Annotated in this window: 48 protein-coding genes, 1 tRNA gene and 1 pseudogene (1 of these 50 only partly in view); 19 read left to right on the top strand and 31 right to left on the bottom strand. The window is 46.7% G+C overall.

Annotation, left to right across the window (positions count from 1 at the left end):
* Together QUB63_RS12900 and QUB63_RS12895 are read right to left on the bottom strand one after the other, a co-directional pair.
* On the bottom strand, positions 1–1,605 hold the 5' portion of the coding sequence (locus QUB63_RS12900; RefSeq protein WP_332945572.1) for an EAL domain-containing protein. It extends 1,404 nt beyond the left edge of the window; only the first 1,605 of its 3,009 coding nucleotides appear in the window; the start codon lies at positions 1,603–1,605; its stop codon lies beyond the left edge, outside the window.
* 271 nt (positions 1,606–1,876) lie between these two features.
* Entirely contained in the window at positions 1,877–2,710 is an 834-nt protein-coding gene (locus tag QUB63_RS12895; RefSeq protein WP_332945571.1) for a prohibitin family protein, read from the bottom strand.
* Positions 2,711–3,520: 810 nt separating this feature from the next.
* On the opposite strand from QUB63_RS12895, the gene nfi reads away from it, so the two are divergent.
* The 12 genes from nfi to QUB63_RS12835 all read left to right on the top strand — a co-directional run bounded on the left by nfi (position 3,521) and on the right by QUB63_RS12835 (position 18,142).
* Positions 3,521–4,174, top strand: a complete 654-nt coding sequence (gene nfi / locus QUB63_RS12890) for a deoxyribonuclease V (protein WP_332945569.1) — start codon at positions 3,521–3,523, stop codon at positions 4,172–4,174.
* Positions 4,175–4,572: 398 nt separating this feature from the next.
* Positions 4,573–4,860: a KGG domain-containing protein gene (locus QUB63_RS12885; RefSeq protein ID WP_332945568.1), complete on the top strand. Its 288-nt coding sequence runs from the start codon at positions 4,573–4,575 to the stop codon at positions 4,858–4,860.
* 436 nt (positions 4,861–5,296) lie between these two features.
* Positions 5,297–5,827 carry an FHA domain-containing protein gene (locus tag QUB63_RS12880; protein ID WP_332945567.1) on the top strand — a complete coding sequence of 177 codons (531 nt, stop codon included), beginning with the start codon at positions 5,297–5,299 and terminating at the stop codon, positions 5,825–5,827.
* Positions 5,828–6,482: 655 nt separating this feature from the next.
* Complete coding sequence (locus QUB63_RS12875; RefSeq protein WP_332945565.1) at positions 6,483–8,486, top strand: FHA domain-containing protein; 2,004 nt, start codon at positions 6,483–6,485, stop codon at positions 8,484–8,486.
* A gap of 159 nt (positions 8,487–8,645) precedes the next feature.
* Positions 8,646–9,074 carry a hypothetical protein gene (locus QUB63_RS12870; protein ID WP_332945564.1) on the top strand — a complete coding sequence of 143 codons (429 nt, stop codon included), beginning with the start codon at positions 8,646–8,648 and terminating at the stop codon, positions 9,072–9,074.
* Positions 9,075–9,205: 131 nt separating this feature from the next.
* The gene (locus QUB63_RS12865) at positions 9,206–10,390 is read left to right on the top strand and encodes a DNA cytosine methyltransferase (protein ID WP_332945562.1); all 1,185 of its coding nucleotides are present in this window, start codon (positions 9,206–9,208) and stop codon (positions 10,388–10,390) included.
* 257 nt (positions 10,391–10,647) lie between these two features.
* Positions 10,648–11,988: a tRNA (N6-isopentenyl adenosine(37)-C2)-methylthiotransferase MiaB gene (gene miaB, locus QUB63_RS12860; protein ID WP_332945561.1), complete on the top strand. Its 1,341-nt coding sequence runs from the start codon at positions 10,648–10,650 to the stop codon at positions 11,986–11,988.
* Positions 11,989–12,355: 367 nt separating this feature from the next.
* Complete coding sequence (locus QUB63_RS12855; protein ID WP_332945560.1) at positions 12,356–12,769, top strand: hypothetical protein; 414 nt, start codon at positions 12,356–12,358, stop codon at positions 12,767–12,769.
* Between the two features lie 142 nt (positions 12,770–12,911).
* Positions 12,912–13,970, top strand: a complete 1,059-nt coding sequence (locus QUB63_RS12850; protein WP_332945559.1) for a D-alanine--D-alanine ligase family protein — start codon at positions 12,912–12,914, stop codon at positions 13,968–13,970.
* Positions 13,971–14,232: 262 nt separating this feature from the next.
* Positions 14,233–15,315: an AI-2E family transporter gene (locus QUB63_RS12845; RefSeq protein WP_332945558.1), complete on the top strand. Its 1,083-nt coding sequence runs from the start codon at positions 14,233–14,235 to the stop codon at positions 15,313–15,315.
* Positions 15,316–15,806: 491 nt separating this feature from the next.
* The gene (locus tag QUB63_RS12840; protein ID WP_332945557.1) at positions 15,807–17,030 is read left to right on the top strand and encodes an HhoA/HhoB/HtrA family serine endopeptidase; all 1,224 of its coding nucleotides are present in this window, start codon (positions 15,807–15,809) and stop codon (positions 17,028–17,030) included.
* A gap of 239 nt (positions 17,031–17,269) precedes the next feature.
* The gene (locus QUB63_RS12835; protein WP_332945556.1) at positions 17,270–18,142 is read left to right on the top strand and encodes an MBL fold metallo-hydrolase; all 873 of its coding nucleotides are present in this window, start codon (positions 17,270–17,272) and stop codon (positions 18,140–18,142) included.
* Between the two features lie 247 nt (positions 18,143–18,389).
* Here the strand turns inward: QUB63_RS12835 and hcp are convergent, their stop codons facing one another.
* From hcp to acsF, 4 genes are all read right to left on the bottom strand, one after another.
* Positions 18,390–20,057 carry a hydroxylamine reductase gene (hcp, locus tag QUB63_RS12830; RefSeq protein ID WP_332945555.1) on the bottom strand — a complete coding sequence of 556 codons (1,668 nt, stop codon included), beginning with the start codon at positions 20,055–20,057 and terminating at the stop codon, positions 18,390–18,392.
* Between the two features lie 36 nt (positions 20,058–20,093).
* The gene (gene hemN / locus QUB63_RS12825; protein WP_332945554.1) at positions 20,094–21,491 is read right to left on the bottom strand and encodes an oxygen-independent coproporphyrinogen III oxidase; all 1,398 of its coding nucleotides are present in this window, start codon (positions 21,489–21,491) and stop codon (positions 20,094–20,096) included.
* An 86-nt stretch (positions 21,492–21,577) separates the two neighbouring features.
* Positions 21,578–22,324, bottom strand: a complete 747-nt coding sequence (locus tag QUB63_RS12820) for a biliverdin-producing heme oxygenase (protein WP_332945553.1) — start codon at positions 22,322–22,324, stop codon at positions 21,578–21,580.
* Between the two features lie 11 nt (positions 22,325–22,335).
* Positions 22,336–23,412: a magnesium-protoporphyrin IX monomethyl ester (oxidative) cyclase gene (gene acsF / locus QUB63_RS12815; protein ID WP_332945552.1), complete on the bottom strand. Its 1,077-nt coding sequence runs from the start codon at positions 23,410–23,412 to the stop codon at positions 22,336–22,338.
* 187 nt (positions 23,413–23,599) lie between these two features.
* On the opposite strand from acsF, the gene QUB63_RS12810 reads away from it, so the two are divergent.
* Positions 23,600–23,974: a winged helix-turn-helix transcriptional regulator gene (locus tag QUB63_RS12810; RefSeq protein ID WP_332945551.1), complete on the top strand. Its 375-nt coding sequence runs from the start codon at positions 23,600–23,602 to the stop codon at positions 23,972–23,974.
* A gap of 131 nt (positions 23,975–24,105) precedes the next feature.
* On the opposite strand, the gene QUB63_RS12805 is transcribed toward QUB63_RS12810, so the two are convergent.
* From QUB63_RS12805 to QUB63_RS12705, 21 genes are all read right to left on the bottom strand, one after another.
* Positions 24,106–25,794, bottom strand: a complete 1,689-nt coding sequence (locus tag QUB63_RS12805; RefSeq protein ID WP_332945550.1) for a glycoside hydrolase family 44 protein — start codon at positions 25,792–25,794, stop codon at positions 24,106–24,108.
* 132 nt (positions 25,795–25,926) lie between these two features.
* Complete coding sequence (locus tag QUB63_RS12800) at positions 25,927–26,409, bottom strand: type II toxin-antitoxin system HicB family antitoxin (RefSeq protein WP_332945549.1); 483 nt, start codon at positions 26,407–26,409, stop codon at positions 25,927–25,929.
* Entirely contained in the window at positions 26,406–26,819 is a 414-nt protein-coding gene (locus QUB63_RS12795) for a hypothetical protein (protein ID WP_332945548.1), read from the bottom strand. Before QUB63_RS12795 ends, QUB63_RS12800 begins: the two co-directional genes overlap by 4 nt.
* 59 nt (positions 26,820–26,878) lie before the next feature.
* Positions 26,879–27,571: a GUN4 domain-containing protein gene (locus QUB63_RS12790; RefSeq protein ID WP_332945547.1), complete on the bottom strand. Its 693-nt coding sequence runs from the start codon at positions 27,569–27,571 to the stop codon at positions 26,879–26,881.
* Positions 27,572–27,791: 220 nt separating this feature from the next.
* Positions 27,792–28,325: a serine/threonine-protein kinase gene (locus tag QUB63_RS12785; RefSeq protein ID WP_332945545.1), complete on the bottom strand. Its 534-nt coding sequence runs from the start codon at positions 28,323–28,325 to the stop codon at positions 27,792–27,794.
* A 394-nt stretch (positions 28,326–28,719) separates the two neighbouring features.
* On the bottom strand, positions 28,720–31,683 hold the full coding sequence (gene gcvP / locus QUB63_RS12780) for an aminomethyl-transferring glycine dehydrogenase (protein ID WP_442921758.1): 2,964 nt from the start codon (positions 31,681–31,683) through the stop codon (positions 28,720–28,722).
* Positions 31,684–31,930: 247 nt separating this feature from the next.
* Positions 31,931–32,320 (bottom strand): glycine cleavage system protein GcvH, encoded by a 390-nt coding sequence (gene gcvH, locus QUB63_RS12775; protein ID WP_332945544.1) that lies wholly within the window; start codon positions 32,318–32,320, stop codon positions 31,931–31,933.
* Between the two features lie 270 nt (positions 32,321–32,590).
* Positions 32,591–33,742: a glycine cleavage system aminomethyltransferase GcvT gene (gcvT, locus tag QUB63_RS12770; protein WP_332945543.1), complete on the bottom strand. Its 1,152-nt coding sequence runs from the start codon at positions 33,740–33,742 to the stop codon at positions 32,591–32,593.
* 197 nt (positions 33,743–33,939) lie between these two features.
* A tRNA-Ala gene (locus tag QUB63_RS12765) sits at positions 33,940–34,012 on the bottom strand.
* A gap of 129 nt (positions 34,013–34,141) precedes the next feature.
* Entirely contained in the window at positions 34,142–34,861 is a 720-nt protein-coding gene (locus QUB63_RS12760; RefSeq protein WP_332945541.1) for an HAD family hydrolase, read from the bottom strand.
* A gap of 220 nt (positions 34,862–35,081) precedes the next feature.
* Positions 35,082–35,981 carry a class I SAM-dependent methyltransferase gene (locus QUB63_RS12755; protein ID WP_332945540.1) on the bottom strand — a complete coding sequence of 300 codons (900 nt, stop codon included), beginning with the start codon at positions 35,979–35,981 and terminating at the stop codon, positions 35,082–35,084.
* 122 nt (positions 35,982–36,103) lie between these two features.
* On the bottom strand, positions 36,104–38,647 hold the full coding sequence (locus tag QUB63_RS12750; protein WP_332945539.1) for an ATP-binding protein: 2,544 nt from the start codon (positions 38,645–38,647) through the stop codon (positions 36,104–36,106).
* Between the two features lie 528 nt (positions 38,648–39,175).
* Positions 39,176–39,904, bottom strand: a complete 729-nt coding sequence (locus QUB63_RS12745) for a TVP38/TMEM64 family protein (RefSeq protein ID WP_332945537.1) — start codon at positions 39,902–39,904, stop codon at positions 39,176–39,178.
* A gap of 317 nt (positions 39,905–40,221) precedes the next feature.
* A complete protein-coding gene (gene arsS / locus QUB63_RS12740) occupies positions 40,222–41,208 on the bottom strand; it encodes an arsenosugar biosynthesis radical SAM (seleno)protein ArsS (RefSeq protein ID WP_332945536.1) in 987 nt (328 codons plus the stop codon).
* Positions 41,209–41,402: 194 nt separating this feature from the next.
* Positions 41,403–41,804 carry an arsenate reductase, glutathione/glutaredoxin type gene (arsC, locus tag QUB63_RS12735; RefSeq protein ID WP_332945535.1) on the bottom strand — a complete coding sequence of 134 codons (402 nt, stop codon included), beginning with the start codon at positions 41,802–41,804 and terminating at the stop codon, positions 41,403–41,405.
* Between the two features lie 195 nt (positions 41,805–41,999).
* Positions 42,000–42,653: an arsenical resistance protein ArsH gene (gene arsH / locus QUB63_RS12730; RefSeq protein WP_332945533.1), complete on the bottom strand. Its 654-nt coding sequence runs from the start codon at positions 42,651–42,653 to the stop codon at positions 42,000–42,002.
* 7 nt (positions 42,654–42,660) lie between these two features.
* Positions 42,661–43,365 carry an MIP/aquaporin family protein gene (locus tag QUB63_RS12725; protein ID WP_332945532.1) on the bottom strand — a complete coding sequence of 235 codons (705 nt, stop codon included), beginning with the start codon at positions 43,363–43,365 and terminating at the stop codon, positions 42,661–42,663.
* A 173-nt stretch (positions 43,366–43,538) separates the two neighbouring features.
* Positions 43,539–43,898 carry an ArsR/SmtB family transcription factor gene (locus tag QUB63_RS12720; protein ID WP_332945531.1) on the bottom strand — a complete coding sequence of 120 codons (360 nt, stop codon included), beginning with the start codon at positions 43,896–43,898 and terminating at the stop codon, positions 43,539–43,541.
* A gap of 47 nt (positions 43,899–43,945) precedes the next feature.
* The gene (locus QUB63_RS12715) at positions 43,946–45,061 is read right to left on the bottom strand and encodes an inorganic phosphate transporter (RefSeq protein ID WP_332945530.1); all 1,116 of its coding nucleotides are present in this window, start codon (positions 45,059–45,061) and stop codon (positions 43,946–43,948) included.
* Positions 45,062–45,336: 275 nt separating this feature from the next.
* Positions 45,337–45,591, bottom strand: a complete 255-nt coding sequence (locus QUB63_RS12710; RefSeq protein WP_332945528.1) for a hypothetical protein — start codon at positions 45,589–45,591, stop codon at positions 45,337–45,339.
* A gap of 83 nt (positions 45,592–45,674) precedes the next feature.
* Positions 45,675–46,274 (bottom strand): hypothetical protein, encoded by a 600-nt coding sequence (locus QUB63_RS12705; RefSeq protein ID WP_332945527.1) that lies wholly within the window; start codon positions 46,272–46,274, stop codon positions 45,675–45,677.
* Positions 46,275–46,406: 132 nt separating this feature from the next.
* Between QUB63_RS12705 and QUB63_RS12700 the strand changes: the two genes are divergently transcribed.
* The 5 genes and pseudogenes from QUB63_RS12700 to QUB63_RS12680 form a co-directional block, all read left to right on the top strand.
* On the top strand, positions 46,407–46,634 hold the full coding sequence (locus QUB63_RS12700; protein ID WP_194067282.1) for a hypothetical protein: 228 nt from the start codon (positions 46,407–46,409) through the stop codon (positions 46,632–46,634).
* On the top strand, positions 46,634–46,906 hold the full coding sequence (locus tag QUB63_RS12695) for a PIN domain-containing protein (protein WP_332945525.1): 273 nt from the start codon (positions 46,634–46,636) through the stop codon (positions 46,904–46,906). Before QUB63_RS12700 ends, QUB63_RS12695 begins: the two co-directional genes overlap by 1 nt.
* A gap of 74 nt (positions 46,907–46,980) precedes the next feature.
* A complete protein-coding gene (locus tag QUB63_RS12690; RefSeq protein WP_332945524.1) occupies positions 46,981–47,523 on the top strand; it encodes an RNA-guided endonuclease InsQ/TnpB family protein in 543 nt (180 codons plus the stop codon).
* Entirely contained in the window at positions 47,468–48,130 is a 663-nt protein-coding gene (locus QUB63_RS12685) for an RNA-guided endonuclease InsQ/TnpB family protein (protein WP_332945522.1), read from the top strand. The genes QUB63_RS12690 and QUB63_RS12685 overlap by 56 nt, the downstream gene beginning before the upstream one ends.
* An 18-nt stretch (positions 48,131–48,148) precedes the next feature.
* A pseudogene (locus tag QUB63_RS12680) lies at positions 48,149–48,424 on the top strand (type II toxin-antitoxin system VapC family toxin); the annotation flags it as partial.
* 90 nt (positions 48,425–48,514) lie between these two features.
* Here the strand turns inward: QUB63_RS12680 and QUB63_RS12675 are convergent.
* Positions 48,515–49,189, bottom strand: coding sequence for a HEAT repeat domain-containing protein (locus tag QUB63_RS12675; protein WP_332945520.1), 675 nt, complete (start codon positions 49,187–49,189; stop codon positions 48,515–48,517).
* 358 nt (positions 49,190–49,547) lie between these two features.
* Between QUB63_RS12675 and QUB63_RS12670 the strand changes: the two genes are divergently transcribed.
* Entirely contained in the window at positions 49,548–52,007 is a 2,460-nt protein-coding gene (locus QUB63_RS12670) for a CBS domain-containing protein (RefSeq protein ID WP_332945518.1), read from the top strand.
* A 296-nt stretch (positions 52,008–52,303) separates the two neighbouring features.
* Here the strand turns inward: QUB63_RS12670 and QUB63_RS12665 are convergent, their stop codons facing one another.
* The 3 genes from QUB63_RS12665 to QUB63_RS12655 all read right to left on the bottom strand — a co-directional run bounded on the left by QUB63_RS12665 (position 52,304) and on the right by QUB63_RS12655 (position 57,477).
* On the bottom strand, positions 52,304–54,664 hold the full coding sequence (locus tag QUB63_RS12665; RefSeq protein ID WP_332945517.1) for a GumC family protein: 2,361 nt from the start codon (positions 54,662–54,664) through the stop codon (positions 52,304–52,306).
* Between the two features lie 1,043 nt (positions 54,665–55,707).
* The gene (locus QUB63_RS12660; protein WP_332945516.1) at positions 55,708–57,135 is read right to left on the bottom strand and encodes an MFS transporter; all 1,428 of its coding nucleotides are present in this window, start codon (positions 57,133–57,135) and stop codon (positions 55,708–55,710) included.
* 60 nt (positions 57,136–57,195) lie between these two features.
* On the bottom strand, positions 57,196–57,477 hold the full coding sequence (locus QUB63_RS12655; RefSeq protein WP_332945514.1) for a hypothetical protein: 282 nt from the start codon (positions 57,475–57,477) through the stop codon (positions 57,196–57,198).
* Between the last annotated feature and the right edge of the window lie 194 nt (positions 57,478–57,671).

The following is a 57,671-nucleotide window of genomic DNA, read 5'->3' as shown; positions in this document are numbered from 1 at the left end:
CTCCGTCAGCGCGTCGTGCAAAGCATCGTGCAACAATTGGTCTTCAGCCACCTTGCGCTCAGTCACGTCGTGACAGTTGACGACAATTCCCCGCACCGAAGGTTCGGCAAGCAAATTCGTCGCCACCGCTTCCAACACGCACCAGAAACCGTCCTTGTGCCGCACTCGGTATTCCGCCAATCCCAAGCCAACTCTCGGCATTTGGATGACACCTTTGAACACTTGATCCACCATCGGCAATTCATCGGGGTGAATCAAGTCAAATACAGAGCGGCCGAGCACTTCCGCCGTCGGGTAGCCCAAAATCCGCTCTTGGGAAGGAGAGACATAGCGGCAAAAGCCTTTCTCGTCGAGAATTACAATAATGTCTCTAGCATTTTCAATCAGCGATCGAAAACGCTTCTCGCTTTGCCGCAGCTCTTGTTCCGTGCGCTTGCGGTCGGTAATGTCGGTATTCATGTAAATCAGACCGACAATTTTCCCTGTGGGGTCTTTAATAGCATCGGCCCGCAGCAGCACTTGCAAAATTTTGCCGCTTTTAGTGCGGTTGGTAATTTCGCCCGACCAAGAATAACCCCGGGCGATCGTGTCGAGTACCTCCCTGGCGACTGCGGGGTCAGCAAAAACTGCCGGTATACCTCCAGCTCGTTTAAATTCCTGTGGGGTTTCCCATTCAAATAGCTGAGAAAACGCTTGATTTTGATAGATGTGAGTGCCGTTGGCATCGCTGATGCCGATCGCGTCGCTGGAACTTTCCACCGCCTTGCGAGTCAGCACCAGAGCTTCTTCGGCCCGCTTGCGCTCGGTAATGTCAATCCCTACCAGACAAGCTGCGTTGCCCCGATCGTACTTTTGAGCCACAATCAAATAGTGTGCCGCCGACTGTCCGCCGTCGGTTTTCACCTTAGCGCTGAGTTCTTTAACCGTTTCCGTAGCGTCGCCGGCAAAAAACTCCACCACAAAAGAGTGAAAATCCGAGCTCACGCCCAGAAAACCGATATCTTGACCGACAAAGGCCGAGGGTAACAAACCGTGCAGTTTGGCTAAGTGGCGGTTGACGCCCAAATAGCGCAAATCCGAGCTAATCCAAGATACTATGCCCGGAACTGCTTCCAAAATCGTTTGCAGTTGGTCGTTCGCTTGCTGCAACGCTTCCTGCACTTCTATGCGTTCGGATAAGTCTGCCTGGGTTCCGACGAAGTGAGTCAAATTACCGCTGTCGTCTCGCAGGGGAGATAGCGACAATTTGTTCCAAAAAGGAGTGCCGTCTTTGCGGTAATTTTTGATTGTCACCTGCAATGGTAGACCTTGGCGCAAGGCTTCGCGGATCTTAGCTACCGTAGTGCGATCGGTATCGGGGCCTTGCAAAAATCGGCAGTTGCGCCCCAAGATTTCGCGGGAGCGGTAACCTGTGATCCGTTCAAAGGAAGGATTGCAATAAATTATGGGACAGTCGGGCGCATTGGCGTCAACAATGACAATCCCGCTGCTAGTAGCTGCCAAGGCTCGATCGCGGAGCCACACTGCTTCTGACGCAGTATGGCGATCGGCTGCGTCCCCCACTTCACCTAAATTATAAATTGACTGGTTATCCCGATTTCCCATCAGCCAAACTTTCAAGCAAACCTTTGCAATTTCGGAGTTGTTTCTTACTTTAACGTTTTTCAGGACTCGCGAACGTACATTGTATCTTGACCTTTAACTAAGCGGGATTTCAAGTTACTTGTTAGCTGTATTTTCAGCGCTTGCGGCGCCGGCATTTACAAAAAGCGCATTGTGACTGCCAAGAGTGAAAAACCCTCAATTTCTCTCCCCCTCTCCCCGTCTCCCCCTCTCCCCGAATCCCCGCGCTCCCTCAATCAAGATGCGCAGCAGCTTATTTACCAGGAGTCGCCGTTTGACCGATAGGAGGGGCAATATTAATCAGCGGTAGAGCCCCGCCTCCTCCCATTACTGTCGGAAACTGGCCGTTCCATTTGTCAATCGCTTGCTGCTGCAAAATTTCTGGAGTTAAAGTTTGCCGCTGCAAGCGCTGAGCTTCAGCTTGCCCTTTAGCCCGGTTAATTTGGGCTTGAGCGTCTTGGGTTGCTTTTTTAACTGTAAATTCTGCTTGTTTGGCTTCTTGTTCTGCTATCTGTTTGGCTTCGATCGCTTTGCTAAATTCTGGAGAAAACCCAAAGTTTACCAAGGATACATCTCTGATGATGATGCCGTAAGGTGCCAAGCGATTTTTTAGAGAGTTATCAATTTCACTTTTGAGTTCTGTGCGTTGAGTAATAATTTGTTCGGCTGTTTTTTTAGAAGTTGCTGCTTTGAGCACTTCCGAAATTGCCGGACTAAGAATGCTATTGACAATTTGTTCTTCGTCTCCTACTTGCTGAAAAACTTGGTTGACTTTGGCCGGGTCTATGTTCCAGTTAATTGCCAAGTCTGTACTAACTTTTTGCAAGTCTTTGGATGCTGCATCTGCTTTGAGGTCTGTTTTTTGCACCCGCACGCTCAGGGTTTTGACAGAAGTGACGATCGGAAAAATCGGGTGGATGCCTTCATCTAAAATCGCGTTATCTACCTTGCCGAAGCGCATCATCACGCCGCGTTCCCCGGCGCCGACGATGGCAAAAGGTCTTAAAATTAAGGCGGCGATGATGAAGACGATGCCACCGACGGTGTAGAGAGCTAAGTTGTACCGAACACTTTGGATGGTTCTCATATGTTAATTCAGCTATTTTGTGTTACGGGATGTTAGTTTTAGTTGCGGTCTTATCTAAAATTATAACTTCATGTTAATGGTGCAACAATTCATAAATTCATTGATTGATTTTCATAAAAGTCATATAATTTTGAGGGTATGAGAGCCTCTCAACTGCAAAAAATATACAATTCCTGTTAGAGCGACGATCTGCTATGAACAATGGCACTTGTACCAGGCCCAGATGATTGATGAATAAATGTTTCAATATCTGGACAAATGGGAGGATTTCAGATATAGAAGTGAATTGAAAGCTCGATCGCTCTCTCTACAAGCTGGATGGCACTCTGAACTCAAAAGCTTTTGGGAAAGCTAAAAAATCAGGCTCGAACAGGTAATTTTTGTTAATTTTTAGAGAAAAATTGCAGGTGGGCGCAGGTGAAACCTTTGCAGGTTGGTGCAAGCACCAGCGAAAGATAGAATTTCACTTTACAACGGCGTACAGACTCTATTTGTATAGCAACCGCCAGGCCGGTTAGAACGTTCTTAATTACTGAACTGCTTTTCTTCCTTCTTCCTTCTTCACGCTTGACTTCTTCCTTCTTCCTTCGGTCAACTGTCAACTGTCAACTGTCAACTGTCAACTCTTCCTTCTTCCTTCAACATCTGCTAGAGAATGGGCCTCGACCCACCTTACTCAAGCCTCCCGAGTATAAAAAAAGACTCCTTGCCCAAGTTGGGAATTTATAGCGACAAATGATAAAAATCCGAGTTTAGAAATGCCGCAAAATAAGTTAAACTTAGATGAGAACGGTTGAAGAAAGATATCTAATGTTGCAGCGACACCCTTGGCCGCAGACAATTGAAGAGGCGATCGCCATTCAAGAAGAACTCCGGTCAGAGGTAATTACCGAAACTCAACTGGAGACAGTTCGGTACGTCGCAGGCGTAGATGTCGGCTACGACAGTGCAGACAGCGTATCGCTGGCTGCTGTCACAGTTCTGAGCTTTCCCGACTTGCAATTACAGCAGCAGGCGGTGGTTCGCAGTCCTACAGCTTTTCCTTACATTCCCGGTTTCTTGTCTTTTCGAGAAGTGCCGGCAGTCCTCGACGCTTTAGACAAGATCAGTTTGAGACCAGACTTGATCTTGTGCGACGGTCAAGGAGTAGCTCATCCCCGCAGGTTCGGTCTTGCCTGCCATTTGGGCGTTTTGACAGGAATTGCGACGATCGGAGTTGCCAAAACTAGATTTATCGGAGAACATTCAGAAGTAGGTTTCGAGCGGGGCTGTTGGCAGCCCTTGCAGCAGGAGGGATCAACCGTAGGCGCAGCGCTAAGGACGCAAACAGGGGTAAAACCGATTTATGTATCGATCGGTCATAGGGTAAACTTGATCGAGGCGATCGAGTACGTCCTGCGCTGCACCCCGAGATATCGCTTGCCAGAAACAACTCGATCGGCAGACCAACTAACATCGGGATAACTGGCAGGCCCGATCGTCGGCAAAAAAATGAAAAGTCAAAAGACAAAAAAGCATCCCTCTTTGGACTTTGAATTTTTGAGGTGTCGCCGCCCTGTCGAAAAATCCTCTGAGTGTATCGCCAATCAGCTTTCGGTTCCATCCTTCCAGCGAACTAAAGAATGACTATACCTGAGAAAGAGGTATAAAAGTTGGGGGATTTGTAGAATGATTGAAAGACAGTAATCAGCTTAAACATTGGCGGCTTTAACTACAGTACCCGGGCGTGAACTATGTTTAGTTCACATTTGTAAATTATCCAACAGTCATCCTGCGACTGAAACCAAAAGTTTACATTCGTCAGATGACGTTGCATAATTTACCGTCTGAGCTCTCACCACGGGCTGGGAGTCCCAACGACAGTGCCTGGTGAAGGCGCGATCGAGCTAAAAAATCAGAAAACAAACAAGGAGACAGTCATGGCTGAGAAAAGCAAACGCGGATTCGCATCTATGGACGCAGAAAAACAGCGCGCAATTGCCAGCAAAGGCGGAAAAGCTGCACACGCGAAAGGAACTGCACACGAATTTACTTCGGAAGAAGCCAGAGAAGCTGGTCAAAAAGGCGGCGAAGCTGTCAGCAGAAATCGCGAACACATGGCTCAAATTGGTCGCGAAGGCGGCCGCAAAAGCCGCAAAAGCGAAGCTTAACTCTGTTGTGACAAATTCACACAGTGACTGAAATATCCTTACTGCGGGATTCTTAAGAAGTTATGAAGCTGTCTTGAGGGTCAACAAGTTTGCGGGCTAGACAAGCTTGCAAACACCAGTCTGTCTCTCAACAAAAGCCAATCCGATCGCAAAAAGCCCCGACTTCGGGGCTTTTTTCTTTGGTAACACCAATTATTTTCTCAGAGGAATACAGTTAGCGATCGCACGCCGATCCCAGAAACCAAGTTTCTTTGTAGATTTCTCGTGACCCAAGAGCAAAACTCCCAGAAACCCGGTTTCTTTGTAGATTTCTCGTGACCCAAGAGCAAAACTCCTAGAAACCGGGTTTCTTGGTCCAGGCGCGTGGGCCCAGAAACTGTCCGAAGAGTTGATATAAATAAGTAAGATTTTTATATATTTCAGGAATAATAGAATCATGACAAACCAGCTCAATTTAACATGGACAGAGGCTGGGGTGCGTCAAACTCAGACGATTCAAAACGGACAGCCGAGCAAAAATCCGGGAACCGTGAGACTCGGGCGCGATCGGGAAAAGTGCGATATAGTATTTTCGCATGAGAGCGTATCGGGGTTGCACGTCGAAATATTTTTTAATCAAGAATTGCAGGAGTATGCAGTGCGGAATTTGCGCCCCAGCAATCCGCCGCTGGTAGACGGAAAAATTCTCGCCCAAGGCGAAGCAACATTAAAATCCGACAGCCGCATCCATTTAGGCCAAGTGGAAATCGAGGTGGTAAAGGTGACACAGGTGCAGGTAGCCGCGCCGCTGACTGTTTTGCTCTCAGGGCCTGGGGTTCAAAGTTGCTCCCCGCCGACTCCGCCTTCAACCTACGGTTTGCAGTGTCCCAAGTGCAGCCGCGTTTCGCCTTATTCGCAGTTGAGTGCGGGGTGTCCGTGGTGCGGTACTTCTTTGGCGGCGGCGGTGAGTGTGGTGCTCTCGGAGTGAGGGGAGAGAAAAAGCCAAACTCGGGCGATCGTCAGTCGATTTTCCATTTTTCGATTTTCCATTTTTCGATTTACTTGCAGCGCCGTGAATCTGGGAGATTGAACTGGAGTCTAAAATTTTTGAATCTCGACGGCGAGTGTCGGAAACTTGTATCGGTTTTTGGGCGATCGTCGGATTTTCGATCCCACGATCGCCGATGCTAGGATCGTACCCTTTCCCCCAGGTAATTTTCCCTTCTTGAGACTTCTAGACGGCATTCAATCCAACATCTCAAATATCAGGGGTAAGGTGCACCATCAGCAGGCCACACTTAAATATCGGCGCCTGGGCCTTACTAAACCGGGTTTCTGGAGAAAATATCGGGCTTAACAACCAGAAATCTACGGAGTTTCGGGTTTCTAGCTCCCTATCCGTCTAGAACTATTAAAGTTTTTGATATAGCGCAAAAGAGTGTAAGTGAGGTATTCACCAATTCATTAACAATTCCTCAATCCCCGAATCTAAAATCTCCAATCGAAAAATGGAAAATCTCAACCTGTACCTCATGTACCTGAGAAATGCTATATAAGCCCTTATCTCAAATCACATCTTTCAAATTCAAAAATCTTTTTTCGCAGAAAGCTCAAAGCCGACGGCTGATGTTTAAAAAATCATAATGAATCCTCAACCCTTGCGCCTGCGACTGACTTGGAAAGATACAGCTACGGGGGATTGTCGCTCCCCGATACTCGAATTGCCGATGGCTTTAGGACGAATTTTTGAAGCTATGCCCGCCACTATCAACGGCGAGCGGGTTTCTCGAATTCCCCTCAAAAGCAGTCAAGTGTCTCGGTTTCACGCTGTGATTGCCACCGAAGGCGACAGTATCGTAGTTACTGACACCGGCAGCCGCAACGGTACTTTTGTCAACGGCATCCGCCAAACGCGGTGCGTGCTGGCAAACGGGGATATGCTGCAAATCGGGCCCTACAAGATAGCCATTTCATTTGCTGTTAATTCCACAGAAACTCAGTCTGTCAATTCTCACATTTTCTTTAACCCGCAGACCAATGGGCCAGACCCCGCGCTGGGGCAGCAAATCGTGTCGCCGCTTCCTCAAACACCTAGTAAGGGAGAATTTCCGCCGATCGCATTTTTGCAGGCGAATCAAGTGACAATGCGATCGCTCCAATCTATGGGACTCCCTGTTGAAGAAATTGATTGGGCTGCGGTTGGCGGCGGTTTGGGCAGCTTGATTTGGGTGGATTTGCTGAGAATTTGCGGGGTGAAGGTCGATCGAATTGCCGTTCTGGGCATGGAAGAGCAGCCCTACGCCCGCTACCGGCGTTTGTGCCTGAATTCTCAAATTCCGCTGCGGGAACGCCTGCGATCGAATTCTGACTCGTGTCCAGACAACATTTGGGGCTGGCCTCCCTATGCTGTGCGGGAAGCTTGGCAGGAATTGCTCAAAGGACGGTTGGGAGTATCGCTGATGTTGATGTGGCAGGTGTTTGCGGAACCGACTTTTGCCGAAACTTATACGCCGCGCGCCGGGAATGTGTTTGATTCTATTGACAGGGAAACTGTGCGTATCGGGTGGAATCAGATGTTTCGCTACGGGAGAGTGCGGGCAATTCGCAAGACAGATGACGGCAGGTACGCGATCGCTTATTCTCGATCGAATGCCGATCGTCGCGACCACGCTTTTTTAATCGCCAAATACGTACACTTAGCCACCGGCTATCCCGCCATTCAATTTTTGCCCGACTTGCAAGAATACCGCGAAAAAACCCAGGATTTTGAGTCGGTTGTCAACGCTTACGAAAGCCACGACGGCGTTTACGAAAAGTTGGAGGCGAGGGGCGGCAGCGTGTTAATTCGAGGGCGGGGAATAGTGGCTTCGCGGGTGGTGCAGCGACTTTACGAAGCGCGGCAGCGGAACCGCAACATTCAAGTATTGCATTTGATGCGATCGGCCAAACCTCAAGGTAACAAATTCGATCGGGCCGTGCGACAAGTCGAAAATCACTATGAATTTCAACCGTTCAACTGGCCCAAAGCCTGCTGGGGCGGGGAACTGCGCGTACTTTTGGAAAATGCCAAACCAGAATTTCGCCCGCAGTTGCTGACAGACTGGGGCGGCACTACCACAGCGCAGCGCAGCGACTGGCGGCGCATTGTCAAAGAAGGTTTAAGTCAAGGATGGTATCAAATTACCTTCGGCGAAGTCGAGCGAGTCGAGCGCGACAGTCAAAACCGCACGGTGACGTACATTCGGGAGAAGGAACTTAAAGGGCAAATTAAGTTAGAAGCTGATTTTATTATTGACGCTACTGGTTTGGACGCTAAGGTAAAAACCAGTCCCCTGCTAGACGATTTGGTAGTTCAATACAATCTGCCCCTCAACAGTTTGGGGCGGTTGAGCGTCAACAACGATTTTGAAGTTCCCGAATTGCGCAACACTTCCTCTCTTCACCCAGAAGGGCGGGTGTACACAGCGGGCGCGATTACTTTGGGCGGCCCTTACGCGCCCGTAGACAGCTTTTTGGGCTTGCAATACGCCGCCCTGCGTTCCGTTGAAAGTCTGGCAGCTAACGGAGCTCCGGGTGTCGGGAAATTGAGCGTTTGGCGATCGTTCGTGCAGTGGTTGAAGTGGATTTTAAATCAATCTCCCGGCTAAATTGAAGAAGTTCGGCAACGGATTTTTTAACGGATTTAACGGAGGTAAAATAGCTTCGCATTCAATCTAAATTCTCAAATCTCAATTCAAAATATAAAATTATTCGCATTCAATCTCAAATACCCAATCTAAAATCCAAAATCCCAAATCTAAAATCGAATGACCCCCACCTTATCCGGCCGCTGGCAAACTCGGTTGCTGCTATTTGCCACCGCAGGCGTTTTAGTAACCCTGCCATTTTTTTTTGGTTTAATCACCTCCACATCTGGCGCAATTTTTTTCTTAATTTTAGGCTATGTAGCCATTTTTGGCATCGGCTGGGATGTTTTATATATCTACATCCAGAAATTTCGCTGGGATCGAGATTGGCCGGGCGCATTTCAATTGATCGCCGGGATTTGGGAAGCACTATTTGTGTTATTTTTAATCAAAACTATCGGTTTGCCGGGGATACCGCGAGAAGATTTTGACTTGGCAGCTTTTGCATTGCATTACAGTTTAGTGTGGCTGGCTATTTATCTGGCATCGCAAACGCTGATGCGGATTTTCTTTCCCTACTGGCGTTTCCGAGGCGGTCAATGGTTGTAATAATACCTGTAGGGGCGGGTTTTACAGACAATCTGTGCCTAAGACCAATAATCTCATAAACCCGCCCCGGCCATTCTACCAATTACCAATTACCAATTCCCTTTTTCCCAATTCCCAATTCCCGATTCCCCATGCCCGATTCCCCATGCCCAATTCCCCATCCCTCCGCTTCGCTCCGCCCAATTCCCTGTATATTCTCCTTTTTTTCCGGTTCGGGATTCCTTGACCTCGGTTTTGAATTAAGTGGGTTTCATGTAGTCTATGTCAATGAAATTTTCCCACCTTTCATGCAAGCATACCGCTATTCTCGGCAGTGCCTGAATTTGCCGCTACCAGAATACGGATACTGCGAAGGAGAGGAAGCAGATGTAACTCAACTTGTAGGGGGAAAACCAGCTTTTCGCCTGCGGGAATTGATGCAGGATGCCCGCAAGCGTCACGATATTGTGGGATTTATCGCGGGGCCGCCTTGTCCTGACTTTTCTGTTGGCGGCAAAAACCGAGGTCAGGAAGGAGATAAAGGCAAACTTTCAGCTTCGTACATTGAATTGATTTGCCAGCAGCAGCCGGATTTATTTTTGTTTGAAAATGTCAAAGGTTTGTGGAGAACTAAAAAACATAAAGCTTTTTACGACGAACTAAAGCATAAGTTGGCTGATGCGGGATATATTTTTGTGGAACGTTTAATAAATGCGATCGAATACGGCGTACCGCAGGATAGAGACCGAATTATTTTGATTGGCTTTAGAAAAAATACGCTCAAAAATCTGGGCATTTCCCTAGATGAAAAAAGCCTGATGTTACCAGAAAGTTTATTTCCTTGGCAAAGTCAGATATTATATCCCAAATTAGAAGTCTTTTCTCTTCCTTGGCCTCAGAGAAATGCCTTTGCAGGCGATGGTTTCTTTCCTTGTCCTGATGGCATTCCCCAAGAGTTGACGGTTGAGTTTTGGTTCCAAAAAAATGACGTTCTCAACCATCCCAATGCTGAACATTATTTTCAACCGAGAGCAGGGATTAAAAGGTTTGCTGAGGTCGAGGAGGGAGACGATTCAAGAAAATCTTTTAAGCGCCTGCACCGCTGGCGTTATTCGCCGACTGCTTGTTACGGCAATAACGAAGTTCACTTGCACCCTTACAAAGTTCGCAGGCTTTCTGTTGCAGAAACACTTGCCGTTCAGTCACTGCCAAAAGAGTTTGCGCTGCCGGATAATATGACGCTGACTAATATGTTTAAAACTGTTGGGAATGGGGTTCCTTATTTGGCTTCCCAGGCTATTGCTAAAACAATTTTTAATTTTTTATATATAAAATAAATAGATAAATAAGCGCAAAAGTATCTCAGAAACCCGGTTTCTTGCTAGATTTGTCGTGACCAATCCCAAAACTCGTAGAAACCGGGTTTCTAGCCCCCCGTAACAGTTAATCGTCGCGCCTCACACACGCTAGAGATTGGTGAACGCGGTTTTTTAAATGAACTAAGAAAAAGAAAAATTCACAAATGGTTTAGACTTGTTATATAATAGTTGGTTAAGGTTGAAAACCTAGATTTTTTATTTGCCTGCAATTCGCCATGACCGTTAAACCCCGCCGCTATCACATTACCACGTTCGGATGCCAGATGAATAAAGCCGACTCGGAACGGATGGCCGGCATTCTCGAAAATATGGGCTTTGAGTTCTCGGAAGACCCGAACGACGCTAGCTTGATTCTCTACAATACTTGCACGATTCGCGACAATGCCGAACAAAGAGTTTATTCTAACCTGGGAAGGCAAGCTCACCGCAAGCGCAAAGAACCGGGTTTAACTTTAGTTGTAGCTGGATGCGTGGCGCAGCAGGAAGGTGAGGCGCTGCTGCGGAGAGTGCCGGAATTAGATTTAGTAATGGGCCCGCAACACGCTAACCGACTTGAAGATTTGCTGGAAGAAGTTTTTCAGGGTAATCAAGTTGTGGCGACTGAAGCTGTGGAGATTATGGAGGATATTACTAAGCCTCGCCGTGACAGCAAGGTGACTGCTTGGGTGAATGTAATTTACGGCTGCAACGAACGCTGCACTTATTGTGTTGTGCCGAATGTTCGCGGGGTTGAACAGTCGCGAATTCCGGAGGCAATTCGCGCTGAAATGGAGGAGTTGGGCCGTCAAGGTTACAAGGAGGTGACTTTGTTGGGGCAGAATATTGATGCTTACGGTCGCGATTTGCCGGGGACAAAACCGGATGGCAGCCACCAGCATACTTTGACGGATTTGCTTTATTTTGTGCAGGATGTTCCGGGCGTGGAGCGCCTCAGATTTGCTACTAGCCACCCGCGCTATTTTAATGAAAGATTGATTAAGGCTTGTGCGGAATTACCGCAAGTTTGCGAACATTTTCATGTGCCTTTTCAGTCTGGAGATAATGATGTTTTGAAGGCGATGTCTCGGGGTTACACTCAGGAGAAATACCGCCGGATTATTGAGAGGATTCGCAGTTATATGCCGGATGCTTCGATTACGGCTGATGCGATTGTGGGCTTTCCCGGGGAGACGGAGGCGCAGTTTGAGAAGACTCTGAAGTTGATCGAAGATGTTGGTTTCGATTTGGTGAATACTGCTGCTTATTCGCCTCGCCCGGGGACGCCGGCTGCTTTGTGGGAAAATCAGTTGAGTGAGGAGGTGAAAGCCGATCGCCTGCAACGCATCAATCATGTCGTGACTGCAACTGCTATGGATCGATCGCAGCGCTATTTCGGACGCACTGAGGAGGTTTTGGTGGAAGTCCAGAATCTCAAAGATCCAACTCAGGTGATGGGGCGCACTCGCGGCAATCGCCTCACATTTTTTAAGGGCGATATTGCACAATTGGCTGGGCAAATTGTGCGTGTTAAAATTACAGATATTCGCGCTTTTAGTTTGACTGGAGAAAGAGTTTAAATAGTTCTTTGAGTTCCCAATCCCCGTAAGGACACGGCACTCCCTCCGCTACGCTTCGCCCATAGGTGTCAACTTAGCATTAAATTTGCAGTCCGGCAGGGGTTTAAACCCCTGCCTCAAAGCTGAAGTCCTCTCAAAGAGGACTAATAGACATCTCCTAAGTAGAGTCTGTGTGTAAGTCCTATAATTTATTCAGTCCTCTTTGAGAGGACTTTCGCTTTGAGACAGGGAATTAATTCCCTGGCGGACTGCGGGCAAGCGCGTTAAGTTGACACCAATAGGCTTGGCCTTAGTCCCTACAAAAGCTCTATACCTCACATACCTGAAAAGTTCTGACTATAATTGGAATAAAGAGAGTTTAAATAACATGACACAAAATTCTGAATTTTACACGCAAAAATCAACTCCGCAAACAACTCCTCAAGCTGAATTGCCGCAGCCAAACGAACGGGGAGAGTATCCAAGAACTTCTCACCGATATTGGGAAGCCGCAAATTCAGACCCGAAGGGTGTTAAATGTCGCATGGGCCCGCATTCTATTGAGGAAATAGAAGACCCGGGGAGCAAGGTAAATTTAAATATTGGCAGTTGGCCTGTTGTTGGTACTTTGAAACCAGGCCAGAATTTTGAAATCTATCTCGGCCCTAGCGGATTGGGGGTTTTGTACGACGCGCAACATAAACCTTGGTTTTTTGTTGAAAAAAGTGAGGGTACTGGCGGGCCGAGTAATTGTTTTGTTGAGGCTCGCAGCAGTTTTGTGAAACCAATACAGCCCAAGTAGCTCTCCTCTGATGAGAGCGCAAGTTTTGCCAGTTTTCGAGCTTGTTTAATTATCCTGAATTCTCGCTTGCTGTTGAATACTTCCTGTTCTAGCTGGGCTAACTGCGTGTATATTTGTCAAAAAGTATCGGGAGTATGGAAAAATGACGAAGATGCGGATCGGGTTACTCTTCGGCGGGCGATCGGGCGAACACGAAGTCTCTATTAGTTCGGCGCGGGCGATCGCCCGGGCCCTCGCTGCTGACGAAAATACCTCTAAATACGAAGTTTTGCCCTTTTATATCCAAAAAGACGGCCGCTGGCTGTCGGGAACGTTACCCCAGCAAGTCTTAGCCGCCGGCAAACCTCTGGAAATAGAGTCACAACCAGGAGAAGCTTGGCAGTTTCCTAATTTTAATGGCGTAGATGTTTGGTTCCCAGTTTTGCACGGGCCCAACGGCGAAGACGGTACGGTGCAAGGGTTGCTGAAATTATTGCAAGTTCCTTTTGTCGGTTCCGGGGTTTTGGGATCGGCGGTGGGAATGGATAAAATTGCGATGAAAATGGCTTTTGCTCGCGCCCTTTTGCCGCAGGTAAAATACATCGCTGTCAACCGTTCCGAAATCTGGTCTAATCCTTGCGTTTTCCCGAAACTGTGCGACAAAATTGAAGCTGAGTTGGGCTATCCTTGCTTTATCAAACCAGCGAATTTGGGCTCTTCTGTGGGAATTTCTAAGGCTCGATCGCGCGCCGAACTAGAAGCAGCTCTCGACAGCGCGGCCAGCTACGACAGGCGGATTATTGTGGAAGCTGGTGTGGTTGCTAGAGAATTAGAATGTGCTGTTTTGGGCAACGACAACCCCAAAGCTTCAACGGTGGGAGAAATTACTTTTCAAAGCGATTTCTACGACTATGAAACTAAATATACCGAGGGACAAGCCCAGTGGTCAATCCCGGCAAAAGTCAGCAGCGCGATCGTCTCGCAAATCCAAGAAATGGCAGTGCAAGCATTTTTAGCGATAGATGCCGCCGGTTTAGCGCGGGTAGACTTTTTCTACGTTGAATCAACCGGAGAAGTTTTGATTAACGAAATTAACACTTTCCCTGGCTTTACAGCTACCAGTATGTATCCTCAAATGTGGGCACATGATGGTATTTCTTTCCCCGAATTAGCAGACCGTTTAATTCAATTAGCTCTCGAACGGCACGGGGAAAAAGCTTGAATTGAGAGCGTCTAACTACTTTTGTACCAACCGCAAAAAATAAGTTATTCCGCAGGTAATATATCCATAGCAGCGGAAACGAGATAACATGGTTCTGGCAGGCATTGCCTGCCGGCAGACCTATTTCCGATTCGGGTCGAGCAACTGGGAATTTTCAGCAGCATGGTATAAATAAATGCTCAATAAAATAGTTAACAGAAAACGGCGAATAGCAGCGTCAATCTCGCATCGTGCATCTCAATTTTTAACTCGGTTAACTTAGATGAGACGTTTCACTCAACTGCCGCAGTGGTGGACTTACGGACTGTTATTTCCTCTAGCGGTACTCAACTGCTGGTTAGCCCTCCTAGTCTTTGAGTATTTTCGCGCTCTGATTACAGTTTTGATAATCGCTACAGTGTTCTCTTTTTTGCTAGATTATCCTGTGCGCTTTCTGCGGAGATACGGCTTGAAGCGCGATCGCGCAGTTTTGTCAGTATTGTTCGTAACTTTACTGGTATTGGTAGTTTTAGGTGTGACTCTGGCTCCGATTCTGCTGAACCAAATCACTGAACTGGCGACTCGATTGCCGACTTGGATAGTTTCTGGTACAGAACAGATTGAAGCGTTCCACAAGTGGGCGGAAAATCGCCGTCTGCCCATTGATGTTAGCGGTTTGACTACTCAATTGAGCGATCGACTTTCAGCTCAATTGCAGTCTCTCACCGGCGAAATCCTCAAATTTGGCTTGGGTGCGGCAGACAGTCTGTTGAATTTCCTGCTGACAATAGTTCTGACATTCTACTTGCTATTGCACGGCGATCGCCTGTGGGAAGGCTTGTTTAAGTGGTTTCCCTCCAAGCTGAGCCTGCAATTGCGCCAGTTGCTGGCGCGCAGCTTCCACAACTACTTCGTCGGACAAGCAACTTTGGCGGGTTTGATGGGACTGTCGATGACTGTGGCTTTTTTAATTTTGCGAGTTCCCTTCGGGCTGCTGTTCGGTTTGGGTGTGGGTGTCATGACGATGATTCCCTTCGGGGCACCTTTCAGTATTTGCGTTGTCAGTTTGCTGATCGTATTAAACAACTTTTGGCTCGGCGTCACAGTTTTAGCTGTCGCTACAGTAATCGAGCAAGTAATTGAAAGCGGGGTTGCTCCTCGGTTATTAGGCGGTTTTATTGGTCTCAATCCTGTGTGGATTTTAGTGTCGCTGCTAGTGGGGGTTAAGGTGGCTGGAGTACCAGGTTTGATAGTTGCTGTGCCGATGGCCGGTTTTATTAAGAATACGGTTGATACTTGGGAAACTTTAAGGAATAAGTCGAGGGAAATTGATGCGGTTAGTTCTCTAGAAGCTACGGAGCAATAATACTATTTTAGATTTGAGATTGAAAAATTGGGAATGATATCGCAGCCTGTAAAATAACCCTTATCAGGTTCGTAGTGAGGACTGAAGTCCTCAGAAAATTATCAGGACTTCAGTCCTCACTACGAACGAATTAGATTGCGGTCGTGACCGCTGATCTCATAAGACTGATTCCATGAAGATTTCTTCCGAGAAAATGCGGAATATCCGGGCGGACTACCGTAGTCTGTATTATCGCATTTAGGCGGCAATTCGCCAGTGCTAGCCCAGAGCGATCGCACTTACAAGCTAAAATCTACAATTGGCCTGCGACAGCCCGGTTTTTACTCCACCCTGTAGGGTAAATCCCACCAGTCAAGCACAGCTCACAAATGCTTGAATTAAAATAAAGAACCTTTGTTCTGAGTTAATTACAGTAGGTGCTAAAAATGCCAAACCATAATTATAACTCTCGCCCATTCTCTCACCAAATTAATACTGTGTCAACCAAAAATATGCCTAATCAAACTCAGCCTTGTAGCCGTTTTTCTTTACCGAAAAAACTTGCTTTTTTATCCCTAATTTTGCTCGGTTCCACAGCAACAGTTGGCTGCAACGCCCTAACTTCCCAAGTTCCTGGAAGTTCTAACGCTATCAAAACTGAGCCTGCAACAGCAGCGCCAATCTCAGCATTGCCTGCAAATATACTGCCCTCTCAAGACTCTAATTTTGTCACTAAAGTAGTGCAGGAAGTCGGCCCTGCAGTGGTGCGGATCAATTCTTCTCGCACGGTGAAGAACGGGGTTCCTGATGAGATCCCCGAGCAATTACGCCGCTTCTTCGGCTCGGAATCTCCCATTCAACCGGGAAGTCGGGTTGAGCGGGGCTCGGGTTCTGGTTTTGTTTTTGGTTCCGACGGCCGCATTTTAACTAACGCTCACGTTGTTGACGGCGCGGATACGGTGACGGTAAAACTGAAGGACGGCCGCGAATTTGCAGGCAAAGTTTTGGGGGTAGATACAGTTACTGATGTGGCTGTTGTTAAAGTTGAAGCTAACAATTTGCCTGTGGTGAGTTTGGGCAAATCTGAAGAGTTACAGCCGGGAGAATGGGCGATCGCGATCGGCAATCCCCTCGGTTTGGACAATACCGTGACTGTGGGCATTATTAGCGCCACAGGCCGTTCTAGCGCCGATGTGGGCGTTCCCGACAAGCGCGTCAGCTTTATTCAAACCGATGCTGCCATCAATCCCGGCAATTCCGGCGGCCCGCTGCTGAACCAGCGCGGTCAAGTTATCGGCATGAATACGGCGATTATTCAAGGCGCCCAAGGACTGGGTTTTGCGATTCCGATCGATCGGGCACAACAAATTGCCAACCAATTAGCAACAACCGGAAAAGCCGAACATCCTTATCTCGGCGTTCGGATGTTGAGCATTACTCCCGAAGTCAAGGCAGAATTTAATAAAAATCCCAACAGCAAATTGAGGCTGACTGAAGATAAAGGCGTGTTAGTTTTAGGAGTTGCGAAAGATTCTCCCGCCGCACAAGCTGGAGTTCGCGTTGCCGACGTGATCAAGAAAATCAACGGTACAGAAGTGACCGATGCTGGCAGCGTACAGCAAATTGTTGAGAAAAGTACAGTAGGCAAGGATATGCAGCTTGAGTTGAGCCGCAGCGGACAACCTGTTACTGTGGCGGTGAAAGCTGGTGCTTTTCCAGCGAATCAAAAGCAGTAGTCCGACAGTCCGGCAGGGGTTTAAACCCCTGCCGAGAGAGCGAAAGTCCTCTTGCATAGGACTGAGAGTAAGTTACTGTCAATAAAAAGTTGAAAAACTTGGTATAAAAAGGGAGTAATTATCAGTCGGTTTTAACCGACTTGTGCTTTGAGACGGGGGTTTAAACCCCCGGCGGGATGTCGGGGATGCTAGTTATACTAAATTACCAAAATTTCTATTTGTGATTAAGAGGTGAAAAAATGGCTCACATCAATTTGCGCCGCCCCGAAAATATCAGCGGTAATTTTTATGTAGACAGTAGCTGCATTGACTGCGATACTTGTCGGTGGATGGCACCGTCCGTATTTACTCAAGCCGGAGAACAGTCTGCGGTTTACCAGCAGCCGACAAACGAAACAGCATCCCTGCGAAGTCTCGCGGCTCTTTTGTCTTGTCCCACAAGTTCGATCGGCACTGTAGAAAAACCCAAAAACATCAAAGAAGTTCAGCAACATTTGCCCGCACTCGTAACAGAAAATGTCTACCACTGCGGCTACCACTCAGAGAAATCCTACGGCGCGGCCAGCTATTTAATTGTCCGCCCCGAAGGAAACATTTTAGTTGATTCTCCCCGTTTTGTACCGCCGCTAGTCAAAAACATAGAAGCAATGGGCGGCATTCGCTATCTGTATTTGACTCACCGCGACGATGTAGCAGACCATCAAAAATACCGCGACCATTTTGGGTGCGATCGCATTCTTGATGCTGAAGAAGTTAACGCGGATACTCGCAGTGTAGAAATTCAATTATCCGGCAGCGAACCGCATCAAATAGCTGATGATTTGTTGATTGTACCTGTTCCAGGTCATACTAAAGGTCACACGGTTTTACTTTATAAGAACAAGTTTTTGTTCAGCGGCGACCATCTCGCCTGGTCGGACTATTTGCAGCAGCTAGTTGGCTTTCGCGAAGTCTGTTGGTATTCTTGGCCGGAACAAATCAAGTCTATGCGAAACTTGGCTAATTACTCGTTTGAATGGGTGTTGCCGGGACACGGCCGGAGGTATAATGCCGATCGAGAAACAATGAGCAATCAAATGCAACAGTGTATTGCTTGGATGCTCGATGCTTAATGCGATCGGGTCTATAATTCCGACTCAGCCAGATTCAGTTGACCTCGGCAGCCTGTGAAAATCCGACTGCCATCTTTAAGAATATGAATCTCCATCCGATCGCTCGCCCCTTCCTATCTCTATTCTCGACCTCTGCGTGAATCAGCGTCAATCCCTTATCATCTGCGGCTCGATAAATTCTCTTTTTTTTACCGCAGATGAGGGCAGATAAACGCAGATAAACGCAGATGAATCCCTCTGAATAGACTTAGCGAATGACTGCTAATGAGCTCAAGCAAGCTGCCAGATCGGCATCAGGGGTGGTAATGGGCTGCAAGTTGTATTGCTCCGACAGAAGCTTGAATACATTGGGAGAAATAAACGCCGGTAATGTCGGCCCTAGCCGAATGTTTTTAATCCCCAAATGCAAGAGAGTTAGCAAGACGGCTACTGCCTTTTGTTCGTACCAGGAAAGAATCATGGAAAGGGGTATATCGTTGACACCTACCTCAAAGGCATTCGCTAGTGCTACAGCAATCTGAATCGCGGAGTAGGCATCGTTACACTGACCGATATCCATCAGGCGGGGCAGACCGTCAATTTCGCCCATTTGTCGATCGAAGAACCGAAACTTGCCGCAAGCTAGGGTTAGCACGACACAATCATCAGGCACTTTTTCTACGAACTCGGTGTAATAATTGCGATCGGGCTTAGCTCCATCACAGCCCCCCACTAGGAAGAAATGGCGGATTTTACCCTGTTTCACAGCGTCAATCACTTGATCTGCCACTCCCAAGACTGTATTGCGGGCAAAACCAACTGTGACTGCCCTGGGGGGTGCATCTTCAGTAAAGCCGGGAAGTGCCAGTGCTTTCTCAATAACTAAAGTAAAATCGGGTGCGCCATTGTCGATCGCACTCAAGTTAATCATGCCGGGATAGCCAACCGGGCCAACGCTAAAGAGTTTATCTTCATAATAGGAATGGGTTGGCATTAAGCAGTTGGTTGTAATGACGATCGCACCGGGGAACTTGGCAAAATCCTTGGTTTGGTTCTGCCAAGCAGTGCCGTAGTGACCGTAGAGATGGGGGTACTGCTGTTTTAGTTTGGGATAGCCGTGGGCTGGTAGAAGTTCGCCGTGGGTGTAAACCGTAATTCCAGTGGCTGCGGTTTGCTTCAGTATGGCTTCGAGTTGTTTGATGTCATGTCCTGAAACCAGAATCGCCTTCCCTTGGCGTGGATTGAGGGGAACAGGCGTGGGAATTGGGTGCCCGTAGGTACTGGTATGTCCGGCATCCAATAGTTCCATAGATCGCAGATTAATGGCTCCCACCTCAAGAGCAAGATTCACCCACTCCTGCAAGCCCAAGGTCTGGTTATCGAGGGCGGTCAGCGCTTCATAAATGAAACGATACACCCGCTCGTCTTCCTGTCCCACTTCGTAGGCGTGGAAGGTGTAGGAGGCAAGACCCTTAACCCCATATAACACTGTGAGTTTGAGCGAGAAAATATCCACATTCGAGGCAGACTGACTCATGAACTGGATGGAAATCAGCTCACCCTGCTCAACCAGGCTCTCCTCAAAGTTGGGTTCAAAGTCGGAAATTGCAGCCCAGGTCGGTGGATTGTCTGTTGCTTGCTGCACTTGAGCCTTGAGGTTGGCGCGATGGTCGATCGCTTCATGGAGATACTCAACAAACCGCTTTTCGGAAAAGTTGACATTCGTCATCGTGGCAAAGATCGCTTCGCAGGTGAAGGCATCCACTGCATGAGTATCAATGCCTAATTCCTTGGCTTTGAGGGCAATCGGAGCCAACCCGCGCAGATAATAAATCAGCAAATCTTGGATCGCATTCACCTGGGGACTTTTTCCACAAGCGCCAAACTGATGGCATCCTTGTCCGCTTGCTGTTTGTTCGCATTGTTCGCAAAACATTGTTTTTTTCCTTGTTTTAATTAGTGTTAAAAACCTTCACACGGATTTGGAAAACCGTTTGCTAGATTCGGGAATGAGATAGGTATCAAACACGGAGGCAACATTGCGAATTAGCAATCGCCCGATCGCAGTTACTTCAATCCCATCGCCCCAACGTTTGATTAACCCATCGGCTTCTAAGGCATCGAGTTTGGGAAGTTCCTCGGCGAAATAGTCATTGAAATCGCGCTCGAAGCCGAGATGGTATTTTTCTTCCAAATCTTGTACCGATAGTTGAAATTGACACATCAATTCCATGATGACCGTGCGCCGAATCATATCTTTCTGACTCAGTTGCACCCCTTGAGCGATCGGTAATTCACCCGCATCGATCGCCTGATAAAAGTCTTTCAATCGCTTGTGGTTTTGGGTATACACATCCTGCAACATACTGATGGAAGTCATGCCAAAGCCCAGCAGATCTGATTCAGGCTTGGTTGTATACCCCTGAAAATTCCGATGGAGTTGACCCGCTTGTTGGGCGATCGCCAATTCATCATTAGGCTTGGCAAAGTGATCCATGCCAATAAACACATAGCCATTTTGCGTTAGTTGGGCGATCGTACTTTGCAGAATTTTCAGCTTTTCGCCAGCAGTCGGCAAAGCAGATTCCGGCATTCGTTTCTGAACCGGTTTGAGCCAGGGGACATAAGCAAAATTAAATACTGCAATGCGATCGGGATTTAATTGCAAGGTCTTCTGTACCGTTTCCTGGAATGTTGCTTGTGTTTGGAAAGGTAAGCCGTAAATTAAATCTACATTGACACTTTCAAACCCAGCTTCCCGCATCCAATCCATCACATCAAACAACATTGCTTCGGGCTGCACCCGATTGATTGCTTCCTGCACGGTGGGATTAAAGTCTTGAATGCCAAAGCTAATCCGATTGAAGCCTAATTGTCGCAGAAATAGAATGTATTCGCGATCGATATAGCGGGGATTAACTTCGATCGATATTTCTGCCGCGTCATCGAACCGAAAATGCCGATTCAACTGGTTCCAGAGAAACTCCACCTGACTCTGGTCAAGATAATTGGGAGTGCCACCACCCCAGTGCAACTGATGCACCAGCCGATCGGCATCCACCAAACGGGCAACTTGGCGAATTTGGCGATCGAGATAGCCTAAATAGGGTTCTACCACCTCCTTGCGCTGGGTGATGATGGTATTGCAGCCGCAGAAATAACAGGGCGTTGCACAAAAGGGGATGTGGCAGTAAAGCGATAAGGGGGTTCGTTTGTGATTGCCGACGGCGATCGCGGTTTTAAATGCGTTGCGATCGAAGTCAGTGCTTAATTCGGTGGCGGGTGGATAGCTGGTATACCGAGGTAAAGGCTGGTTGTATTTATTTAACAATGCAGCATCAAATTCAACCGCTTGTGATAACTGTTTCATGAACCGATTTATCCTGAGTGTTGTTGTGTAGATTTAGAACCCCAACCGGTTTGAGAAATGTCGGGATCTTTGTTTTGTGGAGTTATCTATTTCGCGACGACTTCTCGTTCACCCCTATGAGAGTGGCCTTGTGTGCTGCCGGGCCGATCTTGCCGAGTCAGCAAATCAAAGGTATGTTCTCCGACCGCAGCTTTCACATCAGCTTCTAGTTCGTGCATCACATCTTGGTTGAGCGTAAATGCCGCATTTGCTTCTGTGACAATTCGCTCGATAGTGTCAGCATCCACCGGAAACTCATCCAGGGTTTGGCGATAGCGTTCCTTAAATACTCGCCTTGCTTCCGGTGTGGAGATTTGGTCGAATTCATAGAACTCAGTGCCTTGATTTGATGGCAAAGATAGTGCCGATCGAATCACGTTTTTCAAGCTTTGCCCGCCGGATAAATCACCCATGTAACGAGTGTAAGCATGGGCAATCAGCAGGACTGGATCGGTTGTTGAGAGGGTTTCAATGCGATCGCAATACACGCAACCCCCAGGTGAAGCCGTAATTTGCTGCCGCCAATTTTCACCGTAATAAAACGCTAGATCGCGAGCCAAATTCTCAGCGCGATTTAACTCAGGGAAATAGAGAGCCCCGATAATCGGGTGGCTGACATGGCTCTGCAAAGCCGTTTCTAGGGCGCTGTAGACAAAGTACAAATCGGCAAATAGTTTACGCAAAGGTTCGCGTTCCACAATGCCTTTGATAAAGCATTTCATAAATGCCGTATTTTCGGCTGTGGTGTGGGATTTCATCGTGCCTTCTCGAAGGCGTGTCGATAGATTAGTCATGGCAATATCTCCTAATTAATCACGGTTCTAGACGATTCAGCATTAATCGAGGGCAGTAAATAAAGGCGCAACAACTGCCACACGATCGCAGCAATCCAGGGTAATTTTTGACAAAATTGGATGGCGGGATGGCGCTGGTTGCTAGAGATTTCTGCCAATTTTTGATTGGCGATCGCGCATTGCTCTAACCGTGGGAATAATTCTGGATGGTGGGTATCTAAAATACTGGGAAATGCCCGTTTTGCCGTTTCATTGGTGTGATGAATCACCTGCTTGTTATATTCCTGCGGATCCATCCCGATCGAGTCATAAAATGTGGAGCGTTCCAACACCGTCATTGTGTGGGTGGCAAACACTGTCAGCAGGAAAAAGCGCGCCCAGAGTCTTGCCTTCCAGCTATTCCAAAGCTTAGGCTGCGATCGCAACAATGCCTTAAAGAAATCCCCGTGCCGATTTTCGTCTTGGCACCAATTCTCGAAGTAGCGAAACAGGGGATAAATTTGATGTTCGGGATGTTGTTCGAGATGGCGAAACACCAAAATATAGCGCCAGTAGCCAATTTTTTCCGACAGATAAACTGTATAGATCACCCATTCCGGAGGAAAAAATGTGTAAGTCCGATTTTTTGTTAAATAGCCCAGATCCAAAGATAACCCAAAATCCGTCATCGCCTTATTCAAAAAACCCGCATGACGCGCTTCATCCCGGGCCAGTAAGCTAAAGGCTTCCGATAACAACGGTTGGCGATTCTTAAGTTTGCGGGAAAGTTCTTTGAACAACAGAAAACCAGAAAATTCTGAGGTACAGGAGCGCTCTAAAAAGTCAATAAATGCCTTTCGCGTTTCGCCATCAATGTTGTCCCAGCATTGCTCAAACTCTTGATTGCGGACAAAATGGTGGCGGTTATAGTCGGCGCGCAATTCTGCTACAACTGCTTCTAATTCCGCTTGTTGCCCGGACAGATCCATTTCGGCAACGGCATCAAAATTGGTGGTGTAAAAGCGGGGTGTTAACAGGGTTTCTTGAACAGGTGCTTTAATGCTGGATGGCAGACCAGCAGACTCCGATTTACTAATTGAACTGACCATAGGAGGAGAGTGGATTGTTCGGAATTGATGACTGTGCAACACTATCCCTTAATCCGGGATCGCCCACAAGTCAGTTACCAGTGCTATCCTATAGTTACTTAAAGTAAAGCATAGAAGCCCATAGGACGCTTCAGCCATTTATAAAGAAATATGGAAATTATCCTGAAGGCAAATGTGAAGGGAGTTTATGGTGGAACCCAGTCAGTGCATAGAAATTAAATGTCCGATTCAATTTGTGCTGGATTTGTTGGACAATAAGTGGTCGATTTTGGTCTTACGCGAACTGTTTGGTGGCGCGAAGCGCACCCATGAATTACTCGCAGCGCTTCCGGGAATCAGCACGAAAACCCTGACTCAACGCCTACGAGAGTTGGAATCTCAAGGGTTAGTCGAGCGCCATGTTTACGCCGAAATTCCACCCCGTGTAGAATATTCCCTCACACCCAAAGGTCGGCAAATTCAACCGGTGATGGCAGCGTTACATCAAGTAGGATCGCAGTGGCTGGGACAGGAGAGTTGTATTTGTCCGCTGACACACTCGGATGCTGAGGTTTTCAGTTAAAAGTTACTGAGAAAAAAGAAACCGGGTTTCTGGGAAAAATCGCAGATTCTCAACTAGATATCTACGAAGAAACCCGGTTTCTGGCCTCGAATTGCGTAAATCTTGTAAGTCCTGAATTTGTTTAAGTCTCGCTAAGTTTTCGATTTGGGAATTGCCACCAAGGTGATAGAATTAGCGGGGTAAGTTGCCCGAAAACCGGCAGCGCTGACACCTAAATCGCTCTGACGGACGATCGCCCGCAAATTCGCCTCGCTGTAAGTGTAAACTTGAGCTGTGGCTGCCGGGTTAAATCCTTTCAAACTCAAGTTGCTGCTCAAGTTTTTGGTGGTTTTATTAATAATTACCAGCGTCAAAGCACCGTCACCCGTGCGTTGCGCTCCGTAGATTGACAAAAGCCCCTGGTCTGTGCTGTGCGATCGCACCCAAGTATCGCCATACTTACCGCCTTTTCCGTCGTAATTCATGTAAATTCGGAAGGCATAGGCACCCGGTTCCGAAGACTTCGGAGGCCCCCACAGCGTCGCTAAATCGAGTTGTTCCCGCCCAAAAATCCCCAGGATGTCGGCTTGAGCCAACGCGCCGTTAATCGACTCCAAACCGCCCCAATTGTATTCAGTAATTGCGACTTTTGTACCGGGATAATCTTGCTTTACCCACTCTCGAAACCGGGGAATAATTGTTAGCGGCGGATTCGATTTACCAATCCAACTTTCATCAGTATAAGTGCTGTCCCACAGCGAACGAGTCGATCGCAACCGGGCTGCTTGCGTCTTAGCATCGCCGGCGGGACAATTCGCCAAACACAGGTCATCGACGACAGGATAGTAGTGTTCGTCGAAATAGTCGAGGATGCGAACACCTTTTTGCTGTTCGTAGGCGCGCATTTGCTGCAAGTACCACCGCGCAAACCAGACGCCGCCGTGTTTTTCGCGATCGCCCTTTACTCCCGAATCCACATAAACAGGCCAGCCGAAATCCGACGGCCCGAGTACCAAAGCGGTGGAATCAACCGCTTTTACCATTGACGCATATTGGTAAGTGCGATCGCGCAATTCGTCATAACTTGTCGGTTCTGGATGAACGTCGCGGTGAGTGTTTCCCCAACCGCTTGGTTCGTTGTCCATTTGATAAATTTGTACGCCGCCCGATTCAGCAGTACCGTGGGTTTTAACTAAATGTTGAACCCAAGCTTTTTGAAATGCTGGATCGCTAACAATACTGACATCAAGGCGGTTGTTATCGGTGATTAAAGTGCCGTCGGGACGCTTCCCGTTGCCGCACTTATCGCCTTCGGGAAAAATGTATGGATTCGTTTTTTCTTGCGCGCCGTATTTGGATACTCGAAAGCCGCAGTTCCAGATGCTCAATTTATTTACATAGCCAATTATCGGGATGGTAACGATGCTTTTGCTACCGTTACTGCGGTTGGTTTTAACAATTTTGTCGATCGAATCGCCGGGCACGGGGTTTTTATTGTCGCCGCCGCCGACGAAAAAGAAGTCATCGCCGCTGTTGGAAGAATCGACAAGCCAGTTGTAGCGGCTGGTGTGATTGGCGCCCCAGCGTTCCACCGGAATTCGCAACTCTTTGGCGAGGGCGGGATCTAGGGCATAATCGTTCAATCCGTAGATGTCGGGACTGATGGAATGGCGATCGGCTGTAACATCTACAGACAAAGCTAAACTACTGGTTTGGGCTATACTGTTTTTGATATAAGCTGTTGTTGCGGCGATTGCCAAAGTAGCTATTAAACCCAATAAAAATAGGACAACCCAACGAGGTTTATTTTCGGGAGACTGCCATAAAAATCGTACATTCATTAATTTATGATATAGTGTTTAATAAGGCTTGTTTAAATTCTACTGCACTTGTGTAATAAATTTCAGGATTGTCGATTAAAGCGCGATCGATCGCGGTGGCTAGCGAATCTCTCGCTCTTGTAAATCATCGCGTTACACCTCAACATATTTGTATAAAGTTCTAGCTTCAGGAATAGACGCACCAGATTGACGCAACTCTTCCAAATAAAAAACTATTGCTGCTTTAATTTGCTGTTCTGCTTCTTCGATAGTTGCACCTGTTGCTACGCATCCTGGTAAATCTGGAACATAAGCAGAATAATTGCTTTCTGCTCTCTCAATCGCAATAGCATAACGTATAATTTTGCTTTTAGTATCTGCTTTTGCATCTGTTAGTACAATAGAACCGACCGGGGTCAATTCCCATCTGTCGCGAGGTGAATTGGTTTCTATATCTCGTTTAACCAAACCATCAACAGCCAGTTTTTTCAAGACAACCATCATGTCAGGTTCTCGCGGTACATCTCGGCGGGAAAGTGCATTGGCGAGTTCGTACCAACTCCATTTTCCTTGACCTTTAGCTACTAATTCTAGCAAGACTAATTCAAGCTGAGTTAATTGAGTTAGGTTTTTCATAAAAAGTCCTCTACGCTAGGATGAAATAAAACGCCGAATCCTTCTTTTAGTTTATAATCTTCAAGGGTCGCTGTGTGAGCGTTGTTCCAGAGTTCATAAGCCCGATCCGGGTTGGTTGGTTGTCCTGTTGGATAGCCTAGTTTTTTATACCTTAGATACTCGCGCAACTCGTGAGTATAAAAGCGTAAATCAACAGGATCAGCTACGATGGTTCCTGTAGCTATGCTTCTCAACCGTTCAACCATTTTTAACTCAGCTTCACCAACTGGATTAAATCTGCGAACATGAGCTTCAACTAAGGCAACGCCTTTATCAGTAATTTTAACATTTTGATAAGATAAGTTGAGAATCTTCCCGACAGCTTTTGAGGAATTGAAAGGTCTGCCACTTGTTGCGCCTTTTTCTATCATTTTATTCCAGTGGCTTTAATTGATCTGTAATTAACGAAATCCTGAAACGCTTAGATGTTTTACAGTCTACAAGTCTCGACAAGAGAGAAGAGCGCCACTAGAATTAGCTCCCCACACCAATCAAAACTGCCCACCCAACTCAACCAACCCCAGCCGGGAGGTGTCGGGAGGTTTCCTTCTGGTGCTTTTGTGTTATATTGCCAGCTTTCCCTCCATTCACTATTCACGCGCCAACCTACCCGATCGCCAAACGATTGCCATACTTTCTGATCGTATTCCCTGGTTCCCCCCAGACTTTGATAGATACGCTTCTGCACCGAAAAGCCGAAGTGCCCATTACTGTATTTTACCCAAAGTTTGTCAATAGTACGCAAGTCCTCGCAGGGGAATTTTTCAATATGTTCTACATCCAGGAATCCTTCTTCCTCCCTATCCGCCACCTTCAACATCACTCTTGCCGTTTCCTCATCCGCCTCTTTCCACTTTTTAGCAGCCAATAAATTCCGCAAGTTTGTATAATCCATCCCCACGGCTGAAATCACCCGCGTAGTTTCAGCCGCCGCTGGTTTTGGTGTCAGCAAATCCAACCATTCCTGCACCGACTGCGGGCGATTTGGCGGTTCCAACTCCATCCCTTTCACAATCGCCGCATTCACCCTGTCGCTAATTTTATCATTGTGCTGTTTCGGCGGAGTCAAAGGAATATTTTGCTTCCTAAATTGCGACGGAAACGGTAACTCACCAGTCAACATGACATAAAGCGTTGCTGCTAGGGAATAAACATCAGTATAAGCACCAAGTTCAGCGCGTTTTTATAATAATTCGATGGGTGCGTAACACTCAGTCCCGGAATTGCTATTTGTCCGCAATTTCCCCGGCGCTATCACCTGTCGCGCTAAGCCAAAATCAATCAAAACTGCACCCCCCTGACCCCCCTTATTAAGGGGGGAAGAAGAAATTTTGCCTCCCTGATTAAGGGGGGAAGAAGAGAAGGGGAAATTTTCTCTTACTCCCCCCCTTACCAAGGGGGGGCTGGGGGGGGGTTCTTAGCATAATATTTTGGGGTTTCACATCGAGGTGAGTAAATCCTTGCTTGTGAACAAAACTCAGGGCCCTTCCCACTTGCTTAATAATTGACAAAGCTTTCTCTTCCGACAAAATTCCGTTATATTCGAGATGGCTTGCTAAGTCAATCCCGTCGATTAATTCCATCACCATGCACCACAATTGAAGATTTCCCACCATTTCGGGAAATACTTCGTAAACTTGCACGACGTGGGGATGGCTGCATCGGGCTAAGGATAAAGCTTCGTTGAGAAATTTGGTTTGTAATTCCTGAAAGTTTGGTTTACCTTGAACGTTGGCATTTAGGGTTTTGATGGCGACTACTTTGCCTTCTTTGAGGTTTTGAACGCGGTAGGTGACGCCGAATCCGCCACAGCCGAGGATTTCTTCGATTAGGTATTTGCCTTGGTGCAGTTGTTGTCCGGGCGCCCAGTGCCTCATGGCGGGTATGTGGGGGTGGAGAGGATGGTTTTGATTATAGCTGAGATGGGGAAATTTTGTTTAGGGTTTGAAGTTGAGAAACCGGGTTTTTTCCGAGATTTTGGGCTGCAATCAAGTATAGTCGCAAAAACCCGGTTTCTGGAGGCTTTGGGTGAGGCCCAGAAACCTGGTTTTTTCGGAGTTTTTGGGTTGTAGTGAGGTATTGTCGCAAAAACCCGGTTTCTGGAGGCTTTTGGGTGAGGCCCAGAAACCTGGTTTTTCGGAGTTTTTGGGTTGTAGTGAGGTATTGTCGCAAAAACCCGGTTTCTGGAGGCTTTTGGTTGAGGTTCAGAAACCGGGTTTTTTCCGAGATTTATGTCAAAGTTTTAATTTGGGAAAAAACCCGGTTTCAATCTTAAGTGTAAGCCTCCATTGGTAAGCAAGAACAGACAAAATTACGATCGCCAAACGCATTATCTATCCGGCCCACCGCAGGCCAAAACTTATATTCGCGAGTCCAAGGTGTCGGATAAGCAGCTTGCGCGCGAGAATAAGGACGGTTCCACTCATCAACCATCAGAGATTCTGCGGTATGCGGCGCATTTTTCAACACATTATTTTGCGCGTCCACATTCCCTTGTTCAATCTCCGCAATTTCCCCTCTAATCGCAATCATCGCATCGCAAAAACGGTCTAGTTCCTGCTTCGATTCGCTTTCCGTCGGTTCCACCATTACCGTACCGGCGACCGGCCAAGAAACAGTCGGCGCGTGATAGCCGTAATCCATCAACCGTTTAGCAATATCATCGACTTCGATAGCAGCAGATTTTTTGAGCGATCGCAAATCTAGAATGCACTCGTGCGCTACCAAACCCGATTTCCCTTTGTACAAAACCGGATAATAAGATTCTAACCGATGCGCCATGTAATTAGCATTAAGAATTGCAACTTTTGTCGCCTCAGTTAAACCGACTCCTCCCATCATCCGAATGTACATCCAAGAAATAGTCAAAATGCTCGCACTTCCCCAAGGTGCGGCCGAAACAGCACCAACTGATTCTATCTTACTCCCCCCCTTGGTAAGGGGGGGTTGGGGGGGGTAAGCTCTTAATTCTGCATCAGTAGAAGGCAAAAATTCCACTAAATGAGACATGACTCCAATCGGCCCCATGCCCGGCCCGCCGCCGCCGTGGGGAATGCAGAAAGTTTTGTGCAAATTCAAGTGACAAACATCCGCACCAAAATCACCGGGGCGGCACAATCCAACTTGAGCGTTCATATTTGCGCCGTCCATATAAACTTGTCCGCCACAGTTGTGGACAATCTCGCAAATTTCTTTAATTTCTGACTCAAAAACGCCGTGAGTCGATGGATATGTTACCATCAAAGCAGCCAGTTCATTTTTGTGCTTCTCGGCTTTTTTATGCAAGTCAGTCACATCAATATTTCCCTGAGAATCGCACTCTACAGCAACTACTTTCATCCCCGCCATTACCGCGCTAGCCGGATTTGTACCGTGGGCTGACTGGGGAATTAAACAGATATTGCGGTGAGATTCGCCTCGGTGTTCGTGGTATTGGCGAATAACTAACAAGCCCGCGTATTCGCCTTGGGAACCGGCGTTGGGCTGCAACGAAATTCCCGCAAAACCTGTGATTTCTGCCAGCCACTGTTCTAGTTGCACGAACATCATTTGATAGCCGCGAGTTTGATTGCGGGGTGCAAAGGGATGTATCTTGCCAAATTCCGCCCAAGTCACGGGAACCATCTCGGCTGTTGCATTCAATTTCATTGTGCAGGAGCCCAAGGGAATCATCGATGTATTTAGCGATAAATCCTTAGTTTCCAATCGGTGCAAGTAGCGCAACAGTTCGGTTTCGGAATGGTAGCTGTTGAAAACTGGATGGGTGAGATAACTGGTTGTGCGATCGCAAAAATCAGGTAACATCATATAGGAAGTGAATGCGTCTGCATTCAGCGGAACGCTCAGAGTATTCTCCCCGTCACCCCTGATATAATCCTTCTCCTGTGCAAAAATTTTCCACAATTCTTTGACATCTTCAGCCGTGACAGTTTCATCCAGAGTAATTCCCACGGTTTTTTCATCAAATACCCGCAGATTAATGTGGCGATTTTGAGCCGCTTGTAGAACTTCCGATAGCGGCTTATCTCCCAATTCTACCCGCAGAGTATCGAAGAAAGGTTGAGAACTAATTTTGTATCCAAAGCTGGAAAGGCCCGAGGCTAAAATCGCAGTTAAACTGCGTACTTGTTCGGCAATTTGTTTGAGTCCAGACGGGCCGTGATAAACAGCATACATACTCGCCATCACGGCCAGCAAAACTTGTGCAGTACAAATATTGCTAGTTGCTTTTTCGCGGCGGATGTGCTGTTCGCGGGTTTGCAAAGCCAAACGCAAAGCAGATTTGCCGTTAGCATCTTTAGAAACGCCGACAATTCGTCCCGGAACTTGCCGTTTAAACTCTTCTCTGGTGGCGAAATAGGCTGCGTGGGGCCCTCCGAATCCCATCGGCACTCCGAAGCGCTGGGTGCTTCCTACGGCTATGTCAGCGCCGAATTCGCCTGGGGGTGTGAGGAGGCAAAGACTCAAAATGTCGGCGGCTACTGTGACTAAGGCGCCGGCTTTGTGTGCCGATCGAATAAAATCGGTATAGTCGTAAATTGCGCCGTCGGTGGCCGGGTATTGCAGGAGCGCGCCGAAGATTGTACGATCGAACTCAAAGCTTTGATGGTCGCCGACAATCACATCAATTCCCAGCGGTTTAGCCCGAGTTTGCACCACTTCGATGGTTTGAGGGTGACAATCTTGCGAGACAAAAAACGCTTTTGCTTTATTTTTATTAGCGCCGTAACTCACCGTCATAGCTTCCGCCGCCGCAGTCGCTTCATCCAGCAAGGAAGCGTTGGCAATTTCCAAACCCGTGAGGTCAATTATCATGGTTTGGAAGTTCAGCAAAGCTTCTAATCGCCCTTGGGCAATTTCGGCTTGGTAGGGAGTGTAAGCTGTATACCAGCCGGGATTTTCCAGGATATTCCGCCCGATGACGGGGGGAGTTATGCAGTCGTGATATCCAGTGCCGATGTACGATCGAAATACGTGATTTTTTGCAGCAATTTCTTTCAATTCTGCTAAAGCAGCGTACTCGCTTTTGGCTGCGGGAAGTTGTAGGGGTTGATTCATGCGAATCGCCGCTGGAACCGTTTTGTCAATCAACTCATCGAGGCTGTCCATGCCCAAAACATCGAGCATTTGCTGGATTTCGCTAGGTGTCGGGCCAATGTGTCGCGCCGCAAAACCCTCGATGGGAACAAGGTTTTGCTGCTGGCTGGGTTCAAGTTGCGGGCTGTAGAGTACCAAGGCTGATTCTCCTGAATTGACTTTTTCTTCTTTGTTTGTAACATTTAGTCACAGAAGAAAGAAAGGAAGAAGGAAGTTCGGCAACGAGCAAGGTACGGGATTTAACGGATGTAACCGATGTAGCGGATGCAAGTAGCGGATGTAACGGATGTAACGGATTTAGCGGATTGATGTTGAGGTTCGAGGTTCGAGGGAAGAAGGAAGAGAAAAGATTTTCCCACTCTCCCCCTCTCCCTCTCCCCCTCTCCTATTCCCCTTCCACCATTTGGCGATACTCCTCGACAGACAAAGCATCATCGGCGTCGCTGGCGTTGTCAACGCGCACTTTCAGCAGCCACCCAGCGCCATAGGGGTCTTCCGCCAAATTTTCGGGAGACTCTATAATGTCATCATTGCGTTCTACGACTGTACCGGTAACAGGCGCTTTCAAATCTTCAACGGCTTTCACTGACTCAACTGTACCGAAAGCTTCGCCCTTTTCCAATCCTGCACCGACTTCAGGCAAATCTAGAAACACGATATCGCCGAGTTGGTCAACTGCAAAGGCGCTAATGCCGATAGTGGCTATTTCCCCTTCGAGTCGGATGTATTCGTGAGTGTCTAGGTATTTCAGGTCATCGGGATATGTTAGTGTCATGTCAATTCCTCGCCGTAAAAAAGCATCAGTTAAATCTTATTAAACTATGGGCATTTAGTATGTGAAACTCGTAGGGTGCGTCAGCCCGCGATTTTCTCGATTGTCAGCGCAGATAATTTAAGCTAATGCACCCTACAAAATTCTTTAGATACCGGCAGAGGACGCTCAGTCCGATGCTGCAAACCCTAAACATTAAGTTTGAGCGTTCGGACTGAGCGTCCTTCTTTAGATACCGGCAGAGGACGCTCAGTCCGATGCTGCGAACCTGATTTAATTTGGGCGGTTGGAAGAGCGATAAAAGGGTTTTTTTACCACACTAGCCGGATAGTTTTTCCCGCGAATTTCGACTTCTAACTGCTGGCCTATTTTAGCTAATTTTGCCGGAACAACCGCGAGGGCAACTGCCCGATTCAAAGTAGGCGATAATGTACCGCTAGTAACTTCTCCTACTGTTTTGGTGTCAAATATTACCGGATAGCCGTGGCGCGCAATGTGCCGCCCCTGCATTTCCAACCCTACCAACCGTTTCGATACTCCCGTGGCTTTCTGCTGTTCCAAAACCTCGCGCCCAATAAAATCGCCTTTGCTATCGAGGTGAACTACCCAACCCAATCCAGCCTCTAAAGGCGTGATATTGTCGTCGATATCTTGACCGTAAAGTGCCATTGCTGCTTCTAAACGCAAGGTATCTCTCGCACCCAAACCGCAGGGTACAACGCCAGCATCTAGGAATTTTTGCCAGACTTTTTTTCCGGTTTCTATATCCACCATAATTTCAAAGCCATCCTCGCCGGTGTAACCTGTTCTGGCGATAAAACTCGGCTGTCCCAACAAGTTTGTTTCTAAGTGTCCGAATGCTTTAATTGGTGCGAGGTTGTCTTCGACAAAAGGCTGGAGGTATTTAACAGCTTCCGGCCCTTGAATTGCAATTAAAACTTTGTCTTCGGAGATGTCGGTAAAAGTAAGTCCGCTCAAGTCTAAGCGGGCGGCTATCCAGGCTTTGTCTGCGATGCGAGTGGCGGCGTTGACAATGATTGCTGCACGTTCTTCGCCAGTGCTGGCGTCTGGTTCTTGGCAGTAGAAAATAATGTCGTCTAAGATGCAGCCTTTGTCATTTAGCAAGACTGTATATTGAGCTTGACCTGGTTGCAAGCGGCTCAAGTCTGAGGGTACTAAGCGTTGAAATTTTTCTATTACTTGTTTCCCTATCAAACAAAATTTTCCCATGTGGGAAATGTCGAACATTCCTGCTTGCTGGCGTACTGCTTGGTGTTCGCTGCTGATGCCTGCATACTGCACTGCCATCTCCCACCCGGAAAAGGGCACCATCCGACCTTTGAGCTGTAATGATAGTTCGTACAGAGGCGATCGCGCAAGCTGGCTCGGCCTCTCTGGATTGTTGGGTTCAGTTGACTTTGCCACAGGTAGCGCTTTGGTTGCGGGTAGACTCTGTTTTGATTTTACGGGAAAATTGGTTTTCGTGGTGTGGGCGCGATCGAACTTCTGGACACGGCGGTATCGTTTTGGTATCAATTAGGACACGGCAATGCCGTTTCCCTAGGAGACACTGCGCTGAGCACACGGCAATGCCGTTTCCCTACGAATATTACTCTTGTTTATGGAGAATAGCGGACTCGAACCGCTGGCCTCTGCGGTGCGATCGCAGCGCTCTACCAACTGAGCTAATTCCCCTGATTGACTTTTAATTTAGCATTTTAGATGCCCGATTGCCGAATCTCAAAGGCTTACAGGTCGCATTTCTATTGACTTTGGCAGACAGTCAACTACGTTAGCACGTAACTGCTAAAAACGTCAAGTGTTTTATGCTGCTGGTGGAGTCGGGGCGCAGCAGCAAAGTTGGGCCACTCTGTCCAACTCTAAATCAGCAAAATAGTCCACCGTCCAATTAGCTTGGCGCTGGATCATGTGAAACGGGTAAGTGTGAGTCACTCCCGCTACCTGAATCCCCGCTTTTTTCGCCGCTTCTATCCCTGCAAAAGTATCTTCTAATGCCAAACACTCGATCGGTTGCAGCTTAAAATCGGGATATTTCTGGTTGAGTCGCTCTACTGCTAACAAATAGCCGTCGGGTTCTGGTTTGCTCGCCGCCAAGTCGTCGCCTGCGACAATTAATTCAAAGTTTGCAGCCAAACCCGATCGATCTAACACCAATTCTATATCCGATCGCATTGCCCCGCTCACTACCGCCATTTTCAGTCCGGAAACCCGAATTTTGTCAATAAATTCTGCCAAACCCGGATAAATTGGCAATGTTTTCAAACTATTTATTTCTTCCTGATAAGCTTGGGCCTTGCCAAGCAGCAAGCGATCGAGGTATGTTTCTGTCAGATATCGTCCCCGGCGCTCGAGCAGTTCGGTAATGCCAGCGCGATCGCTCTTTCCCAAACAAACTTCTCGAAACTCCCCGCGTTTGAGCTGGAGATTTTGATCGAGCATCAGTCGATCGATTATTTTCTCGTGAATCTGCTCGTCATTAATAATAACGCCATTAAAATCAAATAAAACTGCTTTTAGAGTCATTAGTCATTAGTTATTAGTCATTGGTAATCGGGAAAAAGGTAATCGGTAATCGGGAAAAAGGTAATCGGGAAAAAGGTAATTGAATACCAACTGTCACAGGTCAACTGTCAACCTGTATGCTGTCACAGGTCAACTATCAACTATCAACTATCAACTGTCCACTGTCCACTGTCAACTATCAACTGTCAACTATCAACTGTCAACTATCAACTGTCCACTGTCAACTGTAAGCTGGAATGCCCGGTAAATCGCCATCAAAATCAGGAGCCAAATCGATCGGATTCCACACCTTCGCCGCCCGCACCGGCTCCAAATCTTCCCCAGGAAGAGGTTTCACGCCCTGCGTCACCTGATGCACCCACCAGTGTTCCTGAGTTTGCACCGCCGCGAATCCAGCAGCCCCCGCCCAAGCATCAATACTACCAGCGGCGTAAGACTTAATATAAGGCTCTTCAAAGATATCAGTCAGCCACTGTGTCTGCCGCAAAGTTTTTTGATTTCCGTCCAAAATTGCCACTTGTCCCCCAACCTTCAGCAGTCGGAAGCTTTCTCGCAAAATTGCCCGCGATACCGCAGGCGGCGTCTCGTGAAACAGCAAGGAAGCTGCGACTAAATCGAAGCTGGCGCCAGCAAAAGCCACGCTTTCGGCATTTCCGTGCAACCACTCGATATTTAAGCCGGCTTTTTGTGCTTTCATGGAGGCGACTACCAGCATATAAGGCGACAAGTCCAAGCCGACAACTTCCGCTTGGGGAAAGGCTTGTTTGAGCATCAGCGTTGTCGAACCGGTGCCGCATCCCAAATCGATGATTCGGCGCGGTTTCACCCGCACAGCGTCAATTAAGCCTTGTCTGACGACTGTTTCGTGGGGAGGCAAAACGTATTGCGTGATTGGATCGTAGGAAACCGCTGCACTGGGGTTGAGGTAGCCGCCTTTGATGCCGTGAAAGTTTTGGCTGCTGTAATATTCGGGATAAACTAGGTTGGGTTGTCGGTAGCGATCGCCCGCTGTTTCCCAGTCGATACCTTCGTAGAGTCGTTTCAGTGCTTCGGAGTCGATCGCCAGTCGAATCAGGGGCGACAAAAAGCGATCGAAAATTGTATCCTTGCCAACAGCCATAAAACTCCTTTCACAAAAACTCTTTTTATTTTAGCCAACGCCAGTCATGCGATTTTAGATTTTCGATTTTCGCATTGAAGATTGGCGTTTTCCTCCCGTACCTTGCTTGTTGCTGAACCTGTTTAGATTTGAGATTTTAGATTGGCGTTTACCTCCGTTTCACTCATCCGTTGCCTTGCTTCCCTCTTCCTGCTGGCTTCGGGCTGCTCGTTACTAATGGGAATTTTTACCAAAAACTCCGTACCGCCGCCCGAAGGTTTAGAAATTTTGATGCTGCCGCCGTGTCCGTCCACTACAATTTTGTAGCTAATTGCCAATCCCAAACCTGTGCCTTGGCCCACGGGTTTGGTAGTAAAAAACGGGTTAAAAATTTGGTCTTTAATGCTGTCGGGAATGCCCGGGCCGTTGTCGGCGATCGCCACTTTCAGAAATTTCCCGCCCTTTTCGCGAACGACTCCCGTGGAAATAGTAATGATTTTGTCCAGGCGATCGATCTCGTTCAAGGCATCCATCGCATTGCTCAGCAAGTTCATAAACACCTGATTTAGCTGAGACGGATAGCACTCGACTGAAGGCACTTTTCCGTATTTCTTGACTATATAAATTCCATTTTTGATGCGGTTGGAGAGCAGCAGCAAGGTATTTTCCATACCTTCGTGAATGTCCGCCAGCTTTTTGTCAGATTCATCGAGGCGAGAAAAGTTGCGCAAAGAAAGAACTATGCTGCGAATGCGTTCGGTTCCTATTTTCATAGAATTCAATATGTGCGGCAAATCTTCCTCGATAAATTCCAGCTCGATTGCTTCGGCAAAATCTTCGATTTCCGGGGGAACTTCAGGGAACGTTTGTTTGTACAAACTCACCAAGTCTAATAAATCTTTAGTATATTTGGTGGTGTGAGGCAAATTAGCCGAAATGAAGTTGACCGGGTTGTTGATTTCGTGCGCTATCCCCGCAACCATTTGACCCAGGGATGACATTTTTTCGCTCTGCACTAAATGAGTTTGAGTTTTTTTGAGTTCATTTAAGGCGCTATTCAGCAGTTTTACTTGGTCTTGGGTTTGACTGTAAAGGTGAGATTGAGTAATGGCGATCGCCAATTGGTCTGCCACAGCTTTTAACAGTTGGACTTCCTCCCCGCTCCAAAACCAATGAGTAGAATGACTGCAAATTAAATAACCCTGCGGCTGCTTTTGAGTCTGGACAGGCACGGCTAAATAACTATTAGCTTTAAGTTCGAGCGGTTGACTTGCACCGTCAGCCCAAGTCTCACTCGAAAGAATAATTGGCTCGCTTTGGTCGCTGCGCACTGACAAATTTTCGACAAAGTAAGGCTCAAACTTTATGGCTTCTTTCGGACAATCAGATTCGCAACATTCCCACAGGATTCGCAAGATTTTGTTTTGCGGTTCGTACCAACCAAAAGCCGCCCGTTCTAGATGCAGCAAATTTACTATTTCTTCGACTGTACTTTGGACGATTTGGTCTAATTCTAAGGAAGCCTGAATGCGTCCGGCAATGCGGTTGAGCATGGCTTCTCGCTCGGCTTGAGCGCGATTGTTTTCGGAGGAGTAAATTAGCCAAATTGCTGCTAGCATTGCCGGGCCGAGCAGTCCAGCGACGACGGATGCCAGCAAATTTAATGCTTGCAGTTGGGATTCAATATTTTCGCGGGGAATTACTAAAGCCATCGACCAGTTAACTTCGTTGAGGGGAGCGTAGGCCACATACACCCATTTGTTATCTATTTTTACCAGTTCGATGTTTGTCTGGCGGCTGGTCATAGGGCGCGCAATTGTGAATAGTCCTGGGTCTTGTGAGTTTAAAAAACTTGGGGCTGGCCGGTCGATAGTTCCTGTTAATTTATTGTTGGGATGAACAATTGGCACTCCTTCTGAATTAAGCACAAAAGCATAACTGTCTGAACCGTAATGCAAGCTGTTAGCTACAGAGGCTACTCGGTCTACTTTAATGCTGCCTGCAAGGACTCCAATTACTTTATTGGGAGTGGGAGGCAATGCCCAAATTGGAGATGCAATTATGATTGTAGAAAGCTTGGTGCTGCGTCCTATCAGCGGGTCGGAAACGTTGACGTTTCCGTCCATTGCCTTTTGAAAGTGTTTGCGGTCTTTGCTGTTCGTGGTAGTGCCTAAAGTGTTCTGCACTGAGCCATCGGCTTGAACTAATGACAATACGAAATACTCTTTTAACCTGTATGTTTCTCCTTGCAAAATTGGTTCTACTAATTTCCAGTTGAGAGTGCGAACCGTAGGAGAGTAAGCGATGGTTTCTATTTCTGCTTTGCGACTGCTCAGCCAGAAATCGATTTCTTCACTGCCTTTTTCTAATTTTAATAGTGCTACTTCCTTTAAATTGTCGAGGATTAGTCCGCGCACAACAAAATAGCTGATGCAAGCAGTTGTGCTAATGGTTAAAGCCGTGCTGCCCAGAATTAGCAGGGTCAGCAAATGGCGGCGCTGCCGTCTGTGCTGCCAAAGACTGTGCGCTTGCTGCCACCGCAATTGAGCAGAATTACTGATGTTTTGCCACAAGCGGCGCAGCTTTTTTGTTTGGTGGGGCGGCTGCGCAGACACAGCTTTGGCTTGATTTGCTGGGTTTTGCATCATCAAATGTTCTCGTCGAGAGTCTAATTGATCAAACGGCATTTGTTATTCGCGATCCGGCAGAATTAATCGCGCCAATAGTGAGGGTTTGAGTCCTCCTTGGTGAGACCAATCAGGACTCAAACCATTTTCGATGTTCGATTTGCGCATTGAAGATTAAAGAATTAGTAATTGCTGATGAATATCGTGGTTTTGAATTGGGCGACAGTTGCATTTTTGTTGAGAAATCCTGTTGAATTCCTGACGGGAAATCATGTTTTTTTCGCGGGCGCGAGATCCTTCCGTTTTTGCATCTAATTGATATTCTGACCTTCGCTTTACTTACTTGATATTAGTGATTTAAGATATAGCGGTTGTCAACTTTCTCTTCTGTACTCGCCAGCCATCTTACGAATTACCAATCTGTGACCTGAATCACTTGAGAATTGCTATATCTTTAATATCTATCTCGTTTTTATAACAAAATTCTTGTAAATAACACAGAGAAAATACGGAGTTTTTTAAATTAGCAATGTATTATAATGTATGGTCAAAACAGTATTGACGATTTTACCAGTTTGTGCTGTAGCTTTAAGGAGAAATTTTTTCGTCTAAAGCTTTTTTAGCCAAGCGGGTTGCATAAACGGTGAGGGCGATCGTTGCTACCAAACCAATGCCGTAGAGAGCCCACTCAGCAGCAGTGCGCGAGATCCCTTGCGATCCGAGTGCAGCCAAACTCCCGGCCAGGGAACCGATATAAACATACATCACAGTTCCGGGAATCATGCCGATCCAAGATGCGAAAAAATAGTCTTTGAGAGATACCTGCGTGACTCCAAAAGCATAGTTAAGCAAATTAAACGGAAAAATTGGCGAAAGCCGCGTCAGCAAAACAATTTTCCATCCTTCCGAGGCAACTGCGGAGTCGATCGCCTTAAATTTGGGATTACCTTCTATCTGTTTGGAAACCCAATCGCGAGTTAAATACCTACCTGTTAAAAAAGCGCAAGTTGCACCTAAAACTGAGCCGACGGAAACGCAAACCGTGCCGCCAACGACTCCGAACAAAACGCCAGAACCGAGAGTCAGCAAGGAACCTGGGATAAATAGCACCGTTGCTAGAATGTAAATTAGAATAAAAGCTGCCGGGCCCCAAGGGCCGAGATTGGCGATCGACTCCAGGGCATTTTTGATAATTCCTTGAAAGTTAAAAAACTTGGCCGCCACAATCAAAGCCGCAGCTAAACCAATCCCTAAAAACAGCTTCCACTTATTTGATGGTGGTGGATTTTCTTCACCGGGCGATCGCAAATCATTCATTACCTAAAATCCTCAGTCTAAATTGCTTGCAGGGTAGGGACACGCTACTGCCTTTCGTAGTGTCAACTTAAGTCTGAAATCTTTTGTATCTCTCGTTTCTCCCCAAATCTCGATCCCCCTAAATCCCCCGAATCGTTGCGGGGACTTTGACGCTCTTGTCCCCCCCTTAAGAAGGGGGGTTAGGGGGGAAGAAGCCTCGGGGACAAACAGTAGACTGATACTACATTTGAACTTAAGCTGACACGACGGAAGACACGGCGCCGTCTCCTGTATTTCACAGAATTGAAAACTGCTATCAGCGCAAATTTTCCCTTAAATCAAATCAAAGTACCGCCGCAGCTAGAACCGCACCCCGCCGTACAGCCGTAGCAATAAGCAGCAGTTTGCACCTCTTGAATTACATCTAAACTACCAGATTCCAGCAATTTAGCAACAGTCATCCTTTCCCCGCTGCCAGTTTTCGCGGGCAGATTTTCCATTTGGTTAAAATCGCAGTCGTAGACATTGCCCAAATAGTCGATCGACAATTCATTGCGACACATTAAATGTTCCAGAGTACCGGGATTAAAATTATCCTCCAAAAACCCCAGATAAGGTTTGTGGAGTTTCTTGTGTTCCAAATGAAACTTAGTCCGTCCCACCGGCAAATTAGTAATCGCGAACAATTGATTAAAACAAATCCCAAAATGTTCCGCTAAATAAACCTGATAATCTTGCTGTAACTTGCCCTGTTCCGGCGTCAGCGAAAACTGGTCTGTTGCCGGCACTTGCGGATTGTACACCAAATCCAGAATTAAATTGGGTTTTTTTCCGTATCCCAACTGATTCAGCTTTTGCAGCGCCCGAATCGAACTGTCAAAAACACCGCTGCCGCGCATTTTGTCAACATTGTCAGCTTGGTAGCAGGGAAGCGACGCCACAATTCTGAGTTGGTGCTGCGCGCAATATTCGGGAATCTCCTCAAAACCCTTTTCAAAGTAAATTGTTAAATTAGAACGAACAATTACCTCTTTGCCTGTTGCCCTCGCAGCTTCCGCCAGCGGTTTAAAACCGTAAAGCATCTCGGGAGCACCGCCCGTGAGGTCAACAGTTTTAATTTGAGGAAAACGGCGAATAATTTCAATTAATTGTTCGCATATTTCCGGGGAAAGTTCTTCTGTTCGTTTCGGGCTAGCTTCTACGTGACAGTGAGTGCAAGCGAGGTTGCAGCGTTTCCCTAGATTAATTTGTAAAACTGTAATCTGCTTTTTAGTTAAAGCTGAGTTGAGTTTGTTTTTGAAAGGCGTGATTGCGGTCTGAATCATGTGCTAAATTTTTTAGTATGCGATCGCAACGAATGTAGAGGCATTCCGGGGAACGCCTCTCATAATTTAGCACTAATTATAATAGTCCTGGACACATCAAAACCAAAGAAACCGGGTTTTTGGCGGTTTTTGCGGACTGTAAGGCGTCTTCTCGAAAAAAACCAAGGTGATGACCACCCGTGGGTTCAGGACTATTAATCTGGTTGGAGAGAGTCCACTAATTTTTCAACTCGTGCTTTGATTTCATCTCGAACGCGATGAAAAGTTGCGATCGGTTGTCCGTCGGGATCGTCGAGTTGCCAATCTTGAAACACTTCTCGCAATACCCACGCTTCGGGTAAATTCACGCCGCAGCCGCACAGAGAGATTACTGCATCGTAATCTTCGGCATTGAATTCGCTTAATGGGTTAGATGTTTGATTGGTGATATCAATGCCGATTTCTGACATGACTTGAATTGCTGTCGGGTGAACTCTGCTTGATTCTAAACCGGAACTGGTGACGGCAATTTTGTCTTGGCCGATGGTTTTAGCGAATCCTTCTGCCATTTGCGATCGGCAGGAGTTTCTTTTGCACACGAACATTACTTTTTTCATGGTTTTTTTGTTGGTTGTGAGTTGTTGGTTGTTAGTTAGGGTCCCAGCGGTTAGAAACCGCGGCTACACAACCGAAGTCCACCTCCGTGGACTGAACAGAAATCCCAGATTCTTCAACCCGCGGAGGCGCGTGAGTGTTTTTGTAGCCACGATTTCAATCGCCGGGTGATTCAATCGCCTGATGTTTCGATCGCCTTAATTAACTTCCAGGGCGCGATTTGCTAGTGCGATCGCCTCGGATGCTGCTTGTTCCTTGCGTTCGCTGTGGCGATCGGTCAAATAGTCAGCGTGTTCCCGCAACAGCAAGGTAAACTTGTACAGTTCCTCCATGACATCGATCGCGCGATCGCGAAAAGGCGAATCCTTCATAGTTCCATCATCATTAAACTCCTGATAAGCCTTAGCAACCGAAGACTGATTCGGAATCGTAAACATCCGCATCCAGCGGCCCAAAATCCTCAAAGTATTCACAGCATTAAAAGACTGCGAACCGCCGCTAACCTGCATCACCGCCAAAGTGCGGCCTTGAGTCGGTCTGACGGCCCCAATACTTAAAGGAATCCAGTCAATTTGATTTTTCATAATCCCCGTAATATTGCCGTGCATTTCTGGACTAGACCACACTTGACCCTCCGACCAAAGGCTCAATTCCCGCAATTCTTGAACCTTGGGATGTGTATCGGTAACGCTGCCGTAAATCGGCAATTCCAGAGGATTGAAAAACCGAACTTCGGCACCGAAATCCTCAATGATTCGAGCCGATTCTTCCGCCAACAAGCGGCTGTAAGAACGCTCTCGCAAAGAGCCGTATAAAAATAGAATTCTCGGTTTGTGCGTGAAACTTGCCATGATGCTTTCAATTAAAATCTCGAAATCCGTTAGATATTTGTCGGTAAACAGCGACTGCTAACTGCGCGCCCCAAATCGGAGCAACCCAGTAAACCCAGTGGTGTTCCCAAAAGCCGCCAATTAAAGCCGGGCCGAGCGATCGCGCCGGATTCATGCTCGCTCCGGTAATCGGCCCCATAAATGCAGCTTCTAAGCCTACAGTTAAGCCAATTGCTATCCCCGCAAAGCCGATATGAGCGCGCCTGTCAAGTCCCGAACCCAGAATGACAAACATCAGGATAAAAGTTAGAACTGTTTCTAAAATTAGAGACTGCAACCAGTTGCCGTTAATAGGGATAGTTGCACCGAGATTGGCCACTTTTCCTAAGCTAATTAGCAGCAGTGCGGAAGCTGCGATCGCCCCCGCACACTGCGCCAAAATGTAAGGTAAAACTTTGTATTTTGGGAAAAAACCGCTCGCCCAAAATCCTAAAGTTACGGCTGGGTTAAAGTGCGCGCCGCTGATGTGTGCGATCGCATAAATCATCGCGGCTACAACTGCACCAAATACAAAACTAACGCCTAAATGAGTTACAGCACCACCGCTAATTTTGTTAACCATCACAGCGCCCGTGCCTGCAAAAACTAGAATAAACGTGCCGAGGCATTCCGCGATCGCTTCTCGGCTGCAATCTCTCGCGCCTGAAGCTAACTTCTTTGCTGCTGCACCCATCACTCTCAACTCATTGGTTCAAAACCATCATATCAACAAATTTTGATACGTCAAGTATGTTGGTTCGTAGTGAGGACTTTAGTCCGCATCCATGAAGGACTGAAGTCCTCACTACCAACCAATAGCGGTTACTTTAGGGGACATGATATAACTTATCAAGAAATATTGATGGGTCAACCCGCCTCGGAACAAGGGCGCGCCGGCAGCATCTGGCTGAAACGGCGATACTCGGCGAGGTACTCTTCCAGGGCGATAAACTGAGCTAAATTGAGGCTGTAGTAGATCCAGCGGCCTTCTTGGCGGCTGCGAACTAAACCGGCTTCTTTTAGGGTTTTGAGGTGGAAAGAGAGTTTAGACTGAGGGACTCCCAGCCGATCGCACAATTCGCAAACGCACAATTCCTGTTCCTGCAGCAACTCCAGAATCTGAATCCGCAGGGGGTCAGAAAGAGCGTGAAAGCCTGCGGAGACCAGTTTTTGGGAAATCTGAGGTTGTGGAGTGCGATCGGGCGCAATTTGAGAATTTTTAAGCATCAATTATTTTGGCAACATCTATGAAAATATCTTAGCGATTAATTCTCTTATCGATGCAATACCCAGTAAGTGCTGGCACTAATTGCAGCAGCAATTGGTAAGGTCAAAATCCATGATAATAGAATCTGATAGAAAACGCGCGCGTTAGCTTTCTTTGAAATCAATCCCACACCAAAGATTGAACCTACCGAAACATGGGTAGTCGAAACTGGAAGTCCATAGCGACTGGCAGCAATAACTAAAAATCCCGTCACTAAGTTCGCCACAAGTCCTTGACCGGCATTCATTGTTGTAATCTTTTTGCTCATCGTTTCTGCCACTTTTTTAGCATTCAACAAACCGCCGATCGCCATACCCAAAGCTACTGCTAAACTTCCCCATTGAACAGATATCGATTCGCCGACTAACATGAGCGAAACAATTTTAGGAGTATCGTTCAATCCTCGGGCAAAACTGACTATTGCAGCACTCATAAAATGGCAAGCGTCTACTATTTTTTGGCTGGTGAATCCTAAGAAATTTCCCCTGTATCTTTGCGTACATTTATCTAGAGAATCGACGGCAACATCGGCGGTTGTGAGGCACTTAATTATGTTAGTTCCATCGGGTTGGGGAATAGGAATAATCTGTTGAGTTTGACCGGCGCAAATACACCATTCTTTCTCGATTCCTAAATAAACTCGCAAATAGCGAGACAACCCATAAATTAAAGCTCCTAATGGCACCGCAATCATCGGACTCAGCAACAAAGGCAGCAGAAAAGTTTTCTGCAATGCTGTAAAATTAACTTCGGTACCAATTGCTACTAAACCTGCACCGACAAGAGCGCCTGTGAGACCGTGAGTTGTGGAAATAGGGAATCCAGTTACGGTAGCAAGAATGACGGTTAAACCCGCAGCGATCGCCACAGCTAAATGAAAATCTTGGGCATTGGCGATCCCGTCCGGTACTAATCCTTTTCCCGAAAAGCTTTTTACCAGCGTTTCTGCTAGAAAAATAGAAAATGCTGAACCTGCAAAAGTTGCGATTGTTGCCAAACCAATTGCTGTTTTATAGTTCGTCGTCTGACTGCCAAACAGTGTCGCCACACCTTTAAAATTATCATTAGCACCATTAGAGTATGCTAAAAATAATGTGGCAATAAATAGCGCAATAAGTAACATTACATTGTTCCGAATAAGTGTAATTTATTAAAAAAAAAATGGTATAAAATACCACTATCTCGCTACCCTGGGCGGTTCTCAAACAGTTTTTTGCGTAAGCCCCAATAGTATTGAATTTGATTGTACAGACACAGTTGCATCAAATACAATGATGAAAATATTAAGATTTTTTGGGAGCGCGCGATCGAGTCTTAATTTCGCGCCAAACGGAAGCGAGATTGAACGATAATATAACTCAGGCTCGGCATCGCGGACGGTACGCTTAACCCACCCCTTCACTTCGGAGTCTGTACCCGCGCCGGCACATCAGTCAGTCCGGCTTTTTGCATCAGCGCGATCACCCCTACAGATAGAACTCCCCCAATAGCTACCCCGACAACTATCAGGATGAGGAATAATTTTTGCAGAGTTTTTTTAGTAGCCGGGTGATAGCGTCTCGGCAATTCTTCACCTTGCTCGTCAAGTTGTTGCTCCAAGGGGTCTAGCGGATTGGATGGATTTGAGTTAAAAGGATTCGGCGGTTGATTCATGGCTAGTTTTGGTTAAAGGAGATCAACAACTATTTTAACTTGCGATTTGCCGTCGCAGCTTACATAATACATTCTGGTTTTAGTCAAGACTCTATAAAATTTATTAAGATCCCGAGAATTTGGGCAACATTATTGATAAAATATTCGTCTGTGTCAATCTCGATCGCAATTCCTTCTAGCTTAAAGAATTTCCAGATACTCCCAGTTGTCACAACTCCATAAATTGTCTGAATGTCATTTTCGTGACGCTGGTTAAATATTTGCGCTGCAATGGTTTCTGCCATGCACTGCCCTAAGCCGGATTGAATGTTGTCATTTTTGGCTTCAACCAAGGCGATAACTGGGGATTCAATGACTAGCTGTTCGGGCGATCGGCTAATTAAAAAATCGCAATAACCGCTCAAACCCCTAGCAGGGTCTACATTAAATTCTCGACCTGAAAATAAACTCATCCGTTCCGGCAGCCGTTTTTTAATTTCAACTAATATCGGCGCGACAATTAGCTCGGAGCGAGCTTTCTCTGAATTAATCTCTAGTGCTAAAGGTAGATTGAATTGCAAAGTTTCTTGCAAAAAATTGCTGGGTTCTATTTCGGGAATGTCGGCAAACAAGCCAACCGTTCTAGTCAAGGTTATGCCAAAATTTGTCTTAATTTGTTCGACGCTAAATTGACTGTAGGGCATTTAACTCCCTCTCCCGAAAAATTAAGTGTTTTTAAGAAGCTAACATTATATCACTTGAGGCGCTAAAATTTGAAGCGGGGGTATTTATATATTTGCCTGCTTGTCCAATGCTTTCTGTCAAAGATAATTACTATGACGTTACGCGAACTTCAAGACCGAGCACTGAGGTTGTCTGCCGAGGAGCGATGGCAGTTAATTAATGCTTTGATGCGATCGCTCCAACCGAAACCCCGATCGAAGGTGAAGCCGAAGGGTTTAGCCGCGAGTTTAATTGGCATTGCGAAAACGGACGCGCCACCACCTACAGATGCAGAAGTAAAGGCAATGTTGGATGAGCGGTTAGTCCAAAAGTATCTGTGATGAAAGTTTTATTTGATACCAATGTTTTACTGGATGCAATGCTTGCCCGCGAACCTTTTGTAGCGGATGCTGCTTTTTTACTGAATGCCGTTGAATCGGGGCGAGTTGAAGGGCTTACGTCGGCGACAACGGTTACCAAAAAGCTGGGTTTAAAGCCTGGCCCTTCTAGGGCGACTTTTATTCCTGTAGTCTATCAATCCAGTCCTCAATCAACTGAGTCATCGTCTTGCGCTTCTGTGCCGGCAATTCTTCTTAATTTTTCAAGCCTTTGAGGGTCAACCAGTATACTCAACCTCTCTTTCATTTTGCTATCCAATGGCTACCCATTTATGGTATCATGGGTAATATGAAAACACTGAAGTTTAAGTTATATCAGCACAAAAAAAATAGACATCTCAAGCGCACAATTAACGCTGCTGGGGTGATTTATAACCATTGCATTGCTCTCCATAAACGGTACTACCGAATTTGGGGCAAGCATTTAAGCTGTGCAAAACTTCAGTCTCATATCGCTAAGTTGCGGAAGAAAACCCCGTTTTGGCAATCAGTAGGTTCTCAAGCAGTGCAAGATATTTGTCAACGCATTGACAAAGCCTACCAATTATTTTTTAAGCACAACAAGAAAGGAGTTAAGCCACCAGGATTCAAGAAGGTCAAGAAATACAAATCGTTCACGCTAAAACAAGCAGGCTATAAGTTTTTGGGTGGCAATAGAGTAAAGATTGGTAGTCGAGTTTATCAATTTTGGAAGTCGAGAGAGATTGAGGGAACAGTCAAAACCTTAACTATAAAACGCACTTTATTGGGTGAATTGTTTATGGTTGTGGTTGTTGATGATGGTAGTAATCCAGAAGTTGAAGTTAAGACGGGTAAAATCGCGCTCATTTGATTTTGGGTTGAAAACATTCCTCACTTGCTCAGATGGTACTAAAATTGAGTCACCCCAATTTTTTAAGCAATCTCTAAATTCCATCACAAAAGCTAGTAGACAGCATTCCAAAAAACTAAAAGGATCATCTAACAGAGAACGATCGAGGAAGAATCTAGTACGCAAATATGAGGATATTTCTCATCGTCGGCGTGATTGGTTTTGGAAGTTAGCGCATGAACTAACTGATAAATTCGACCTTCTTTGTTTTGAGACTTTAAACCTCAAAGGAATGCAACGACTTTGGGGTAGGAAGATATCAGACTTAGCTTTTGGTGAATTCCTGCAAATCCTAGAATGGGTAGCCAAAAATAAGAAGAAACTGGTTATTTTCATCGACCAGTGGTATCCCAGTAGTAAGACTTGTTCTAGTTGTGGACAGGTTTTAGAAAGTCTTGATTTGTCTGCTAGAGAATGGCGTTGTCCGTTCTGTCAATCAGTGAATGGGAGGGATGAAAACGCCAGTAAGAATATTTGTGCAGTCGGGGCATCGACTGTTGGGTTAGGCGATGTCAGACAGGCGCTCGCCTGCAATTGCTGTTTGAGCCTAGAATCCCCATGCCTTTAGGCTGGGGAGTATGTCAAGGATGTGCATTATTTGGTTGGACGACAAACCAAGAGTTCTGAAGCTGCGATTGCCGCCGTAACTCGACTGTTGGCATTGATGGAAATTTGTGCGGTGGATCGAGAGGTTCTGGAGCAAGCGATCGCGCTGCGATTGCCGGATTTTGAAGATGCGGTGCAGATAGCGTGTGCGATCGAGTTAGAGTTAGAGGCGATCGTTACTCGGGATGTGAATGGATTCGCAGGCTCGCCGATTCCCGTTTTGTCACCTCAAGAACTGAGAAATCGGTTGATCTAGCAGAGGGCTGAATAAATTAGGCTATCGGTGTTTCATCCCGCCCCAAAAGCGCGGAAATGAAACACTTACAAAAAAAAGTATCGCTATCTGTTATCCTTCTGCTTTTGAAAGCCGATCGAGAGAAATTGTTGCCGCTTGAGATACTTGAGAATTCTTGTCTTTTGCTAAGTATTTCAAAGCCGAAACGCTCTTCACACTCGGCAAATTGCCCAAAGCTTCAGCCAGCCTCTGGCGGATCAGCCAATCTTCCGACTGAGCAAAGTTGAGGATGCGATCGATCGCGCCCATGTCCTTAATTTCCCCCAAAGCCGAAATCGCCGCCTGCTGGATCACCACTTGCTCGCATTCGAGAGCTTTCAGCAGCACGTCGCGAGCCCGGGGATCTTTGAGATTCCCCAGAGAAACAGCAGCACTAAAGCGCACCAGCCATTCCGTATCCTCATAAAAAGCGCGCACCAAAGCCTCAAAAGCTCTGATATCTTCCAGATAGCCCAAAGCACCCGCAGCGTCAGCGCGAATGCCGTAATCCGGGTCTGTTTCTAGCAATTTAACTAGAATGGGATAGCACTCAGCAGTCGGTTTGACCCCGAGAGCAAACACAGCCATCGATCGCACTTGCAAACTTTCGTCGTTCAACACCTTTTTAATCAAAGGTACCGCCGTTTCCGCCGGCACGTTCCGCAAGTTTGCCAAAGCCACCATGCGATCGGCTGAATTTTCGCTTTCTAACTTGGCTGCAATTTGCTCTAAGCTTAAAGTTGTCATTATGGCTAATCTTGTAGTAAAACTTTACATTCCGGTTATTTTGATTATAGGGGAGTCTCAGGATAAAAGCCGGGAGTAAAAACCGCCCTGCGTATTTCAGATGAGTGATATTGCCCATTAGTGAGACGATTAATCTCAAGCTCAGATTCCGTGGAAATAATCAATTAGAAAGTTTATTATTTAAATCCGAAGCACAGGCGAGGTGTTTCTACCATTCCCTAAAGCTTTGCGCGATAGTTATACAATTTTCACAAAATAATACAACTGTAGGGAAACTCCAAACCCTTATGCAATAAGCGATTCCCAATTATTCAATCGAAAATGGTATTAGCCGCCCTCCGAAAACCTGCAATCAACTATGCCCTTTTACCACCCGCCTTTTTACTCCTCAGCCTTAGAACAAGCGATCGACCGCTACCCCCTAACTGCCGGCCCAGAAACTTCCTTAGCAGTGGCGATCGCCCTGATGAGTCAGTTGCAAAACAGTTGTCCCTTAGTCAAAACGCCTTTACCCTCAGAGCGGGGGGCGATGGGCGAAGCGTCCGTGCCGGACAAGGTGCGGGCCCGCTGCCTGCTCGTCGTGCAGAACCAGCAGACTATTACCACAGGCAACTTATCCGACAACCCCAGCCGCGGGCTGTTAATCGGCATACTAACCCCCGCCGACTTAGTGAGACTGATCGCGAATGGCAAAATCAACAGCCTGCAAAAAGTAGCCCTCCACAAAATACCAATTTCCGAAGTCATGTCCCCGGTGTCGGTTTCCCTCACAGAATCCGACGACCAAGACGTGTTTACCGCTTTATCGTTATTTCGCCAGCACCGAATTCGCTATTTGCCGATCGTCAATCAATTTCGCCACTTGGTAGGAGTGCTGACGCGCGAAAGAATTCGCCAAGTATTGCAGCCTTCAAACATTCTCAAATTGCGGCGGGTAGCAGAATTGATGACTACGCCAATTACAGCGCCCCACACCGCCTCGCTCAAAAGCATAACCGAACTGATGTCAGAGCATCAAGTCAGTTGCGTAGTCATTACAAAAAACAAAGAATTAACAATGGAGAAGCCCAAAGATGACCATACCTCCATTTTTCACTATTCCTTTCACCAACCTTTGGGAATTCTTACCGAATACGACATCGTGCAGGCACAGTTTCTCGAACTAAATTTCGAGGAAACCCCAGCTCAAAAAGTCATGAGAACTCCCCTGCAATTTCTGCAACCTTCCGATTCCCTGTGGACGGCGCACAAACAAATGCAGCAGCAACAAGTGCAGCGGTTGGTCGTGTGCGGGGGGCGCGGTGAACTGTTGGGAATTATTACTCAAACCAGCTTGCTCAGAGTCCTCGACCCGACAGAAATGTACCGAGTTGTCAAACAGTTGCAGCAGTCGGTTTATCAACTGCAATCGGAAAAATTGGAACTGCTGCAAAGCCGCAATGCCAAATTGGAACAGCAGGTGCGCGAACGGACTGCCAAACTCCACGAACAGGTGCAGCGCGATCGGCTGTTAACTGACATTTCCTTGCGGATTCACCAATCCTTAAACCTCGAAGAAATTCTCAACGCCAGCGTCGATGAAGTCCGGCAAGTTTTGCACGCTGACAGAGTAGCGATCGTGCGTTTGGAGTCGAGCAATTTCGGTATTTTTGTGGCAGAATCCGTTGCCCCCAAGTGGTCTTCTATCTTGGGAGAAATCCTGCCCGATCATATTTGGCAAGAAGCTGCTGCGGCGATCGAACAGGAGATTTATGCCGTCCCAGACATCGACCAAGCCCGTTTGAGTGCCGAAAAATATGCGCGCTTGCAGATCGCGCAAATCAAAGCTTATTTGATTGTACCAATTTTGCAAGACGGCCATTTGTGGGGGATGATGTGCGTCCATCAGTGTTCCAAATCCCGGCAATGGCAGGCTTCGGAATTGGATTTGCTGCAGCAGCTGGCAACTCAAATCGCGATCGCCATTCAGCAAGCCCAACTCTACCAGCAAGTACAAAATCTCAACACCGACCTCGAACGCCAAGTCCAAGAACGTACCGCCCAATTGCAACAAAAAGTGCAGGAACTCCAGCATTTAAACGTTCTCAAAGATGAATTTCTCAGCACAGTTTCTCACGAACTGCGGACGCCTTTAGCTAATATGAAAATGGCTATTCATATGCTGAGAATTTCTCCCACACCAGACCGGCGCCAGATTTATTTAGAAATTTTAGAAACTGAATGTACTAGAGAAACCGATTTAATTAATGCTTTGCTCGATTTGCAGCGGCTCGAAGCAGCAACTTGTCCGATCGATCTCGAACCAGTAAACTTAGAAGTCTGGCTGCCTACGATTATCGACCCGTTTTATACCCGCGCCCACAACCGCCACCAGCATTTGCGAGTAGAGTGCGATCGCCACCTCCCCACGATCAGTTCCAACCGCGCTAGTTTAGGACGAATTTTAGCAGAACTCCTCAACAATGCCTGCAAATATACTGCCAATGACGGCGAAATCTCTCTGAAAGTTCAGTGCCTCAAGCGAGACTGGGAAGAAGGAGAAAGCGGGAAAAATTCGGGACAAGCAAGTGTTAGGGCTTCGGAAATTCAATTTACACTCAGCAATCAATCTTCCATTTCGATAGAGGAATTGCCTCGAATTTTCGAGAAATTTTATCGAGTTCCCAACGCCGATCCCTGGAAACAAGGAGGTACAGGTTTGGGTTTAGCTTTGGTTGAAAAACTTGTCGAACAGTTGCAGGGAAAAATTGAGGTTGAAAGCAGCAAGGGCTGGACTAATTTTACCGTCACATTTCCTACGCAGCCGGATGCAAATTAGTCCGCCATCAGTCGATTTTAGATTTTAGAGTTTAGATTTTAGATTGACTTGCAGCGCAGAGAATCTGGGAAGTTGAACAGGAGTCTAAAATTTTGGGGTGGGGTCATCTTTTTTACTCTCATACCAAATCCGGGTTTACTACCCCCTTTTATTGGTCGCTAATTTCTCCCCCTCTCCCCCTCTCCCTCTCTCCCCCTATCCCCCTATCCCCCTATCCCCCTCTCTCCCTCTCTCTCCCCCTCTCCCCCTCTCTCCCCCTCTTCAGCAATAGAGGGGTTTTTAACCCGGATTTACTCTCACTCTTTTTTGGGAGCTAGTTTGCGGATGCCAGACTCTGCTGGTGCAAAATTCAAATATTCATTTTTCTCTGCCACCACTGAGGGTTTAGATGCTTGATACTTCTTGCCTTTGCTGGCGTGATTGGCAACGGTGCCCAAGCAGGGTATGCCAAAATTTTCTAATTGACTGAAAACTTTTTTGACTACAGAAAAGTGGACCTGGCGAACTGCTACAACCATCAGTATTCCATCTGTGCGCGCCGCTAAAAAATTCGCATCTTTACTGTCAACCAGCGGCGGCGTATCGTAGATCACTAAGTCAAATGTTGCCTGAAGTTCTTCCATTAAATACTGCATCCCAGATGAGGCAAGCCGTCTGGCAGTACCGGGAACCGGAACACCGGCAGTTAATACAAAAAGATTATCCGTTAGATGCGATCGCTGGATAATTTCATCCGGTTCGTTTTTATTGTCGAGCAAGTTGCTCAATCCCTTGACATTAGGCAGTTCCAGGAGCCAGTGGAGGCTGGGCGAATGCAAGTTCGCGTCTACCAACAGCACTCGCTGACCCGCCAGCGCTGCCACGTGGGCTAAGTTTAAAGCAACGGTAGATTTGCCTTCGCCAACTGTAGCCGAACCAACTGCCAAAGAGCTAATCGTTCGATTTGAAGAAAGAAAGCGGATATTAGTATAAAGAGAGTCAAAAGCTTCTATAAATTCCGAAGCATTTTTATGATTACCCTTTTTTCCTTCAAGATAAGCATAGGCATTAGCAATAGAAGGCGGAAAATTTTTAGCATTTTTGTCAAGAGGAATTACTCCCAATAAAGGCGCGTCTACCGCATCTTTAACGTCATCAGCACAGTAGAAAATATTGCGGATTTTTTCAATGATAATAGCTGCTGCCAGACCTAACACGAGTCCTCCAAAAATTCCCATCACAAAGTTGTTTGTACTTTTCGAGGCAACGGGAATCGGTTTGCCTGTTTTGATATCTTTGGGGATCTGGGGTTGAGAAATAACTTCCCAAGGTACTTGGCTTTGAGCGGCTTGGACGCGCAGAGTTTCCCGCTGAGTTAAAAGTTGCTGGCGGCTGGTGGAAGCTATGTCTAATTGCTGTTGCAGTTCGTTGTAGCGACGAGCTACAATCGGAAAATCTCTTACTTTTCGGGTCAAATCTTCTTTAGTTTGGGCGATCGCCTGACTGCGAGCTTCTAAGACTTGAACTTGGTTCGCAGTATCCACCAATTGTTTGATCAAGCCTATGCGAATCGAGTTTTGAAAATTCTGAACTTTAGAATTGGCTTGAGAGCCTACCAAATTTTGCCCCAAAATGCGATCGGTTTGCTTGTTGAGCAAAGCTACTAAATTTGCCCGCTTGCGCTCTAAAGCTTCCACTATAGGGTTAGCAGATTTAAAACGAGCTGTTTCTACAGCAATCTGACCTTCTACTTCCTTAACCTTGGTCAGCAACTCTTTATATTGAGGTTCTTCGCTTAAAGCTGAAGCCGCAATAGCTTCATTTGGTGTAAAATCTAATTGTTTTTGCAAGTTAGCGTACAGCATTTTCTGTTCCTGTAGCAGCCTTTGAGTTTCTAACTCTAAAGTTTCTATAGCGCGAACTTGCGCGATCAATTGCCCGCCTTGTTCTTTAGGATCGGTAATTTTTTGCTGCTGCTGTATCACCTGTAACTCCGACTTCAGGTCATTTACGCGCTTGTTTAGTCCCGGAAGCTGGTTTTCAATAAAATTAACACCTTGACCAATGCGAGTCTTGCGTTCGTCAAGGCTGTACTTTAAATATTTCTTTTTAGTTTCTTGTAAAACAAACTCAACTAATTTAGGGTCCTGCCCCATGAAACGAACTTCCAAAATTTTAGTTTGCGTCAACTCATTTTCTCCGAGGCGCAAAACGAATAATCCTTTTTTAAGAAGTTCCTCGGTCATTTCTGGATATTTTTGTTGGACTTGTTTGGTAATAGCCGACAGCATCTGAGGGCTCTGGAGAATTTGAAGCTGAGTTGGATAGTCCAAACTAAAAAATTCTCGATTAGGCACTCCACCCCCCTCACCGCGATTGGCGAGGGCAGATGCGTCGGTAAGTCTTGCCTCCGTTGTCACGGGTTCCACCAGTATCCGAAAATCGCCTTGATATGTTTTCTTGCCTCCCTTGACCTTATAATAAACTCCACCGCCTGCTAGAGCTACCATCGCAATGATGACTAGGGCTTGTCGCCCAAAAGTCCTGAACAAGGGCTTGAGATTCAATCCTTTCTGGGGTGCCCCGCTTAACTCTTCTCCCTCGTCAACGGGAAATTGCTGCACCTGTCTGCTCTGGTTGCTAATTGGTACGATATGAGCGTCCTGTTCTGTTTCCATGTTGACCTCTTTCATATTTTGTTGGTAAAATCAGCTCAGTTATCCCAGCCTTCTGGTTGATACTTTCACCATTGACTTCAGGATATCACAGGAGATTCTTGGTTGGTTGGTTCTACTTCCTTCCAATAGTTCTCACTACTTTCACATAGTATAGAAAAATAACTAAATTCCTATGTTGTGCCGGCTGCATTTTTTTTTACTGACTGAAGAGAGAGAGTTGTATCCGACTGTATTTCTGTCTGCGGTGTTGTGCTTGTATTCGGGGTTGGTGGGCGGCTTCGCCAAACTTTTTCGGGTGTCGCTGAGCTTCTTCGGGTGTCGCAATAACTTTACCAAAATTTTACAATTTGCCGTAACGCATCAGCCGCCGATCGCGCTGGTATTGCCTGGTCATCTCTGCCATTTTTCCGATCGCCACCAACGGCAGCAGCACCTCTTAACTTACCCGCTTTCCTGACCTGCTAAAAACTTTGGCATTTTCCATGTAGATATAATAATTAACAGCATTCCGCAGATTTTTGGAACCGCAACTAATCGAATCAATTTCCGAGAAAAATCTATCTTTATCTTTTAATTATCAACTTTTTGACGAGCTGAACGATCGCTTAAGCCTATTAACTGATTCGCCCTATAATATCACACAATACTCTCTGTCGTGCCCAGTTGACATAAAATTTAATATTTTGTGAGTTCAAACTCGATCGACATCTCGAAAAAATCCAGCCTTCTGGGTTGGGCTACCGGGGCTCCGGGCGCTGGGCGATGTGATGTTTTGGCCCAGAAACACCGGGTTTCTGAGCTCTTTGACTCTTACTAAAACCATCGCTGTTATTCACCATCCGAGGAGAGTTATAGCAATACCAGCGGGAAACCCGCAACTGGCCGTGTTTTTTGGACGAACCGATGAAAGAGGTTTATGAGACATTCGTAAGAGAATAGAAATAGTTCGCAACTGATGCGATAATTTCTCTGGATATCGCCCGGATGAGCTGTTGGTAATTGTTATTTTGTGAATTTACCAATTACCCACTACTCATGACAGCTTACTGATTCTGTGCTTTCTTTTCTCGAAGTTTCAACAATATTTCGGCATGAACTTCGCGGGTGATTGGATAAAAATATGTGAGAATCATGCCACAAATTAAAGCAATTGTGGGCAGCGGCCCGATCGCAACTCGAATCGCGAACAGCGCAGAATCCGGCTGTATAGGTGCAGCCTCTCCCTGAACAGTAGCGAGAAATCCAGCTTGTTCTAATGCTTGGCCTACCAACCACAAGCCGATCGCCAAACCAATTTTTTGCAGCAAAACCATAAACGAATAAAACACGCCTTCGCGTCTTTCGCCTGTTTGGAGTTCGTCGAGTTCAATCACATCCGGTATCATCGACCAAGGTATGAGATAAGCAGTAGAAACTCCCACACCAGCCATGACTGCTAACAGGTACATCTGAACTACTTGTCCCGGTTGCAGGAAAAACAGTCCGGCTTGTGCGATAATCCACAAACTCATGCCCATAAAATAAACAGCTTTTTTGCCATATCGCTCGCTGACTTTACTCCAAACAGATAACATGGCGAGTGCAGTGCCTTGAACTGCGATCGCAGTTTGGGTAAAAGTTGCTGGTGGCAGATTCATCCAGTTGATGACAAAATAAGGCAAAATCGAAGCAGTTAATTGCACTCCCAGCCAAGAACAGAGATAAATTCCAATTACGTACAAAAAAGGGCGATTGTTAAATGCAATCCGCACCTGTTCTCCTAGCGGCAAGGATGTTGAATTGTCTTCTACTGGATTTTCTGGCAATTGAGAGAGAACGTGTTTGCGGGTTCCGAAAAAGCACCAGTATAAAGGCAATACAGAAATTACTGCACAGAGTGCGCCTAATATTATGTATTTTTGGGTGTCGTCTTTAACTACTGCAAAGATAATTTGCGCTATGATTAGTGACAAAATGCTGCCGCCGATCGAGAAAGTAAACCGGAAACTGTTAAGGCTAGTGCGTTCGTTGTAGTCTTGGGTTAATTCTGGGGTGAGGGCGGTGTAAGGCAGGTTGACGGCGGTGTAGGCCGTGTTAAACAAAATGCCGATCGCCACATAGTACCAAAACAATATCGTGGGATCTTTGCTGGGAACAATCCACTGCAAAAAGAAGAAGATCCCGAAAGGGATTGCGCCGTAAACCATCCAAGGATAGCGGCGGCCCCAAGGGTGAGAGGTGCGATCGCTCAAAACCCCCACAATCGGGTCATTTATCGCATCCCAAACCTTGCCGATCAGCAAAATGTTGCTAGCAGTCCCCGCAGCCAAACCAGCCACGTTGGTAAAGAAAAACAGTAGGAAAAATACCAGAACATTCGCAGTAATTGCGGGGCCGAGGTCTCCCGCACCGTATGCTAACTTTGTGGAGAAACTGAGTTTTTTGGTTTCGGGGTTGTCGGCGGCTGGTTCAGGGGGGGAAGTGTTGCTCATAAACTTTGATTTGGGGATTTTTGGGCAGTCGCAGTCTTTCCAATAGGAGTATAACTCGCGCTACGCTGTAATACTAAGTTTTTTTTGGGCGATCGGGATGATTTTGAAGCTTTGGGAATTGGGAATGGGTAATTGGGAATGGGGAAAAAGGTAATTAAGAATTGATTGGTTTGTAGGGGCGGGTTTTACCCGAAATATGGATCGGTAGCTCAAGATATCAATAAACCCGCCCCCCACAGCCTCGAACACTCGCCAACCTTTCTTTATCGATCGCACAGCAATGTACATTTCAATTTTGCGATCGGGTGGGGGCGGCTTTAAGAGATTATTGGTTTTAGGCACAGATTGTTTGTAAAACCCGCCCCTACATAAATATTGTTTGAGCCTTTAACAAAAGTGAAAAACCCGGTTTATTTGGCCTAGTCTCGGACTACTTTAAATCCCAAATCCCAAATCCAAAAACCCGCCCCCCACAGCCTCGAACACTCGCCAACCTTTCTTTATCGATCGCACAGCAATGTACATTTCAATTTTGC

It is taken from the genome of Microcoleus sp. ARI1-B5, from assembly GCF_036705795.1.
GTDB lineage: Bacteria > Cyanobacteriota > Cyanobacteriia > Cyanobacteriales > Microcoleaceae > Microcoleus.
The sequence above is the reverse complement of the archived record's forward strand: the minus strand, read 5'-3'. Positions and strand labels throughout refer to the sequence as shown.

What these genes read in the sequence shown, in the direction of transcription:
- QUB63_RS12895 (WP_332945571.1), bottom strand. Translation starts at nt 2,710, where the DNA reads ATGAGAACCATCCAAAGTGTTCGGTACAACTTAGCTCTCTACACCGTC.
- nfi (WP_332945569.1), top strand. Translation starts at nt 3,521, where the DNA reads ATGTTGCAGCGACACCCTTGGCCGCAGACAATTGAAGAGGCGATCGCC.
- QUB63_RS12880 (WP_332945567.1), top strand. Translation starts at nt 5,297, where the DNA reads ATGACAAACCAGCTCAATTTAACATGGACAGAGGCTGGGGTGCGTCAA.
- QUB63_RS12875 (WP_332945565.1), top strand. Translation starts at nt 6,483, where the DNA reads ATGAATCCTCAACCCTTGCGCCTGCGACTGACTTGGAAAGATACAGCT.
- QUB63_RS12870 (WP_332945564.1), top strand. Translation starts at nt 8,646, where the DNA reads ATGACCCCCACCTTATCCGGCCGCTGGCAAACTCGGTTGCTGCTATTT.
- QUB63_RS12865 (WP_332945562.1), top strand. Translation starts at nt 9,206, where the DNA reads ATGCCCGATTCCCCATGCCCAATTCCCCATCCCTCCGCTTCGCTCCGC.
- miaB (WP_332945561.1), top strand. Translation starts at nt 10,648, where the DNA reads ATGACCGTTAAACCCCGCCGCTATCACATTACCACGTTCGGATGCCAG.
- QUB63_RS12855 (WP_332945560.1), top strand. Translation starts at nt 12,356, where the DNA reads ATGACACAAAATTCTGAATTTTACACGCAAAAATCAACTCCGCAAACA.
- QUB63_RS12850 (WP_332945559.1), top strand. Translation starts at nt 12,912, where the DNA reads ATGACGAAGATGCGGATCGGGTTACTCTTCGGCGGGCGATCGGGCGAA.
- QUB63_RS12845 (WP_332945558.1), top strand. Translation starts at nt 14,233, where the DNA reads ATGAGACGTTTCACTCAACTGCCGCAGTGGTGGACTTACGGACTGTTA.
- QUB63_RS12840 (WP_332945557.1), top strand. Translation starts at nt 15,807, where the DNA reads ATGCCTAATCAAACTCAGCCTTGTAGCCGTTTTTCTTTACCGAAAAAA.
- QUB63_RS12835 (WP_332945556.1), top strand. Translation starts at nt 17,270, where the DNA reads ATGGCTCACATCAATTTGCGCCGCCCCGAAAATATCAGCGGTAATTTT.
- hcp (WP_332945555.1), bottom strand. Translation starts at nt 20,057, where the DNA reads ATGTTTTGCGAACAATGCGAACAAACAGCAAGCGGACAAGGATGCCAT.
- hemN (WP_332945554.1), bottom strand. Translation starts at nt 21,491, where the DNA reads ATGAAACAGTTATCACAAGCGGTTGAATTTGATGCTGCATTGTTAAAT.
- QUB63_RS12820 (WP_332945553.1), bottom strand. Translation starts at nt 22,324, where the DNA reads ATGACTAATCTATCGACACGCCTTCGAGAAGGCACGATGAAATCCCAC.
- acsF (WP_332945552.1), bottom strand. Translation starts at nt 23,412, where the DNA reads ATGGTCAGTTCAATTAGTAAATCGGAGTCTGCTGGTCTGCCATCCAGC.
- QUB63_RS12810 (WP_332945551.1), top strand. Translation starts at nt 23,600, where the DNA reads ATGGTGGAACCCAGTCAGTGCATAGAAATTAAATGTCCGATTCAATTT.
- QUB63_RS12805 (WP_332945550.1), bottom strand. Translation starts at nt 25,794, where the DNA reads ATGAATGTACGATTTTTATGGCAGTCTCCCGAAAATAAACCTCGTTGG.
- QUB63_RS12800 (WP_332945549.1), bottom strand. Translation starts at nt 26,409, where the DNA reads ATGAAAAACCTAACTCAATTAACTCAGCTTGAATTAGTCTTGCTAGAA.
- QUB63_RS12795 (WP_332945548.1), bottom strand. Translation starts at nt 26,819, where the DNA reads ATGATAGAAAAAGGCGCAACAAGTGGCAGACCTTTCAATTCCTCAAAA.
- QUB63_RS12790 (WP_332945547.1), bottom strand. Translation starts at nt 27,571, where the DNA reads ATGTTGACTGGTGAGTTACCGTTTCCGTCGCAATTTAGGAAGCAAAAT.
- QUB63_RS12785 (WP_332945545.1), bottom strand. Translation starts at nt 28,325, where the DNA reads ATGAGGCACTGGGCGCCCGGACAACAACTGCACCAAGGCAAATACCTA.
- gcvH (WP_332945544.1), bottom strand. Translation starts at nt 32,320, where the DNA reads ATGACACTAACATATCCCGATGACCTGAAATACCTAGACACTCACGAA.
- QUB63_RS12760 (WP_332945541.1), bottom strand. Translation starts at nt 34,861, where the DNA reads ATGACTCTAAAAGCAGTTTTATTTGATTTTAATGGCGTTATTATTAAT.
- QUB63_RS12755 (WP_332945540.1), bottom strand. Translation starts at nt 35,981, where the DNA reads ATGGCTGTTGGCAAGGATACAATTTTCGATCGCTTTTTGTCGCCCCTG.
- QUB63_RS12750 (WP_332945539.1), bottom strand. Translation starts at nt 38,647, where the DNA reads ATGCCGTTTGATCAATTAGACTCTCGACGAGAACATTTGATGATGCAA.
- QUB63_RS12745 (WP_332945537.1), bottom strand. Translation starts at nt 39,904, where the DNA reads ATGAATGATTTGCGATCGCCCGGTGAAGAAAATCCACCACCATCAAAT.
- arsS (WP_332945536.1), bottom strand. Translation starts at nt 41,208, where the DNA reads ATGATTCAGACCGCAATCACGCCTTTCAAAAACAAACTCAACTCAGCT.
- arsC (WP_332945535.1), bottom strand. Translation starts at nt 41,804, where the DNA reads ATGAAAAAAGTAATGTTCGTGTGCAAAAGAAACTCCTGCCGATCGCAA.
- arsH (WP_332945533.1), bottom strand. Translation starts at nt 42,653, where the DNA reads ATGGCAAGTTTCACGCACAAACCGAGAATTCTATTTTTATACGGCTCT.
- QUB63_RS12725 (WP_332945532.1), bottom strand. Translation starts at nt 43,365, where the DNA reads ATGGGTGCAGCAGCAAAGAAGTTAGCTTCAGGCGCGAGAGATTGCAGC.
- QUB63_RS12720 (WP_332945531.1), bottom strand. Translation starts at nt 43,898, where the DNA reads ATGCTTAAAAATTCTCAAATTGCGCCCGATCGCACTCCACAACCTCAG.
- QUB63_RS12715 (WP_332945530.1), bottom strand. Translation starts at nt 45,061, where the DNA reads ATGTTACTTATTGCGCTATTTATTGCCACATTATTTTTAGCATACTCT.
- QUB63_RS12710 (WP_332945528.1), bottom strand. Translation starts at nt 45,591, where the DNA reads ATGAATCAACCGCCGAATCCTTTTAACTCAAATCCATCCAATCCGCTA.
- QUB63_RS12705 (WP_332945527.1), bottom strand. Translation starts at nt 46,274, where the DNA reads ATGCCCTACAGTCAATTTAGCGTCGAACAAATTAAGACAAATTTTGGC.
- QUB63_RS12700 (WP_194067282.1), top strand. Translation starts at nt 46,407, where the DNA reads ATGACGTTACGCGAACTTCAAGACCGAGCACTGAGGTTGTCTGCCGAG.
- QUB63_RS12695 (WP_332945525.1), top strand. Translation starts at nt 46,634, where the DNA reads ATGAAAGTTTTATTTGATACCAATGTTTTACTGGATGCAATGCTTGCC.
- QUB63_RS12690 (WP_332945524.1), top strand. Translation starts at nt 46,981, where the DNA reads ATGAAAACACTGAAGTTTAAGTTATATCAGCACAAAAAAAATAGACAT.
- QUB63_RS12685 (WP_332945522.1), top strand. Translation starts at nt 47,468, where the DNA reads ATGATGGTAGTAATCCAGAAGTTGAAGTTAAGACGGGTAAAATCGCGC.
- QUB63_RS12675 (WP_332945520.1), bottom strand. Translation starts at nt 49,189, where the DNA reads ATGACAACTTTAAGCTTAGAGCAAATTGCAGCCAAGTTAGAAAGCGAA.
- QUB63_RS12670 (WP_332945518.1), top strand. Translation starts at nt 49,548, where the DNA reads ATGCCCTTTTACCACCCGCCTTTTTACTCCTCAGCCTTAGAACAAGCG.
- QUB63_RS12665 (WP_332945517.1), bottom strand. Translation starts at nt 54,664, where the DNA reads ATGGAAACAGAACAGGACGCTCATATCGTACCAATTAGCAACCAGAGC.
- QUB63_RS12660 (WP_332945516.1), bottom strand. Translation starts at nt 57,135, where the DNA reads ATGAGCAACACTTCCCCCCCTGAACCAGCCGCCGACAACCCCGAAACC.